The sequence below is a fragment of the Marinovum algicola genome, from assembly GCF_900109145.1.
In the GTDB taxonomy this organism is placed as follows: Bacteria; Pseudomonadota; Alphaproteobacteria; order Rhodobacterales; family Rhodobacteraceae; genus Marinovum; species Marinovum algicola.
Genome location: NZ_FNYY01000018.1, coordinates 1 through 54740, shown reverse-complemented (window position 1 = coordinate 54740; position 54740 = coordinate 1). Strand labels below are relative to the sequence as shown.

General features: G+C 65.2%; 56 protein-coding genes and 2 pseudogenes (1 of these 58 running past the window's edge). 34 read left to right on the top strand and 24 right to left on the bottom strand.

Going from position 1 to position 54740, the window contains the following annotated elements; translation table 11 throughout:
• Nucleotides 1-1081, bottom strand: partial view of an O-antigen polymerase gene (locus BMW90_RS19775; RefSeq protein ID WP_074838390.1) — the 5' portion only. Its footprint begins 194 nt before the window's first position; only the first 1081 of its 1275 coding nucleotides appear in the window; the start codon lies at nt 1079-1081; the stop codon falls past the left edge of the window.
• Nucleotides 1081-1773 carry a sulfotransferase family 2 domain-containing protein gene (locus BMW90_RS19770; RefSeq protein ID WP_074838387.1) on the bottom strand — a complete coding sequence of 231 codons (693 nt, stop codon included), beginning with the start codon at nt 1771-1773 and terminating at the stop codon, nt 1081-1083. The genes BMW90_RS19775 and BMW90_RS19770 overlap by 1 nt, the downstream gene beginning before the upstream one ends.
• 79 nt (nt 1774-1852) lie before the next feature.
• On the opposite strand from BMW90_RS19770, the gene BMW90_RS19765 reads away from it, so the two are divergent.
• Complete coding sequence (locus BMW90_RS19765) at nt 1853-2998, top strand: glycosyltransferase (protein ID WP_074838384.1); 1146 nt, start codon at nt 1853-1855, stop codon at nt 2996-2998.
• Nucleotides 2995-3933 (top strand): annotated as a pseudogene (locus BMW90_RS19760) (glycosyltransferase family 4 protein); the annotation flags it as partial. The gene BMW90_RS19765 and the pseudogene BMW90_RS19760, both read left to right, overlap by 4 nt.
• 46 nt (nt 3934-3979) lie before the next feature.
• Here BMW90_RS19760 and BMW90_RS27055 read toward each other — a convergent pair.
• The 3 genes from BMW90_RS27055 to BMW90_RS19745 all read right to left on the bottom strand — a co-directional run bounded on the left by BMW90_RS27055 (nt 3980) and on the right by BMW90_RS19745 (nt 6634).
• Nucleotides 3980-5080, bottom strand: a complete 1101-nt coding sequence (locus tag BMW90_RS27055; RefSeq protein ID WP_074838379.1) for an acyltransferase family protein — start codon at nt 5078-5080, stop codon at nt 3980-3982.
• Complete coding sequence (locus BMW90_RS19750) at nt 5077-5736, bottom strand: sugar transferase (protein WP_074838376.1); 660 nt, start codon at nt 5734-5736, stop codon at nt 5077-5079. The genes BMW90_RS27055 and BMW90_RS19750 overlap by 4 nt, the downstream gene beginning before the upstream one ends.
• Before the next feature lie 163 nt (nt 5737-5899).
• Nucleotides 5900-6634 carry a metallophosphoesterase gene (locus BMW90_RS19745; RefSeq protein ID WP_074838373.1) on the bottom strand — a complete coding sequence of 245 codons (735 nt, stop codon included), beginning with the start codon at nt 6632-6634 and terminating at the stop codon, nt 5900-5902.
• Between the two features lie 232 nt (nt 6635-6866).
• Between BMW90_RS19745 and BMW90_RS19740 the strand changes: the two genes are divergently transcribed.
• The 3 genes from BMW90_RS19740 to BMW90_RS19730 are packed head-to-tail and all read left to right on the top strand — an operon-like array spanning nt 6867 to nt 10949.
• Nucleotides 6867-8969, top strand: a complete 2103-nt coding sequence (locus BMW90_RS19740; RefSeq protein ID WP_074838371.1) for a YjbH domain-containing protein — start codon at nt 6867-6869, stop codon at nt 8967-8969.
• On the top strand, nt 8966-9553 hold the full coding sequence (locus tag BMW90_RS19735) for a YjbF family lipoprotein (RefSeq protein WP_170850589.1): 588 nt from the start codon (nt 8966-8968) through the stop codon (nt 9551-9553). The genes BMW90_RS19740 and BMW90_RS19735 overlap by 4 nt, the downstream gene beginning before the upstream one ends.
• A 25-nt stretch (nt 9554-9578) precedes the next feature.
• The gene (locus BMW90_RS19730) at nt 9579-10949 is read left to right on the top strand and encodes a polysaccharide biosynthesis/export family protein (protein WP_244526558.1); all 1371 of its coding nucleotides are present in this window, start codon (nt 9579-9581) and stop codon (nt 10947-10949) included.
• Between the two features lie 186 nt (nt 10950-11135).
• Here the strand turns inward: BMW90_RS19730 and BMW90_RS19725 are convergent, their stop codons facing one another.
• The 8 genes from BMW90_RS19725 to tal all read right to left on the bottom strand — a co-directional run bounded on the left by BMW90_RS19725 (nt 11136) and on the right by tal (nt 19941).
• Nucleotides 11136-12611 (bottom strand): mannitol dehydrogenase family protein, encoded by a 1476-nt coding sequence (locus tag BMW90_RS19725; RefSeq protein WP_074838365.1) that lies wholly within the window; start codon nt 12609-12611, stop codon nt 11136-11138.
• A gap of 19 nt (nt 12612-12630) precedes the next feature.
• Nucleotides 12631-13401: an L-iditol 2-dehydrogenase gene (locus tag BMW90_RS19720; protein WP_170850588.1), complete on the bottom strand. Its 771-nt coding sequence runs from the start codon at nt 13399-13401 to the stop codon at nt 12631-12633.
• Entirely contained in the window at nt 13401-14405 is a 1005-nt protein-coding gene (locus tag BMW90_RS19715) for an ABC transporter ATP-binding protein (protein ID WP_048535928.1), read from the bottom strand. Before BMW90_RS19715 ends, BMW90_RS19720 begins: the two co-directional genes overlap by 1 nt.
• 12 nt (nt 14406-14417) lie before the next feature.
• A complete protein-coding gene (locus BMW90_RS19710) occupies nt 14418-15248 on the bottom strand; it encodes a carbohydrate ABC transporter permease (RefSeq protein ID WP_048535929.1) in 831 nt (276 codons plus the stop codon).
• Nucleotides 15249-15357: 109 nt separating this feature from the next.
• Nucleotides 15358-16224, bottom strand: coding sequence for a carbohydrate ABC transporter permease (locus BMW90_RS19705; RefSeq protein ID WP_074838361.1), 867 nt, complete (start codon nt 16222-16224; stop codon nt 15358-15360).
• A 120-nt stretch (nt 16225-16344) separates the two neighbouring features.
• On the bottom strand, nt 16345-17652 hold the full coding sequence (locus BMW90_RS19700) for an ABC transporter substrate-binding protein (protein ID WP_048535933.1): 1308 nt from the start codon (nt 17650-17652) through the stop codon (nt 16345-16347).
• A gap of 137 nt (nt 17653-17789) precedes the next feature.
• Nucleotides 17790-18821, bottom strand: a complete 1032-nt coding sequence (locus tag BMW90_RS19695) for a LacI family DNA-binding transcriptional regulator (RefSeq protein ID WP_074838358.1) — start codon at nt 18819-18821, stop codon at nt 17790-17792.
• Nucleotides 18822-18990: 169 nt separating this feature from the next.
• On the bottom strand, nt 18991-19941 hold the full coding sequence (gene tal, locus BMW90_RS19690) for a transaldolase (protein WP_074838355.1): 951 nt from the start codon (nt 19939-19941) through the stop codon (nt 18991-18993).
• A 314-nt stretch (nt 19942-20255) separates the two neighbouring features.
• On the opposite strand from tal, the gene BMW90_RS19685 reads away from it, so the two are divergent.
• Complete coding sequence (locus BMW90_RS19685) at nt 20256-20999, top strand: FadR/GntR family transcriptional regulator (protein ID WP_074838352.1); 744 nt, start codon at nt 20256-20258, stop codon at nt 20997-20999.
• Between the two features lie 6 nt (nt 21000-21005).
• Here the strand turns inward: BMW90_RS19685 and BMW90_RS19680 are convergent, their stop codons facing one another.
• Genes BMW90_RS19680 through BMW90_RS19660 form a run of 5 tightly spaced genes read right to left on the bottom strand, consistent with a single transcriptional unit; the run spans nt 21006 to nt 23811 of the window.
• Nucleotides 21006-21944: a cell envelope integrity protein TolA gene (locus BMW90_RS19680; RefSeq protein ID WP_074838349.1), complete on the bottom strand. Its 939-nt coding sequence runs from the start codon at nt 21942-21944 to the stop codon at nt 21006-21008.
• Nucleotides 21941-22330 carry an ExbD/TolR family protein gene (locus BMW90_RS19675; protein ID WP_074838346.1) on the bottom strand — a complete coding sequence of 130 codons (390 nt, stop codon included), beginning with the start codon at nt 22328-22330 and terminating at the stop codon, nt 21941-21943. Before BMW90_RS19675 ends, BMW90_RS19680 begins: the two co-directional genes overlap by 4 nt.
• On the bottom strand, nt 22327-22713 hold the full coding sequence (locus BMW90_RS19670; protein ID WP_074838343.1) for an ExbD/TolR family protein: 387 nt from the start codon (nt 22711-22713) through the stop codon (nt 22327-22329). Before BMW90_RS19670 ends, BMW90_RS19675 begins: the two co-directional genes overlap by 4 nt.
• Nucleotides 22706-23368: a MotA/TolQ/ExbB proton channel family protein gene (locus BMW90_RS19665; RefSeq protein WP_074838341.1), complete on the bottom strand. Its 663-nt coding sequence runs from the start codon at nt 23366-23368 to the stop codon at nt 22706-22708. The genes BMW90_RS19670 and BMW90_RS19665 overlap by 8 nt, the downstream gene beginning before the upstream one ends.
• Nucleotides 23365-23811: a hypothetical protein gene (locus BMW90_RS19660; RefSeq protein WP_139211481.1), complete on the bottom strand. Its 447-nt coding sequence runs from the start codon at nt 23809-23811 to the stop codon at nt 23365-23367. The genes BMW90_RS19665 and BMW90_RS19660 overlap by 4 nt, the downstream gene beginning before the upstream one ends.
• Before the next feature lie 212 nt (nt 23812-24023).
• On the opposite strand from BMW90_RS19660, the gene BMW90_RS19655 reads away from it, so the two are divergent.
• Nucleotides 24024-24314 (top strand): hypothetical protein, encoded by a 291-nt coding sequence (locus tag BMW90_RS19655; protein WP_074838339.1) that lies wholly within the window; start codon nt 24024-24026, stop codon nt 24312-24314.
• 14 nt (nt 24315-24328) lie between these two features.
• On the opposite strand, the gene BMW90_RS19650 is transcribed toward BMW90_RS19655, so the two are convergent.
• A complete protein-coding gene (locus BMW90_RS19650) occupies nt 24329-24979 on the bottom strand; it encodes a L,D-transpeptidase (protein WP_074838336.1) in 651 nt (216 codons plus the stop codon).
• Between the two features lie 228 nt (nt 24980-25207).
• Between BMW90_RS19650 and BMW90_RS19645 the strand changes: the two genes are divergently transcribed.
• From BMW90_RS19645 to BMW90_RS19595, 12 genes are all read left to right on the top strand, one after another.
• Nucleotides 25208-25915, top strand: a complete 708-nt coding sequence (locus BMW90_RS19645; RefSeq protein WP_074838335.1) for a GntR family transcriptional regulator — start codon at nt 25208-25210, stop codon at nt 25913-25915.
• A gap of 10 nt (nt 25916-25925) precedes the next feature.
• Nucleotides 25926-27035 (top strand): Gfo/Idh/MocA family protein, encoded by a 1110-nt coding sequence (locus tag BMW90_RS19640; protein ID WP_074838332.1) that lies wholly within the window; start codon nt 25926-25928, stop codon nt 27033-27035.
• A gap of 69 nt (nt 27036-27104) precedes the next feature.
• Complete coding sequence (locus BMW90_RS19635; RefSeq protein ID WP_074838329.1) at nt 27105-28259, top strand: LLM class flavin-dependent oxidoreductase; 1155 nt, start codon at nt 27105-27107, stop codon at nt 28257-28259.
• Entirely contained in the window at nt 28259-29152 is an 894-nt protein-coding gene (locus BMW90_RS19630; protein ID WP_074838326.1) for an aldo/keto reductase, read from the top strand. The genes BMW90_RS19635 and BMW90_RS19630 overlap by 1 nt, the downstream gene beginning before the upstream one ends.
• On the top strand, nt 29149-29676 hold the full coding sequence (locus tag BMW90_RS19625; protein WP_074838323.1) for a flavin reductase family protein: 528 nt from the start codon (nt 29149-29151) through the stop codon (nt 29674-29676). The genes BMW90_RS19630 and BMW90_RS19625 overlap by 4 nt, the downstream gene beginning before the upstream one ends.
• Nucleotides 29673-30569, top strand: a complete 897-nt coding sequence (locus BMW90_RS19620) for an alpha/beta hydrolase family protein (protein ID WP_074838320.1) — start codon at nt 29673-29675, stop codon at nt 30567-30569. Before BMW90_RS19625 ends, BMW90_RS19620 begins: the two co-directional genes overlap by 4 nt.
• Nucleotides 30570-30636: 67 nt before the next feature.
• The gene (locus BMW90_RS19615; protein WP_074838317.1) at nt 30637-31686 is read left to right on the top strand and encodes a Gfo/Idh/MocA family protein; all 1050 of its coding nucleotides are present in this window, start codon (nt 30637-30639) and stop codon (nt 31684-31686) included.
• Nucleotides 31683-31805 carry a hypothetical protein gene (locus tag BMW90_RS27230; RefSeq protein WP_275937324.1) on the top strand — a complete coding sequence of 41 codons (123 nt, stop codon included), beginning with the start codon at nt 31683-31685 and terminating at the stop codon, nt 31803-31805. Before BMW90_RS19615 ends, BMW90_RS27230 begins: the two co-directional genes overlap by 4 nt.
• Before the next feature lie 34 nt (nt 31806-31839).
• Complete coding sequence (locus BMW90_RS19610) at nt 31840-33099, top strand: ABC transporter substrate-binding protein (RefSeq protein ID WP_074838313.1); 1260 nt, start codon at nt 31840-31842, stop codon at nt 33097-33099.
• A 56-nt stretch (nt 33100-33155) separates the two neighbouring features.
• The gene (locus BMW90_RS19605; RefSeq protein WP_048535958.1) at nt 33156-34124 is read left to right on the top strand and encodes a carbohydrate ABC transporter permease; all 969 of its coding nucleotides are present in this window, start codon (nt 33156-33158) and stop codon (nt 34122-34124) included.
• Nucleotides 34125-34198: 74 nt separating this feature from the next.
• Nucleotides 34199-35251 carry a carbohydrate ABC transporter permease gene (locus BMW90_RS19600; RefSeq protein ID WP_074838310.1) on the top strand — a complete coding sequence of 351 codons (1053 nt, stop codon included), beginning with the start codon at nt 34199-34201 and terminating at the stop codon, nt 35249-35251.
• Nucleotides 35252-35276: 25 nt separating this feature from the next.
• Complete coding sequence (locus BMW90_RS19595; protein WP_074838307.1) at nt 35277-36356, top strand: ABC transporter ATP-binding protein; 1080 nt, start codon at nt 35277-35279, stop codon at nt 36354-36356.
• A 39-nt stretch (nt 36357-36395) separates the two neighbouring features.
• On the opposite strand, the gene BMW90_RS19590 is transcribed toward BMW90_RS19595, so the two are convergent.
• Nucleotides 36396-36932, bottom strand: coding sequence for a peroxiredoxin-like family protein (locus tag BMW90_RS19590; protein ID WP_048535962.1), 537 nt, complete (start codon nt 36930-36932; stop codon nt 36396-36398).
• 87 nt (nt 36933-37019) lie between these two features.
• Here BMW90_RS19590 and BMW90_RS19585 point away from each other — a divergent pair, with 87 nt between their 5' ends.
• The 4 genes from BMW90_RS19585 to BMW90_RS19570 all read left to right on the top strand — a co-directional run bounded on the left by BMW90_RS19585 (nt 37020) and on the right by BMW90_RS19570 (nt 41021).
• Entirely contained in the window at nt 37020-37763 is a 744-nt protein-coding gene (locus BMW90_RS19585) for a helix-turn-helix domain-containing protein (RefSeq protein ID WP_074838304.1), read from the top strand.
• 100 nt (nt 37764-37863) lie between these two features.
• Nucleotides 37864-38973, top strand: coding sequence for an LLM class flavin-dependent oxidoreductase (locus BMW90_RS19580; protein WP_074838302.1), 1110 nt, complete (start codon nt 37864-37866; stop codon nt 38971-38973).
• Nucleotides 38974-39000: 27 nt separating this feature from the next.
• Nucleotides 39001-39951 (top strand): p-hydroxyphenylacetate 3-hydroxylase reductase component, encoded by a 951-nt coding sequence (locus BMW90_RS19575; protein WP_244526556.1) that lies wholly within the window; start codon nt 39001-39003, stop codon nt 39949-39951.
• A 146-nt stretch (nt 39952-40097) separates the two neighbouring features.
• Nucleotides 40098-41021, top strand: a complete 924-nt coding sequence (locus BMW90_RS19570; protein WP_074838298.1) for a LysR family transcriptional regulator — start codon at nt 40098-40100, stop codon at nt 41019-41021.
• Between the two features lie 94 nt (nt 41022-41115).
• Here BMW90_RS19570 and BMW90_RS19565 read toward each other — a convergent pair whose 3' ends face one another.
• Both BMW90_RS19565 and BMW90_RS19560 read right to left on the bottom strand, forming a co-directional pair.
• Nucleotides 41116-42432 (bottom strand): TRAP transporter large permease, encoded by a 1317-nt coding sequence (locus BMW90_RS19565; RefSeq protein ID WP_074838295.1) that lies wholly within the window; start codon nt 42430-42432, stop codon nt 41116-41118.
• A complete protein-coding gene (locus tag BMW90_RS19560; protein WP_074838292.1) occupies nt 42429-42980 on the bottom strand; it encodes a TRAP transporter small permease in 552 nt (183 codons plus the stop codon). The genes BMW90_RS19565 and BMW90_RS19560 overlap by 4 nt, the downstream gene beginning before the upstream one ends.
• Before the next feature lie 182 nt (nt 42981-43162).
• Between BMW90_RS19560 and BMW90_RS19555 the strand changes: the two genes are divergently transcribed.
• From BMW90_RS19555 to BMW90_RS19545, 3 genes are all read left to right on the top strand, one after another.
• Nucleotides 43163-44242 carry a C4-dicarboxylate TRAP transporter substrate-binding protein gene (locus tag BMW90_RS19555; protein ID WP_074838289.1) on the top strand — a complete coding sequence of 360 codons (1080 nt, stop codon included), beginning with the start codon at nt 43163-43165 and terminating at the stop codon, nt 44240-44242.
• A gap of 131 nt (nt 44243-44373) precedes the next feature.
• Nucleotides 44374-45165: a hypothetical protein gene (locus BMW90_RS19550; protein ID WP_085851831.1), complete on the top strand. Its 792-nt coding sequence runs from the start codon at nt 44374-44376 to the stop codon at nt 45163-45165.
• Nucleotides 45162-45971, top strand: a complete 810-nt coding sequence (locus tag BMW90_RS19545; protein ID WP_074838282.1) for an alpha/beta fold hydrolase — start codon at nt 45162-45164, stop codon at nt 45969-45971. The genes BMW90_RS19550 and BMW90_RS19545 overlap by 4 nt, the downstream gene beginning before the upstream one ends.
• On the opposite strand, the gene BMW90_RS19540 is transcribed toward BMW90_RS19545, so the two are convergent.
• A complete protein-coding gene (locus BMW90_RS19540; RefSeq protein WP_074838279.1) occupies nt 45941-46579 on the bottom strand; it encodes a glutathione S-transferase family protein in 639 nt (212 codons plus the stop codon). The two genes, BMW90_RS19545 and BMW90_RS19540, sit on opposite strands and share 31 nt — an antisense overlap.
• A 168-nt stretch (nt 46580-46747) precedes the next feature.
• Here BMW90_RS19540 and BMW90_RS19535 point away from each other — a divergent pair, with 168 nt between their 5' ends.
• On the top strand, nt 46748-47371 hold the full coding sequence (locus tag BMW90_RS19535) for a TetR/AcrR family transcriptional regulator (protein ID WP_048535979.1): 624 nt from the start codon (nt 46748-46750) through the stop codon (nt 47369-47371).
• Complete coding sequence (locus tag BMW90_RS19530; protein WP_074838277.1) at nt 47368-48006, top strand: glutathione S-transferase family protein; 639 nt, start codon at nt 47368-47370, stop codon at nt 48004-48006. Before BMW90_RS19535 ends, BMW90_RS19530 begins: the two co-directional genes overlap by 4 nt.
• 122 nt (nt 48007-48128) lie before the next feature.
• Here BMW90_RS19530 and BMW90_RS19525 read toward each other — a convergent pair whose 3' ends face one another.
• Complete coding sequence (locus BMW90_RS19525; protein ID WP_074838274.1) at nt 48129-49139, bottom strand: nuclear transport factor 2 family protein; 1011 nt, start codon at nt 49137-49139, stop codon at nt 48129-48131.
• A 138-nt stretch (nt 49140-49277) separates the two neighbouring features.
• Between BMW90_RS19525 and BMW90_RS19520 the strand changes: the two genes are divergently transcribed.
• The 6 genes and pseudogenes from BMW90_RS19520 to BMW90_RS27050 all read left to right on the top strand — a co-directional run.
• The gene (locus tag BMW90_RS19520; protein ID WP_074838271.1) at nt 49278-50324 is read left to right on the top strand and encodes an ABC transporter ATP-binding protein; all 1047 of its coding nucleotides are present in this window, start codon (nt 49278-49280) and stop codon (nt 50322-50324) included.
• Nucleotides 50325-50402: 78 nt separating this feature from the next.
• Nucleotides 50403-51611: an ABC transporter substrate-binding protein gene (locus BMW90_RS19515; RefSeq protein ID WP_074838268.1), complete on the top strand. Its 1209-nt coding sequence runs from the start codon at nt 50403-50405 to the stop codon at nt 51609-51611.
• A 78-nt stretch (nt 51612-51689) separates the two neighbouring features.
• Nucleotides 51690-52712: a carbohydrate ABC transporter permease gene (locus tag BMW90_RS19510; RefSeq protein WP_048535986.1), complete on the top strand. Its 1023-nt coding sequence runs from the start codon at nt 51690-51692 to the stop codon at nt 52710-52712.
• Between the two features lies 1 nt (nt 52713).
• On the top strand, nt 52714-53871 hold the full coding sequence (locus tag BMW90_RS19505) for a carbohydrate ABC transporter permease (protein WP_074838265.1): 1158 nt from the start codon (nt 52714-52716) through the stop codon (nt 53869-53871).
• A gap of 129 nt (nt 53872-54000) precedes the next feature.
• On the top strand, nt 54001-54552 hold the full coding sequence (locus tag BMW90_RS19500) for an ester cyclase (protein ID WP_074838262.1): 552 nt from the start codon (nt 54001-54003) through the stop codon (nt 54550-54552).
• Between the two features lie 57 nt (nt 54553-54609).
• Nucleotides 54610-54740: pseudogene (locus tag BMW90_RS27050) on the top strand (histidinol dehydrogenase); the annotation flags it as partial.

Genomic DNA, 54740 nt, shown 5'->3' with positions numbered 1-54740 from the left:
TGGCCAGGAAACTGCTTTGCGCACGGTGAAAGAGCAGCCGGAGCCCAAAGCTCAGCCCGACGAGCACGATGGCCCCTCCGAAGGGGCCAAAATCTACGTAAGGCGCTGTAAATATTGGAAAAGCACCGCCTCCCCTGACCGCGTCGATGGCGGGGGCCAGCGGCAGAATCGCGTGATCGACGAGACCGTCGGTAAAGGTGAGCACCGCCAGCCCGTGAAAAGTTTCGGCCCCCCAGGTGCGCGGCACATCCGAGGAGATCGGCGCAAAGCCGTTCCAAAGATCGTTCACCGTGTAGAAGGCGAGCTTTTGCAGCCCGACCGGCACGGCCTGGGTAGCGACGGCCGGGTTGATCAGCGTCTCGCGCAGCACCCAGACGGTCAGGAACAGCGCTGCGCCGGTCATCAGCCAGGGCAGGGCAAAGACACGCCGGCGGATCAGGCAGGCGGCGAGATAGGCCGAGAGGGTGAATTGCAGCAGCAACAGGCGCTGGCTCATCACGATGGGCAAGAGCGTCAGGGCGACGAGGTTCATCAGCAGGGTCGCGCGGCACAGGGCGTGGGCCCGCCTCGAAAGTCGGCCCCGCCCGGCCACAAGGATCGCGGCGGCCAGGCATCCGGTGGCGGGCAGCGCGGCGTAGAACAGGCGCATACCGGTGAACAGCTTGTTCTGCAAAAGGAACTCGCGGGCGGTGATGGCCTCCGCCGTGGTCAGGATCACCAGCGCCCGCAATCCGCCAAGCTGCCGCGCGGTAAGTCCGATCCAGAGCAGGGTGACCGCCAGAAGCACGAGATTTGCCAGAAAGGTCAGCCACGCGGCGCGCGACAGGTCTGGCACGCTGCGGGTCGCGACGCGGCGGGGCAGGGCGGTACAGGCCGCCAGGTGGCCGACGACCCAGGCCGAGAGCGCGGTGACATGCCAGAGCGCGCCAAGGCCGGTAAAGGCCGCCGGATCGAGATCATGCCGCGCCATGAAGACCGGCACCAGATCGAAGGCCTCGGGCGCGGCCAGCGCGAGGCAGGCAACCGCGACCGTCAGCCCCCAGCAGACCAGCAACAGCACCAGCGGCGACAACGCAGGCATCAGGCCGCCTGCGGCAGGGCGCGGGCGGCGTCGTAAATCGCCCGGTCAGCGGCGGTCAGCGCCTCGATCCGGCGGCGCAGTTCCCCGGTCAGCTCTTTCGGCACCGGAGCGCGGTTGCGGTGCAGCACAGGCAGCGGCAGGCCGGTCAACTGGCGCAGCCCGCGGGCAAATCCTGACGGGTCCGCCAGGTCGCCGATCAGCGCGAACCGGGCCAGGTTCTGATGCGCGCGCCGCAGCGCCGCCGGCAGGTTGCGGCAGCTTGGCCCCGTCTCACGAGCGAAATAGAACAGGTATTGCGATGCGATGTGGCGCGCCTCTTCGGTCTCGACAAAGGCGGCGAGCGTGGCGGCACGGGCCGGGTCCGGGTGGCGCCGCTGAAGGTAGTGATAATGCGAGACGAACCGGGCCACCGGATCGCGCAACAAAGTGACATACTGATAGCCCGAACTGGCGTGCAGTCGCGGATCATAGCGCACATGCCCGGCGATGCAGCGCACCCGGCGTTGCAGCAGGCATTGAAGCACGATGTCGCGGTGGTCGTAGTCCGAGAGGATATGCGCCATGCCGTCGAGCCGCGGATCGCCGAGGCCGAGCGGGATCGTCGATTGCGACAGTACATAGCGCAGCCGCAGCGCGGCGCCAAAGCTCGACCCGCCGCATTTCGGTACGTGAATATAGACAAGGCCGCGCATCAGATCACCTCGCGTTTGCGTTTTGTTAAGGAAAACACGCCCAAGGTTAATGCGGGTTTAACGCCGCAAGGAGGGCGCGATGCGCATCGTCCATGTCGTGACCCGGTTGCTTCGCGCCGGGTCGGAAGAGAACACGCTTGCCTGTTGTCGCTGGCAGGCCGAGGCCGGTCACGAGGTGGTGCTGGTGCATGGCGCCGAGGCCGACGCCGCGCTGGCCGCGGCCGCCGGCGTTCGCTGTATCGCCCTGCCCGAAATGGTGCATCCGATCCGGCCCTACGCCGATGCGCGGGCGCTGGCGGCATTGCGACGGCTGTATCTGCGGTTGGCCCCGGATGTGGTGCACAGCCATCAGAGCAAGGCCGGCGTTCTCGGACGTCTGGCCGCCGATGTGGTGCCCGAAGCACGGGTCATTCATGGCCTGCACCTCTTGCCCTGGGCGCATGTGAGCGCGGCGCGGCGACGGGTCTACCTGGCGGCAGAGCGGGCCGTGGCGGGGCGCACCGACGCTTTCATCGGGGTCAGCCGGGCGCTGTGCGAGGCCTATGCGGCGGCCGGGATCGCTCCGCGCGGGCGGCTGCATTGTGTGCGCTCGGGCATGGATCTGGCGCGGTTTCGCGAGGCCCGGCCGCCGCCCGACTGGCGCAGCCTCCTGCACCTGCCGCCCGGTGCGCCACGCCCGCCGGTGGCGGTGATGCTGGCCGCTCTGGAACCGCGCAAACGCCATGTGGCCTTCCTGAGGGCCTTTGCGGCCTTACGGCGCCTGATGCCGGAAATGCGGGTGATCCTGGCCGGCGCCGGGCCCGAGGAGGCGCGCATTCGCCGCACAATGGCGCAACTTGGCCTTGGCGACCGGGTGACGCTCTGCGGCCATCGCGCCGATCCCGAGGCACTGCTGGCGCTGGCCGACATCTCGCTTCTGGCCTCCGAGCGCGAGGGATTGCCACGGGTGGCGGTGCAATCCCTCGCGGCGGGGGTGCCGGTTCTGATCAACGACCTGCCGGGCATCGACGAGGTGCTGTGCGATGGCGTCAACGGCCGCATCCTGCCGGCGCGCGACCCGGCGGCATTGGTGCGCGAAATGCTCGACCTGTCGCGCAGCCCAGCGCGGTTGGCGAAGCTGCGGCAGGGCGCGGCGACGAGCGACCTTGGCGCCTGGGCGCAGGCGCGGCTGGGGCCGGACACCACGGCGCTGTATGGCGCTTCGCGGGCCGGTGTGGCGGCATGAGGCTGGCGATCAACGCCCGGTTTCTGAGCCAGGCGACGTCGGGCGTGCAGCGCTTCGGTCGCCAAATCGTGGCCGCCCTGGATCAGCGCCTGACGACGGATCCGGCGCTGCGCGCGCGTCTCGGCCCGGTGGTGGCCTATGCGCCCGAGGGGGCAGAGCATCCCGGCTGGCAGGCGGTCGAGCTGCACCGGCTGCCCGGCGGGCGGGGCCATGCCTGGGAGCAGACCGCGCTGCGACGCGCGGCGCGCGGCCGGGTGCTGTTTTCGCCGGGCAATTCCGGGCCACTTTTGCACCGGCGTCAGGTGTTGGTGCTGCATGATGCCAACCTCTGGGAAATCCCCGAAGCCTATGATTGGCGGTATCGTGCCCTGCATCGCACGCTGCGGCCGCCACTGGCGCGCCGGTCCGCCGCGCTGGTGACCGTGAGCCGCCATTCCGCCCGGCAATTGAGCGCGCTGCTGGGGGTGGATGCGGCGCGGTTCTCACGGGTGCCAAATGCCGCCGACCATGTGCGGCACGTGACCCCGGAGCCGGAGATTCTGGGCCGCCTCGGGCTCGGCCGCCAAGGTTATCTGCTCTGCGTCGGCAACCGCTCGCCCAACAAGAACATTGCCCCGCTTGTCGCCGCCCATGGGCTGGCTGGCGACCTGCCGCCGCTGGTGGTGGTGGGCGGCGCGGCGCCGGGGCTGGCCGAGGCACGGCCGGGCGCGGTAATCGCCCCGGGGCGGGTGTCTGACGGTGCCTTGCGGGCGCTTTACGAAGGGGCGGCTGGCTTTGTGTTTCCTTCGCGTCACGAAGGGTTTGGCATTCCGCCGCTCGAGGCGATGGAGCTGGGATGCCCGGTTTTGGCAGCCCGCGCCGGCGCCTTGCCGGAGGTGCTGGGTCCGGCGGCGCTCTGGTGCGATCCGGCGTCGCTGCCCGACATGGCGCAGGGGCTTCGGACGCTGGCCGGGCTGGGCGCGTCTGAGCGTGCGGCGCTGATCAAGGCGGGGCAGGCGCAGGCGGCGGGCTATCGCTGGGCGCGGAGCCTTGATCTTCTCTTGCCGGTGCTGTTCCGTGCAGGAGCAGGCGGCGTGCCGGCGCTTCGACCCAGCGATGCAGGCGGTCTGCGGCGCACAGGCTGAGCGCGAGAAGCAACGGCAATGCCCAGCCGGGTGCGGCCCGGTCGGCGCTTTCGGTGAACTGCTCGATCAGCTTGAAGCCGGGGATCTGCACCAGCGCATGGACCATATAGAGGCAATAGGAGATGCGGCCCAGATAAAGCAGGGCGCGCGGCGGGCCGGGCCGCCACAGCAGGAGTCCGGCCAGCAGCAGCGGCAGACCGGCCAGAAACAGCGCGTCGGCTTGGCTGGCAATTGCCGCCGCTTGCAGGGCAACCGCAGCCGCACAAAGCGCCCGCCCCAAGCGTGGCGCGTGACGGCCCCCGAACAGATAGGCCAGGCCCATACCCACCAGGAACTCGGGCAGGATGCGCAGGCCGCCGAAATCGTTCTCGAGCCGGGTGAAGGCCAGGCCCGGCGCCGGCAGTGCCGCCTCGATCGCGGTGATCCAGAGCAGCGCCACGGCAAGGCTGGACGCCAGCGCGCGGCCGGGCGGCAGGCGCAGCATCCATGCCGCCAGCAGTGGAAACAGCAGGTAGGCAAAGGCCTCGGCGGCGATGGACCAGGAGGGATAGTTCAGCCCGCCGGTTTCGGTGATCCCCCAGGCGTGCAGCAATACGAGATGCAGCAGCGCCATCTCGCCGATGTCATAGGACAGCGGCCGGGCAGGTACAAACGCTGGCCCAATTGCCAGGATCAGCGCCGCCAGCCCGAGGGTGACGAGATGCACCGGGTAAAGCCGGGCGAAGCGGCGCCAGAGAAACCGGCCGGGGCCGAAGTCGCCGCCACGGATCAGCGGCGCATAGACCAGCATCATCACCGCCCCCGACAGGCAGAAAAACAGATCGACCGCGAGATAGCCCCGGGCTACCAGCAGCGGCACCGGCGCGGCGGTTTGTGGCCAGAAATGAAAGAGCACCACCCAGAGCGCCGCAAGCCCGCGCAACGCGGTCCAGGCGGCAATCTCCGGCGGGCGGCTCATCGCCCGGTCGGGGCGAGGACAAGACCGGCAGTGCGGCAGAGCAGCAGCAGATCAAGCGGCAGGCTCTGTTCCGCCCGGTAACGCCGGTCGAGTGCGACACGCTTGCGATAACAGCCGTCGGGGCGGCCTTCGACCTGCCAGAGCCCGGTGATGCCGGGCTTCTGCGCCAGGTAGGTCTGTGGCTCGCCGTCGTAGAAGGCAAGCTCGCCGGCGGTGATCGGGCGCGGTCCGACAAAGGACATCTCGCCGCGCAACACATTCCAGATCTGTGGCAGCTCGTCGAGCGAGAGCCGGCGCAGGTGGCGGCCAAGCGTGGTGATGCGGGGATCCTGGTGCAGCTTGAACGCCAGCGCCCATTCGACGGCGGCCAGCGGATCGCGAGCGAGGGTTTCGGCCAGAACCCGCTCGGCGTCGGGCACCATGGTGCGGATCTTCCAGCAGCGAAAGCTCTGGCCATCGAGACCGATCCGGGTATGGCCGAAAAACCCCGGCCCGCCGTTGCTGCGAACCAACAGCCAGAGCAGGGCGATCAGCGGAACGATTGCCGGCAAAAGCAGCAGCACGATCGCCAGATCGAGCGCGCGTTTGCCAAAGCTCGCGTAAAAGGTTCGTCCCGGACGAGTGGACAGGGGCAGATCGGTGGAAACTTCCGTCATGCGGGGCCTCAAAGGTCGGTCCCACCCAGCCTTTGGTTAACCGCGATTAACCCTGAATGCGGTTAACAGGCCGTAAACGGAAATTGATTAAAATCAGATGGATAGATTAACCACTCGGTAACCTTTCGGCACCGTTTCACGTCGGGTTCAGAGCCCGCTGGCGTCAGGTGCTTTCAAAGCTCACTTCACCGGGGATCACCCGGGCCACGGTGAGCCGGCCGGTGGCATAGGCGCCGGTGTCGACGGCGATGCGGCCCTGATCGGCGCTGGGGGCATCGACGATCGTGTGGCCGTGCAACACCCATTGCCCGTCGCGGCGCGGCGTGGTCAGGAAATCGGGGTGGCCCCAGGTGAGGGTGCGATGCGCCTGTTGGTCGAGCGGTTTCGCCGGGTCGGCGCCGGCATGTACGACGGTGACGTTGCCGGTTTCGTGCATCAGCGGCAGCAGTCGCATCCAGTCGATCAACTCGGAGCCCATGGCGCGGCGCAGGGCATCGGCGGCGATCTTGAGATCGATGCCCGCCGTTGTCTGGGTCACGCCGGTGACACCAAAGCTTGCCAGCGTCTGCAAGCCGCCGTTGCGAATCCAGCGCGGGCCCTTGTCCTGCGGCGCGTCGAGAAAGGCGAGCAGCATGTCCTCGTGGTTGCCGCGCAAACAGGTGATGTCGGGGCTGGCCTGCAAGCGGCGCAGCACGCCGGCGCCATCGTCGCCCCGGTCGATGTAATCACCGACACAGATCAGCGGCAGGTCATCCGGCAGGCCGCGCAGCACCCGGTCGAGCAGATCCAGCCGCCCATGGATGTCGCCCATGGCATAGAATCCCGATTCGGGAGCGATTGGATCGAAGGCGGCCGGTTTCGGCGTGCGAAAGGCCGACAGCAGGGTCTTTAGTTTCATTTTTAAATCAGTCGCAGTCTCACCCGGCCTCTTATGCGCTGTTTCGGTCAGGAATGGAATCGCGGTCACGCGGAATTGTTAGCTGCAATCCGGGGCTTGCGCTGTGGCCAGTGTCAAAATCGCCACATGATCTGGGGATTACGGCAAAACTTGGGCCAAGGCGGATGTAGCCGACCAATGGCGCATGTAGTTTGCCAGTAATTATTCAGGGGCAGGTGATTTGAGACGCCGGGTGACAACGGGGATTGCTTTTGTGCTGTGCGGGTCGGCGCTGGCCGAGCCGCAGATCCAGTCAGGATACACGACCTATGGCACCCCGGGCCTGATCGAAATGCCGACCGCCCATGCCATGCCCGACGGCGAATTGGCTTATACCTTCAGTTATTCCCGCAACACCAAGCGCAATACGCTGACCTTCCAGATGGCGCCCCGGCTGACCGGCAGTTTCCGCTATGCGCTGCTCAATGACATGGACCCGAGTTCTGGGGCGAACTTGGGGACCTCCGGCAGTTTCCGCTTCGACCGAAGCTTTTCGCTGCAATATCTGATCTCCGAGGAATCCGAGCGCTGGCCGGCGGTGTCGGTTGGGCTGAACGACTTTCTCGGCACCGGCATCTACCGGTCCGAGCATGTTGTCGCCAGCAAGACGCTCACGCCACAGCTTCGGGTGACCGGCGGCATCGGCTGGGGCCGTCTGGCCGGGGTCGGCGCATTCGACAACCCGCTCGGGGTTGTGGCCGACCGGTTCAAGACGCGCGAAGACCGGGTCTCCAATCAGGGCGGTCAGCTCGAGGCGAGCGAGATTTTCCGCGGCGATGCGGCGTTTTTCGGCGGGGTCGAGTTTCAGGCTACCGAAAAGCTGAAATTCAGCGCCGAATTCTCCTCCGACCGATACGAGCTCGAGGACGGCGCGACCTTTGATTACGAGAACCCGTTCAATTTCGGCGTCAGCTATCAGGTGCGCAAGAATATCAACCTCAAGGCGCATTACCTCTACGGCTCCGAAGTGGGCGTCCAGCTGACCTATGCGGTCAATCCCAAGAACCCGCCCAATTACAGCGGGCTGGAAAAGGCGCCGCCGCCTGTGGTGCGTCGCAGCGCCGCCGCGCTGGGCTGGGAGGAAACCTATCGCATCAGCGCGCAGAACAGCACCGAACGGCGCGCCGATCAGGTGCTGAAACAATACGGCATGGGGCTGCACGGGCTGACGATCACCGGCGCCACCGCGCGGATCGAAATCGACAACCGCAGCTATCTGAGCCAGGCGCAGGCCGTGGGCCGCGCGGCGCGCGCGATGACCGGCGTGCTGCCGGCGCAGGTCGAGACCTTCGAGGTGGTGCCGGTCAAAAACGGCATTGCGGGCGCCGAGGTCACCCTGCGGCGGCGCGATCTGGAAACGCTGGAATTCGAGCTCGACGGCGCCTGGGACAGCTATGCCCGCGCGCGGATCGAAAGCGCGACAGATCCGCTGAATCCGGTGCCGGGGCGCTACCCGTATTTCGACTATGACATCGGCCCGTATTTCGCGACCAGCTTTTTCGACCCGGACAACCCGTTCCGGGCCGATGCCGGTATCGAGCTCTCGGCCCGGTTCGAGCCGGTGCAGGGCGTTGTGCTGCAAGGCGCGGTGCGCAAGAAGCTGGTGGGCAATCTCGACGAGTCGACGCGGGATTCCACTTCGGTGCTGCCGCATGTGCGATCCGACTTCAATCTCTACGAAAAACACGGCGATCCGGCGCTCAAGCATCTGACCGGCGGCTATTACTTCAAGCCCGGCGAAGACCTCTATGGCCGCGTCACCGCCGGCTATTTCGAAACGCAATATGGTGGCATCTCGACCGAGCTGCTGTGGAAGCCGGTCGACAGCCGGCTCGCCGCCGGGGTCGAGGTCAACTATGTCCGCCAGCGGGCCTTTGACCAGGGGTTCGAGTTCCGGGATTACGAAATCGCCACCGGCCATGCCTCGCTGTATTACGATTTCGGCAATGGCTATGAGGCGCAAATCGATGCCGGGCGTTACCTTGCCGGCGATTGGGGTGCGACCTTCGCGCTTGACCGGACCTTCAAGAACGGCTGGTCGGTCGGAGCCTTTGCCACGCTGACCGATGTGCCGTTCGACGAGTTTGGCGAAGGCTCGTTCGACAAGGGCATCAGGATCGAGATCCCGATCGGCTGGGTCAATGGCCAGGCCACGCGCGAGACTTATACAAACGTGATCCGGCCGGTCACCCGTGATGGCGGCGCGCGGGTGAATATCAACGACCGGCTTTACGAGACGGTGCGCGACACCCACCAGCCGGCACTGGCCGACACATGGGGGCGGTTCTGGAGATGATGCGCAATCTCGTGATCCTCACCCTGGTTCTGCTGGCCGCCTGTAGCCGGCCGGCGCCGGACGTGCGCAGCCAGATTTCCCGCGCGCAGCTCAACGAGGTGACCGAGCCGCTGATGCTGGCCGAGCTCGATGGCCTCGGCACCGCCGCCGGCGTCACCCGGGTCGCGACCAATGGCGATATTGTCACCTGGCAGACCGGCGACAAGGTGGGGCTCAGCTTTCGCTCCGGTGTTCTTGTCGCCACGCGCGGGCTGGGGCAGGATCTGATTTCGGCCGATGTGAGCCATACGCGCGCCGCCCTGCGCGGCGAACGCCAGGGCTATTACACCAAGTTCCACAGCTATCTGGACGGCGAGCATCAGACGCGGTTCCGTAGCTTTCAATGCATCGTCACCGCACGCACGGCCGAGCAGATCGTCATCTTTGAACGGGTCCACGCAACGACGAAGGTCGAGGAGACCTGTCATTCGCCGGGCTTGCGGGTGGACAACGCTTATTGGTTTGGTGACGGGATCATGTGGAAATCGAAACAATGGGTCAGCCCGTTTGCCGGGTATCTTCTGACCGAGCGCCTGGTGCGCTGAGAGTGAATTCCGAGGGAGAAGAAACGTGAATATCTTGGGGAACTTGCGAAACCTGGGGCTTGTCGTCGGCCTCGCGGCACTCGCGGCCTGCGGCGTGACCTATACCAGCCCGACGGTGAAATCCCAGGCCGCCGGTGCCAAGGTGCGGGTCGTGGCGCTCAGCACCCAGAGCGTGCTGCTGGCCAACCGCGAACCCTATGTGCCCCGCTCGCTGCCCGAGGTCTTTTATATGGGCACGGGGGGCGGCACGGCCAATCCCGGCGCGGCACTCCCTCCGGCGCCTTATGTGCCCAACGAGGTGCGCCAGACCCTGACCCTGCGCCTGCCCTCGGACCCGCCGGTCGAGCCCTATCGCATCGGTGTCGGCGACGTGGTGCTTCTGTCGACCAACGGGTCGGCCAGCACCATTGAAGAGCTGTCGGGCATCCTCGCCGTGCAAAATCAGCGCCAGGGCTTCACCGTGCGCGAAGACGGCGCCATCTCGATCCCCAATATCGGACCGGTCTCGATTGCCGGGATGACGCTGGAAGAGGCCGAGGCGCGGCTGTTCCGGGCGCTGGTGGAAAATCAGGTCGACCCGGATTTCTCGCTCGAAATCTCGGAATTCAACTCGAAGAAGATCGTCGTCGGCGGCGCGGTGGTCAATCCGACCATCGTACCGGTAACCTTGAACACGCCGAACCTGGGCCAGGTGCTGACCGCCTCGGGCGGGCTGGCGCTTCAGGACGAAGAGTTCGCCTCGATCCGGCTCTATCGCGACGGCACGCTCTATCAGATCCCGATCCGCGATTTCTACAACCGGCCCGAACTGCAACGCACCCGGCTGCTGGACGGGGACGCGATCTATGTCGACACCTCTTATGATCTCGAACGGGCCCTGACCTTCTACCAACAGAAAATTAACGTCCTGAGCCTGCGCAACCAGGCGCGGGCGCAGGCGCTGACCGAACTGTCGACCCAGATCGGACTGCGGCGCGCCGCTCTGGACGAGCAGCGCAGCAATTTCGAGGCGCGGGCCGAACTCGGTGCGGAAAAGCGCGACTACGTCTACCTCGCCGGCGAGGTCAACAATCAGAGCCGCTTTGCCCTGCCGTATGCCCAACAGGCCAATCTGGCGGATGTGCTGTATGACAACGGCGGCTTCAGCACCCAGACCGGCAACCCGGCGCATATCTATGTGCTGCGCGCCTCTTCGAACCCGGCCGATTTCGGGGCGGTCACGGCCTGGCATCTTAACGCCGGAAATGCCGCCAACATCACCATCGCCACCCAGATGGAGATGCGGCCCAACGATGTCGTGTTCATCGAGGAACAGCCGATCACCAAGTGGAACCGCGCGCTCAGCCAGTTCTTCCCGCCGCTGATCAGCATCGCGACCTCGGCGGTCCGGCAATAAGCTCTGCCGGCCCCTGTCCAGGGCAGGCCCCGGACCAATCCGGGGCCGTTTCCGCCTGCGCCGGTTGCGCGGGGCTGATATGGCTGGTTCATGACGCAGGACGGCGCGCTTCGGCTGGCCGCGCGGCGCACGCAGGCGGGCAGGGGATGACGCGGCCCGGCCGCGCCGTCGCCCCGATGCCGCCGATCAGCCCTGCTGATAGCGGCGCAGTGCGGCCTCGACGCCGTCAGCCCAGATCAGGCTGAGCCATGTGGCAAAAGCTTGGGAAAACCGGGCATTTTCGGCCAGGGCGCCATAGAACTGACGCTGTTCGAGCCAGGCTTGCGGGGCGTCCCGGGCGTCCCGGGCGGCCAGCGCGGCGGCGTTGAGTTGATCCCAGACCGGATCGTTGGGCTCGATGCTGCTGCCGTCCTCGCGGGTTCCGGCGCACATTCGGCACCACAACGCCTGGCTCAGCGCCAGACCTTCGACCGGGGTGCCGGCGGCGAGGCTGTCGCGGATGCCGGGCAGCACCGCGCCGGTGTGACGCGACGAGCCGTCAAAGGCGACGCGGCGCACGGTGTCGTGGATCTTGGGGTTCGAGAACCGCCGGTCGATCAGGTCGACATATTGCGCCGTGCTCATCCCCGGCACGTCATGCACATGCGGCGCGATCTCGTCGAGCGCGACCTTGCGCAGCAGCGCCTTGATGCCGGGGTGGGCCATGGCGCCGGCGATGGTCTCGATGCCCAGAATTTCGGCGGGAGCGGCGATCACCTGATGGCCGCCGTTGAGCATCCGCAGCTTCATCGCCTCGTAGTCATGCACCTGCGCCGAGATCGTCGCGCCGGCCGTTTCCCAGCCCGGGCGGCCGTTGCAGAAATCGTCCTCGATCACCCATTGGCGAAAGTTCTCATGCGTCACCGGCACGTCATCCTCGACGCCGAGCGATCGGACCAGTTCGAGCTCCTTGCGGCCGGTGGCGGGCACGATGCAATCGACCATGGAATTGGGAAAGCTCGAGTTCTCTTCAATCCAGGCCGCGAGATCGGGATCCATCAGCCCGGCCAGCCCGAGAACCACCTCGCGCAGCTTGTCGCCATTGCCGGGCAGGTTGTCGCAGCTCTGGCAGGTGAAGGGCTTGTCGCCCGCTGCGCGCCGCGTCCGCAGGGCGGCGATCATCGCGCCAAAGGCGGTTTTCGGCGCCTCGGGGGTGGCGATGTCGTGCTGGATGTCGGGGTGCGCGGGATCGAAATTCTTGGTCGCGGGATCAAGAAAATAGCCGCCCTCGGTCACCGTCAGCGCAACGATGCGGATTGCCGGATCGGCCAGCTTCTCGATCAGCGGGCCGTTGCCCTCGACGATCGGCACATAGTCGATCATCGATCCCACCACTTCGGCCGAGCTGCCGGCGGGGTCGAGCTCGATCAGGGTGGTCAGGTAATCCTGCGCCGCCATCTTCTGGCGCATCGCCTCGTCATAGGGGCGCACGCCGGCGCCGACGATGGCCCAGTCCTGCGCCTGCCCTGCCTGCATCAGCCGGTGCAGATACCAGGCCTGGTGCGCGCGGTGGAAATTGCCGAGTCCGATGTGCACGATGCCGGGGGTCAGTTCCGACCGGTCATACGTCGGCCGCGTGATGGCCTCGGGCAGGTCGTTCAGGGTGGCGTTCGACAGTTTCATGTTTTCGTCCCTTGTCCGGTCAGCTCATCCATTGGCCGCCATCGACGTTGTAGGTTTGCGAAACGATGTAGTTGGCCTCTTCCGAGGCCAGGAACACCGCCATTCCGGTGAGGTCCGCCGGCACCGCAAAGCGGCCGGCGGGGACGCCGGCTTCGACCTCGGCCTTTTTCTGGCCGGGGGCCTTGCCTTCGAGCCTGGCGAACATGGAATCGACATGCTCCCAATGCTCGCCGTCGACCACGCCCGGCGCGATGGCATTGACGTTGATGCCATGCTTGATCAGGTTCAGCCCGGCCGATTGGGTCATCGAGATGACCGCCGCCTTGGTCGAGCAATAGACCAGCACCAGAGGTTCGCCGCGCCGCCCTGCCTGGGACGCCATGTTGATGATCTTGCCGCCCGTGCCCTGGGCGATCATCTGCCGCGCCGCCGCCTGCATGGTGAACAGCACCCCCGCGACGTTGACCGCATAAAGCCGGTCATAGCTGTCGCGGGTGATGTCCACCGTCTCGGCCGCATCGAAGAGCGCGGCATTGTTCACGAGGATGTCCAGTTTTCCCTGAGTCTTCACGACCTCAGCTATCGCCTGGTCGATGCTCTCCTGCCGCGTGACGTCGAGGTGAACGGCGCTGGCGCCGTCCCCGATCTCATTCGCGGCTGCCCTGGCGGCGTCGAGGTTGATATCCCCGATCGCCGCCCTGGCGCCCTCGTTCACGTAGGCCTTGGCAAATTCCTTGCCGATGCCCCGTGCTGCACCTGTGATCAGCGCGGATTTGCCAGACAGTCGCATCAGTCCAGCCGAAGCCCGTCGGCGCCGAATTTGTGGATGTGCTGGGCCTGCGGCGTCAGATAGACGGTGTCGCCGTGGCGCACGTCGACATCCCCCCCGGCCCGCACGGTCAGCGGATCGCAGCCCGGAATGCCGTGGATGTGGATGAAGGTGTCGGACCCCAGGTGCTCGGCCACGCCGACGGTACCCTGCCATGCGCCCTCGGTGGTCGAGACGTCGATATGCTCGGGGCGGATACCGATGGTGTGGACGCTGTGTTCCGACGCCAGCTTGCCTTCGATCAGGTTCATCTTGGGCGAGCCGATGAAACCGGCGACGAACTTGTTGCGCGGGCGGCGGTAGAGCTCCAGCGGGCTGCCCACCTGTTCGATCACGCCGGCCTGAAGCACCACAATCTTGTCGGCCATGGTCATCGCTTCGACCTGATCGTGGGTGACATAGATCATCGTCGTGGCGAGGCGCTTGTGCATCTCGGAGATTTCCAGCCGCATCCCGACCCGCAGCGCCGCGTCGAGGTTCGACAGCGGTTCGTCGAACAGGAAGGCCGAAGGCTCGCGCACGATGGCCCGGCCGATGGCCACCCGCTGACGCTGGCCGCCCGAAAGCTGGCCGGGGCGCCGGTCGAGGTAGTCGGTCAGGTTCAGCGCCTTGGCCGCGGCCTCGATGCGCTTTTTCTGCTCGGCCTCGTCCATGCCCGCCATTTTCATCGGAAAGGCGATGTTCTTGCGCACCGACATGTGCGGATAGAGCGCATAGGATTGGAAAACCATCGCCAGGCCGCGTTTGGCGGGCGGCAGTTCGGTGGCGTCCTGGCCGTCGATCTCGATCTTGCCCGAGGTGATGTCTTCGAGCCCGGCGATCAGCCGCAGCAGGGTGGATTTGCCGCAGCCCGAGGGGCCGACAAAGACCGTGAACTCGCCATCGTTGATGTTGAGGTCCAAGGGCGGGATGACATTGACGTCGCCGAAGCTCTTGGTCACTTGAGTAAGGTTGATTTGTCCCATGATCTCAGGTCCTTATTTCACTGCGCCGAAGGTCAGGCCGCTGACGAGTTGTTTCTGGCTGAACCAGCCGAGGATGAGGATCGGCGCGATGGCCATGGTCGATGCCGCGCTGAGCTTGGCGTAGAACAGACCCTCGGGGCTGGAGTAGCTGGCGATGAAGGCGGTGAGCGGCGCGGCTTTCGCGGCGGTCAGGTTGAGCGTCCAGAAGGCTTCGTTCCAGGCGAGGATGAAGTTCAGGAGCAGGGTCGAGGCGATGCCGGGCACGGCCATCGGGGTGAGGATGTAGATGATCTCGTCCTTCAGGCTGGCGCCGTCCATGCGGCCCGCTTCGAGGATATCGACGGGGATTTCCTTGAAGTAGGTGTAGAGCATCCAGACGATGATCGGCAGGTTGATCAGCATGATGACGATGACCAGGCCGATGCGGCTGTCGAGGATCCCCAGCTTGATGAAGATCAGGTAGATCGGATAGAGCACGCCGACCGCCGGAAGCATCTTGGTCGAGAGCATCCAGAGCAGGATGTCCTTGGTTCGTTTCGAGGGCACGAAGGCCATCGACCAGGCTGCCGGCACCGCGACGATGATGCCGAGGATGGTCGAGCCGCCTGCGATGATGATCGAGTTCCACAGGAAGCGGGCGTAGTTCGAGCGCTCCATGACGGCGGAATAATTCTCCAGCGTCCAGTCGAAGGCGAGGAACACCGGCGGATCGGCGATTGCCGTGGCCTCGGTCTTGAAGCTGGTGAGGATGGTCCAGAGGATCGGGAAGAAGATCAGCAGACCCACTGCCCAGGCTGCGGCGGTGTTGATCGCCTTGCGTTGATTGGTAACGGCACGTGCCATGTGTCAGTCCTCCCGTCCCGGACCTGCTCCGGGACCTCTTGCGTGACGCCTGTCGGCGGGGGTGGGGGTGAGGTCCCGGGGCAGGCCCGGGACGCGGCGTTGCACTTGCTCAGGCATCGAGATTCTTCCCCACGATGCGCATCAGGAAGATGGCGACGATATTGGCGAGAATGATGGCATAGACACCGCCCGCGGACCCGAGGCCGACGTTCTGGCTTTCCAGCACCCGCTGGAAGATCAGGTAGGTCAGGGTGCGGGTGCCGAAGGCGCCGCCGGTGGTCACGAGGATTTCGGCGAAGATCGACAGCAGGAAGATGGTCTCGATCAGGATGACGATGGTGATCGCCCGGCTCAGGTGCGGCAGCACGATGTACCAGAAGCGTTTCAGCACCGGCGCGCCGTCCATTTCCGAGGCTTCCAGCTGCTCGCCGTCCAACGACTGGATCGCGGTCAGCAGGATCAGCGTGGCGAAGGGCAGCCATTGCCAGGACACGATCAGGATGATCGAGAACAGCGAGGCGTCCGACAGCCAGACCACCGGATCGGCCCCGAAGAAGCGCCAGAGATGCGCCAGCAGGCCGTTGGTGGGGTCCATGAACATGTTCTTCCAGACCAGAGCCGAGACCGTGGGCATGACAAAGAACGGCGCGATCACGAGAATGCGGACGACGCCCTGGCCCCACATCGGCTGGTTCAGAAGGATGCCCAGCAGGACGCCGAAGCCGACCGTGATGATCAATGCACCGCCGACGATGATCAGCGTCGCCTGGATCGACGGCCAGAAGGCCGACGAGGACACGAACCTGACGTAGTTGTCAAAGCCGGTCCACCCAAGGTCGCCACCGCGCAACGGCAGGTAGGTCTTGAACGAAAAGTAGAGCGTCATGAGCAGCGGCACGAGCATCCAGCCAAGAAGCAGGACTACGGCCGGTGCCATCATGAAACGCGCTGCGGATCGGGAATGCTGGGTCGCCATGACACATATCCTCTCTGTTCACGCAAGTTGCATGTCAAACACGGTTAATACTGGGGAGGGTAACACGTATAACGAGAACCGGGGGGTGGATTGCCACCCCCCGACCCTTGGGAGGATGCCTCAGCGGTAGCCGGCGGCTTCCATTTCTTCTTCTGCGATCGCCTGCGCTTTCTCGAGCGCTTCGTCGACCGATTGCTGACCGGCGTAGACCGCCGAGAACTCCTGGCTCACCTGGCTTGCGAGGCCGGCAAACTCGGGGATGGCGACGAACTGGACGCCGACATAGGGCACCGGATCAACGGTCGGGTTCTTGGGGTCCGCCGCGTTGATCGAGTCCAGCGTCATTTTCGCGAAGGGCACTTCCTGGTACTCGGGCGTCTCGTAGAGCGAGGTCCGCGCACCCGGGGGAACGTTGGCCCAGCCTTCGTTTTCGGCCACCAGCTCGATGTATTCCTTCGAAGTGGCCCATTCGATGAATTGCTTCGCCGCGTCCTCGTTGTCGGTGCCGGCCGGGATCGCCAGCGCCCAGGCCCAGAGCCAGTTGGCGCGCTTTTCGACGCCGTCCTTGTTGGGGGCCAGTGCAAAGCCGACCTGATCGGCGACTTCCGAGTCCTCGGGGTTGGTCACGAAAGAGGCCGCCACGGTGGCGTCGATCCACATGCCGCATTTGCCCTGCTGGAACAGCGACAGGTTTTCGTTGAAACCGTTGGTGGCATAGCCGGCCGGGCCGTAGTCGTTCATCAGGTTGGTAAAGAAGGTCAGCGCTTCTTTCCATTCCGGCTGATCGAACTGCGGATCCCATTCTTCGTCGAACCAGCGGGCGCCGAAGGAGTTGCCGGTGACGGTGATAAAGGCACCGCCTTCACCCCAACCGGCCTTGCCGCGCAGGCAGATGCCGTTGACGTCGTTGGCGTCGTCATCCATCGCCGCGGCGGCTTCGCGGATGAACTCCCAGGTGGGGGCCTCCGGCATTTCCAGCCCGGCCTTTTCCATCAGGTCCTTGCGGTACATGATCATCGAGCTTTCGCCATAGAACGGCGCCGCATAAAGCGTGCCGTCGTGGCTCAGGCCATCGCGCATCGCGGGAAGGATGTCGTTGACATCATATTCTTCCGAAAGGCCGTCCAGCGGCACCAGCCAACCGTTCGCACCCCAGATCGGGGTTTCGTACATGCCGATGGTCATGATGTCGAACTGGCCGCCCTTGGCGGTGATGTCGGTGGTCACGCGCTGGCGAAGAACGTTCTCTTCCAGCGTCACCCACTCGACTTCGTGGCCGGTCTTTTCGGTAAAGTCGTCGGTGTAACCCTGCATGCGGATCATGTCACCGTTGTTCACTGTCGCGATTGTCAAGGTCGCGGCCGCGGCAGCCGTCGCCGTGACGGAGACCAGAGCAGACGCTGCAAAGAGTGCATTCGTCAGTTTCATCCAATGTTCCTCCCATGGTTTTTGGATGTCAGTGACGTCATCTAGCCAGATTCGCTCTCCCCGGTCAATAAAAACTTTACGCGCGTAACTTTTATAATTTCCGCGGCGCGGCGCGAACTTTCTGCACTGCGGCAATCTCAGGCGGAGTCGCGCATCACCAGTCGGCCTTCAAAAAGTGTTTCGGCGCGGGGCTCGGTCAGCGCGCCGTTCTCGATCACGTTGAACAGGGTTTCGACGCTGCGGTCGGCGATGGCGGCATAATCCTGCGCGATGGTTGTCATCGGCGGGCAGGTGAACTGGGAGAAAGGATGGTCGTCCATGCCGGCGATGCGCAGGGTGCACTCGGGGCCGCGGCCGACCTTGACGCCTTTGGCATAGGCGGCCGCAATCAGGCCGATGGCCAGCCGGTCGTTGTTGCACAGCACGGTGTCGGTGGCAAAGCCGCCGCGTTCGATCAACGCGCCGCCGCCGTCGAAGCCGATCTGTTCGAAGTTCCAGCCCTGGCCGTCCACGCGCACGATCTCGGGCGTCTGGCCAAGCGATTCCATCGCCGCGACATAGCCGGCGCGGCGGCGGTTGGCGTTCGGGTTAACCGGGTTCCGCATCTCGAAATACACCGGCGGCTGGCCGCTACGGCACAGATAATCCACCATCAATCGCAGAACCTGGGCGTGGTCGGAGCCGACAAAGGCGGCGCCGGTGGCATCCAGATAGCTGTCGAAGAGGACCGTCGGGACATCGGCGCAGAAGCGTTTGATATGGTCGTGATCCGACGGCCGGCCCAGCGCCGCCAGCAGCACGCCGGCCGGTTTCAGAAGCCGCAGGGAATCGAGAATGGCATTTTCCTGCGCCTGTTCGCCGTGCGAGCTGAACAGCAGCGGAAAGAATCCGGCGTCGATGCAGCGCCGTTCGAGATTGCGGGCGATTTCGGCAAAGAACGGATCGGCCAGATAGGGCACGACGATGCCGATGTTCTTGGTCAGCCGCCGGTTCTGGTTCATTGCAAAGATGTTGGGGCGGTATTCGTAGCGTTCGAGCGCCTCTTCGATCCGCGCCCTTGTCGATTTTCGGACGCTGCCGGGATCGTGGAAATACTTTGAAACCGTCGGCCTTGAAATGCCGCTGACCTCGGCAAATTCCTCCATGTTCCTGATTTTGCGCCCCGCCATACGGTGTTCTTTCTTTTTGGGCGCGCGGTGCCGTGACCGGTGTCAAACGGTGAAATGGCCCGCTGTGGGCCATTTCTTTGCGCGCGATAGGATTTTTCTTACGGTAGGTCGGCGAAACCTCCCGGTCAAGAAGTTAGACTCATGCGCGCGTCAAGTGGGATCGGCCCGGTCAGGCCGCGTTCAGCCGTTCCGAGACCAGTTTGATCAGCTTCTTGTGGTCGACATCGAACTTGCGGATGCCTTCGGCAAGCTTTTCGGTTGCCATGGCATCGGCGTTAAGCTCCCAGCGGAAGATGGCCTCATCCATGGTCACCGTCGCCAGGCCGCTGGCATTGTCGGGCGACAGGATGCGCGGAAGTTCGGCCTCGTCACGGTCGAGCTCGTCGAGCAGCGCCGGAGCAATCGTCAGGTTATCGCAGCCCGCCAGCGCCTTGATCTGGCCGACATTGCGGAAAGACGCGCCCATGACCACCGTCTCGATGCCGTTCGACTTGTAGTAATCGTAGATGGCGCGGACCGATTTCACGCCTGGATCCTCTTCGGGCTTGTAGCTGTCGCGGCCCTCGGCCTTCTTGTACCAATCGGTGATCCGCCCGACGAAGGGTGAGATCAGAAAGGCGCCGGCATCGGCACAGGCCACCGCCTGCGCCATGCAGAAGAGCAGCGTCAGGTTGCAGTCGATACCTTCCTTTTGAAGTGTCTCGGCGGCGCGAATGCCCTCCCAGGTTGAAGCCAGCTTGATCAGGATGCGTTCCTTGCCAATGCCGCGCGCCTCGTAATCGGCGATGATCTCGTGGGCGCGCTTGACCGAGGCCTCGGTGTCGAACGACAGGCAGGCATCGACCTCGGTGCTCACCCGGCCCGGCACCAGCTCGGTCAGTCGGGCGCCGATCGCGACGGTCAGCTTGTCGGCCACCGCTTCGGCCGAAAGACCGGCCTTGCGGCCCGCTTCGATTTCTTCGCGCACCAGCGCTTCGGAGCCGGGATCGCTCAGCGCGTTGAGCACGAGCGAGGGGTTGGTGGTGCAATCCACCGGCTCCCAGGTCTTTACCGCCTCCACGTCGCCGGTGTCGGCGACCACGGTGGTCATCTTCCTGAGCTGGTCCAAAACGCTGGTCATTCTGTGTCTCCTGATGAACATTCTGCGCCGCGTGGCGCTGTCCCGCGTGACCTAGCGCATCTTGCAGCCTGGCGAAATGCAGATCTGCGGCTGCGGGGCAAGAACACCCGTCGCGAAAAAATGACGCGTGTCAAAAATAGAACGCACGCGCCTGAAATTTATGTGTCCTGTATCGCGATCGGTGATCGGCCCGGAGGCCGTGTTATAGCGCATGGCAGCGCTAACAATAGGATCGCCCTCGTGCCTGACCCTCATTTGAGTTTCTTCGATCCGCCGCCCTGCGCGGGCGCGGCGCGCGCGCCGGGGGGCCGGACATGCAGCTGAGTGAGAAGCGCGCCGCGGCCGCGATGCTGGACCGGCCCGGCATCCGCTCGTCGCTGCCCACCGGCACCACGCGCGAGATCGTCGAGACGCTTGGCCGGCGCATCGCCAATGGGTTTTATGCGGTGGGCGAGGTGATCCCCAAGGAGGATCAGCTTGCGGCGTCGCTCGGGGTGAGCCGCACCACGGTGCGCGACGCGATCAAGGTGCTGTCGGGCAAGAGCCTGGTGCGGACCGCGCGGCGTTATGGCACGCGGGTGCAGCCGGTGGATGACTGGAACCTGCTGGACCCGGATGTCCTGGCCTGGCATGAGCCGGCGCACCCGAGGTTTCAGGCGATCTTTGTCGAGGCGATGGAGCTGCGCCGGATGATCGAGCCCGAGGCGGCGGCGCTGGCGGCTGTCAGGGCCAGCCCGGCGCAGCGCCGCGCGATCCTCGAGGCGGCCGAGGCCTTTGCCCAGGCACGGGGCGAGGTTGCGCTGCTCTTTGCCGCCGATTGCCGGTTTCACACTGCGGTGATCGCGGCCACCGGCAACCTGATGATGCGCCAGTTGAGCCCGACAATCGTGGCGATGATCCAGGTTGCTTATGACCATGGCGAGACCCGGATCCGCTATGGCGCCAATCTTGGGGTACCGCATGTGGCCGCCGCGCTGGCGATCCGCGATGGCGATGCCGATTTGGCCCGGCGGCGGATGTCGGCGATGCTCTATCCCGATTTCCTCGGCACCGGCTGAGCGGGTCTACCGACCCTGAATGGTGATCCTGAAGCTGCGCTGCGCCCCGGCGGGCGGTTTCGGAAACGGCACGGCGCGGCGGATCTGGCGCAGGGCGGCACGGTCGAGATCGGCGTTGCCGGAACTCTTTGCCAGCGACAGCGCCGCCAGCCTGCCGCTGGAGGAAATGGTGAAGGCGACCACCGCCGCGCCGCTGGCGTTTGCCCTGACCCGACCGACCTGCGCCACGCGGCGCATCACCTGTCCGGGATAATTGCTGGCCGCCGCATTGCCCGCCGTGGGGCTTTTTTGGCCGCGGCCGCTGCTCTGTGCCTTGGCGCCTGCCGTGCCGGTGGCGGCGCCGGCGCGCTTTGGCGGGCCGCCGGCCTTGGGCGGCGCGGCCCGGGCCGGTTGCCGGGCGTCGCGGCGCGGCTCGGCCCGATGCTCGGCTTCGAAGGCGGTGCTGCGTTGCCGGGGCCGCAGGCTGCGGCGGGGCCGGGCGCTGTCGGGGTCGGTGGCCACCACGGTTTCCTGTGGTGGCGCATCCGGCACGACGGTGGGTCGTGGCGCCTCGGCCGCCGGTGCGGCGGGGGGCGCCGCCATGCTTGGGGTGGCGGTCCGCAAGGGCTCGGGGGCCGCGGGGGACGGCGCGGCTGGCAGAGCCCTTGCCGCCGGGGGTGTCGAGCTCGCGCGGGGCGGCGTCTTGGCCTTGGCGATCTCCGGCGGTGGGGCCAATTGCCGGGCCTTGGTGCGGGTGGCCGGGCGGGCGGCGGCGGTGGCGGGTCTGGCCTGTAAGGTGCCGGCGCTGACGTCGGCAAAGGCGGTGCCCAGCCGCACCTCGGCCACGCCGCCGGCGCCTTCGGTCGCGAGGGGGGGCTCTGGCAGCAACACGACCGCCAGCGCCGCATGCGCCGCCACCGCGCCGCAACAGGCCAGCGCCTTGATCAGCGGCGACGAGGCGATCATTCCAGCCCCCGTTCGGTGACGATCACCACCCGGGCCGCGCCGGCCGCCTGCACGGCGCGGCCCAGTGCGACCAGATTTGCCGCCGGCAGGTCGCGGTCTGGCAGGAGACGGGCGACGGGCCGCATTTCCTGCGGCAGATCGGCAAGAAAGGCGGATGGGCTGGCGACGGGGATGCCCTGCCAGGACAGGCGCCCGTCGGCATGGATCACCAGCGCGTCGGCCGGGGCGCGGCCTTCGAGATCGGCGGTGCGCACCAAGGTCAGCCCGGGGTCGAGCGGACGGGCCAGGGTGCCGGCGACAAGGAAAAAGATCAGCATCAGAAAGACGATGTTGATCAGCGCGATGGTGGGTTCGCGGGGCCGACGGGGACGGGCGAGGCGGATCATGACGCCCCCAGCACGGTCACTCGGGCCCCGGGCACCCGCCGCAGCACAGCCAGAAGATCGGTCAGCCGCTGCGCCGTGACCGCGCCGTCGAGCGCGACCAGCACCGGCAGCTCTGCCGCCGCCTCCGGCTGATTGTCGCGCAGCAAGCCGGGCAGCGTGGAGAGGTCCTGCGGCCTGCCGTTGAGCGACAAAGCGACGGGCGACAGGCGCAGGAAAAGCGGGCGGGTGGCATCGGGGGTAGAGCCGGCGCCTCCGGTGGCAAGGTCGATCTCGGCGAACCGGGTGAAGGTCGAGCTCAGCATGAAGAACAGCAGCAACAGGAAAATCACATCGATGAGCGAGGTCATCGACAACCTCCGCCGCCGCCGCGCCTGCCTAAGCATGGGTCGGCTGCGCCTCGGATTGCGACAGGGCGGAGCGATCAACGGCCGGCCCGGCGGGTGCGAGGATGGTGCGCAGGGCGCGCTGCGCAAAGACGCGCTCGCCATCCATCCGCGCCTCGAGCCAGCTCAGAACCAGCGCGGTCGGCATCGCCACCGCCAGCCCCACCGCTGTGGTCAGCAGCGCCACCCAGATGCCGCCGGCAAGGATCGACGGATCGACTTGGGCGCCGGCCTCTTGCAGCGCCTGAAAGGCCGAGATCATCCCCAGAACGGTGCCGAACAGCCCCAGAAGCGGCGCAAGCTGCGCCACGCTGTCGAGCAGGCGAAAGCCGCTTTCGAGCCGGGCGAAACGTGCCTCGGCCTCGGCCTCGAGCCGTGCCGGATCGGCCTGCCCGGACAAGGCCATTTCGATCACTGGCCTGAGATAGCTGCGCGAGCGTTGCAGGGCGGCGCCGGCCTTTGCGCCATCGCCGGCATCCCAGGCGGCAACCGCCTCTTGCAAGGCGCGGTGACTGCCGACGCGGGCGGCGGCGAATTGCCAGAGCTTGTAGAGCACCACGGTCAGCACCAGCACCGAAAGCGCGCCGAGGATCAACACCACCGGCCCGCCCAGATCGGCGATCCGGGACAGCGCTTCGGCCAAGGTGGCGATCATCCCAGAAGCTCCACGGCGGTGCGGCTGCTGAGCAGCAGCCCGTCCTCGCAGGCCCCCTCGGCCAGACCGGCGCCGGTGCAGGTCTCGGCGCCGTTGAACAGCACCCGGCCCAGCGCCTCGCAGGCCAGGTCCGGCACCACGAACTGTCGTACCCGGGGCCGCGCGGCGGGCAGGGTGCCGAAATCGAACAGCGTCAGCCGCTCGACCCGCCCTTGGCTGTCGAACAGCACCGCCTCGAAAACCGCCTGGGTGATATCGGCGTCATGGCCGTTCTGGATCAGGAAGCTCATCTGGCAGGCGCCCTCGAGGCTGTCGAGCGCGTTCAACTCGACGGAAAGCGCGGCGCCCTGCTCCTCTTGCGCCAGCACGGGCGTGGCGGTCATCAGGGCGGCACAGAGCGCGAGGCCGCGCGGGGCAAGGTGTTTCAACGGCCAGAGTCCCATTGGCTACTCCCATTGGCGTGACGGTCCCGGCGGCAGAGTACCGCCTGCGCCGAGAATGACCAGTGCCGCCGACCGCGCTGCCCGAAACGGGCCGGAACATGCGCAGCCTTGGCGCAACGTCGTGGCAGTCTGGCGTCAATCCGGCAACTCGGCCATTGGCTTTCGCGGCGGTTTGGTGTCAATCTCCGGCAAAATCAACAAGGATATCATTGATGAGGCCACATCTTTTCGCCCTGCCATCCGCGCTTTTCCTGCTTGCCGCCTGCGAGCCGACGGGCTCTACCGCGCGCCGGGTTGCCGTCATGCCGCTGCCGGAATCGGTGCGCGCCATCGCCGCGCCGGGCCAAGACCTTTCGACCGCCTATTTGCGGTCTTCCGACGGGTGTTACTGGTATCGCTACGACGGCCCGGTCGAGACTACCGACCTGCCGCTGCGCTCGACCGGCGGCGCGCTGATCTGCACGCGCCGCGAAAAGCCGGCGGATCCGGCCACCACGAGCTGAGGCCGGGGGCGGGGTCAGCTCGTGGCTGTGACCCCATCTTCGGTGGCGTAAAGATAGGCGGTCACACCGGTTTCGACATTGGGGTAGAGGTCGATGATGTGCGCCATCACCATGCGCACGCAGCCCGAGCTTGCCCGGCCGCCGATCGATTGCGGCAGCGGCGTGCCGTGAATCCGCAGATAGGTGTCGCGATTGCCGACGAAGAGATAAAGCGCGCGCGCGCCCAGCGGGTTGCGCGGGCCCGGCGGCTGGCCGTCGGCCCATTTCAGATAGCGCTCCGGCTCGCGGGCGATCATCGCGTCGGTGGGCCGCCAGCCCGGCCATTTCGCCTTGCGGCGGATGGTGTAGGTGCCCGGCTCGTAAAGATCGCCCTTAGCGATTGCCACGCCATACCGCATCGCGGTGCCGTCGTCGCCGATGTGATAGAGATAGCGCGCCACCGCATCGACGTGGATGTCGCCCGGCGTCAGGCCTTCCTTGTGCGAGACCTGCGTCGGCAGAAGCCGGGGATGCAGCCCCCAGGGGTTTGTGGTTGCCGGATCATAATCGGCCGGCGTCACCTGTGCATCCCAAGTGGCCCATTTGGACGATTGCGCTTGGGCGGCCAGCGGCGCGGAAAAGAGCGCGGCGCTGCTGGTGGCAATGAAATGGCGTCTGGTCAGCATCGTCGGGTCACATCCTTTGATCGGTCACAGCCCTGCATGGCACGGGTGCAAGAGGGAATGAAGCCGCACAGAGTGTTTTTGCGGGCGGCGGAGCACTAGGGTAACATCTATGACGCGACAGCGCGAAGGCAAACTGCACGCGCACGGGGGTGAAAAGCCGTTTGCGCTTCCCCGGCTTCGGTGTAAAGCAATTGCAGATCAATTTGCCGCAGCCGGGGAGGGCGAGGCGTGACGACAGACCGGCCCACGACACAGGCTTTGCCGCTCTATCTTCAGATCAGCGAGGTGCTGCTGCGCGACATCGCCGCCGGGCGGCTTGTGGATGGCGAGCGTCTGCCACCGGAACGCGATATGGCGCGCCAGCATGCCACCAGCGTCACCACCCTGCGCAAGGCGCTGGCCGAACTCGAATCCAAGGGGCTGCTGGAGCGGATCCAGGGCTCTGGCAACTACATCCGCGCCGGGCAGGGCAAGGCGATCCCCGGCGAATATTCAATGTTCCGGCTGGAGCTGCGCACTGGCGGCGGTTTGCCCACCACGCAGCTGATCGCGGTCGACGCGCTGCGCAAGGATCACGATTGGGGCACCGCGTCCGAGGCCAGCCGGGTCCGGCGGCTGCGCTTCATCGATGGCCGGCCTGTCGCTGTCGAGGAGATCTGGCTCGATGCCGATTCCGGCCGCGTCGAGGCGGCGCAGCTTTCCGATTCGCTGTACCGTTATTACCGGCTGCGGCTGGGGCTCTGGATCACCCGCGCCGAAGACCGGGTCACGATTGATAGGGTGCCGGATTGGGCGCCGGCTGCCTTTGGCCCCGCGCCGGGCAGCGTCACCGGCTATATTGAACGCTACTCGTGGGGTCGCGGCTCCGAGCCGGTGGAATTTTCCCGCACCTGGTTCGACACCAGGGTGGCGCATTACGTGCAGCGCATGACATGAGGAGACTTACATGACGACGACCCGCTATGGTGTCATCGGATGTGGCATGATGGGCCAGGAACACCTGCGCAACATCGCGCTTTTGCCAGAGGCCGAGGTGGCCGCGATTTTCGAGCCCGACCCCGCCATGGCCGCAGCGGCGCAGGCGCTGGCGCCGGGGACGGTGATGGCCGAGAGCGTCGAGGCGCTGCTGGCCGAGCCGGAGCTCGACTGCCTGCTGATCGCCAGCCCGAATTTCCGCCATGTCGAGCAGATGGAGCGCATCGCTGCCACCAAGCCGCTGCCGCTGCTGGTGGAAAAGCCGCTGTTTACCGATCCCGCCCATCAGTCGCGCATCGAGGCGCTGATGGCGCGCTATCCGGCGCCGGTCTGGGTGGCGATGGAATATCGTTACATGCCGCCGATCGCCGCACTGCTGGCCGAGGTCGAACAGGCCACCGGCGGAGTCAGGATGCTGACGATCCGCGAACATCGCTTTCCCTTCCTGCACAAGGTCGGCGCCTGGAACCGTTTCAACCGCTACACCGGCGGCACCTTCGTCGAGAAATGCTGCCATTTCTTCGACCTGATGCGGCATATCCTGAAATCCGAGCCGGTGCGCATCATGGCCTCGGGCGGGCAGGCGGTGAACCACATGGACGAAGACTATGAGGGCCAGCGCCCCGACATCGCCGACCATGGCTATGTCATCGTCGAGTTCGCCAGCGGCGTGCGGGCCATGCTCGAACTGTGCATGTTCGCCGAGGGTGCGCGCTATCAGGAGGAGGTGGTGGCCGTCGGCCCGATGGGCAAGATCGAGGCGCTGGTGCCCGGCCCAGGCCGGTTCTGGCCGGCCGATCTGGGGGCGCCGCCGGTGCCGCAGCTGATCGTCAGCCCGCGTCAGCCGAAAGGGCCGGAGACGCGCGAGATCCCCGTCGATCCGACGCTGCTCGAGGCGGGCGATCACAACGGCTCGACCTATTTTCAGCATCTGGAGTTCCTGCACCTGGTGCGCGGCACGCGGACCGCCCCGGATGTCAGCCTGCGGGACGGGCTGATCTCGGTGCTGATGGGGCAGGCGGCGCAGGAGTCGATGGCCACCGGAAAAGCCGTGGATCTGAGACTGTCGACGGAAAATTGATACACCATTGATGTATGTGCCGTGCTGCGCTAGATTCAGCGCAGCACATGCCATCGGAGTCCTGACCAAATGACCATCGTTCCGGTAACCTCGGCCGATCTCGACGCCGCAGAAGTTTCGTGGTTCGCCGCGCTCTGCGCCGACGATTACCGCTTTCTGGGCCAGCCCGACGGTGATCTGCGCTCGAGCTGGGAGCATTGCTCGAACATTCTCAGGACCGCCGAGGCCAATGGGTTTCGCAACATCCTCTGTCCCTCGTCCTATCAGGTGGGGCAGGACACGCTGAGCTTTGTCGCCGGCTGCGCCCCGATCACCGAACGGATCAACATGCTGGCCGCTGTGCGCTGTGGCGAGATGCAGCCGATCATGCTGGCGCGGACGCTGGCGACGCTGGATCACATGCTGAAGGGGCGGCTGACGGTCAATATCATCTCGTCCGACTTTCCCGGCCAGCGCGAGGACAGCAAGTACCGCTACAGGCGCAGCCATGAGGTCGTGGAGATCCTCAAGCAGGCCTGGACCCGGGACGAGATCAATTATGATGGCGAGATCTACAAGTTCGAGGGCCTCACCGCCGACCCGGCCAAACCCTATCAGACCGGCGGCCCGCTGCTCTATTTCGGCGGCTATTCCCCCGACGCGCTGGAGCTCTGCGGCAAGCATTGCGACGTCTATCTGATGTGGCCGGAAAAGCAGGAGGATCTGGCGGAGCGCATGAAAGCCGTGCATGCCGTCGCCGAACGCCATGGCCGCACGCTGGATTACGGGTTGCGGGTGCATATGATCGTGCGCGAGACCGAGGCCGAGGCCCGCGAGTATGCCGATCACCTGGTCAGCAAGCTGGACGACGAATACGGCCGGCTGATCCGCGAACGGGCGCATGACAGCATCTCGCTCGGCGTGTCGCACCAGGCCCGCGCCCGCGAGCTGGCCGACCAGTTCGGCTATGTCGAGCCCAACCTCTGGACCGGTATCGGCCGGGCGCGCTCGGGCTGTGGTGCGGCGCTGGTGGGTTCGGTCGATCAGGTGATGACCAAGATCGAAAGCTACAAGAAAATGGGCATGCGCAGCTTCATCTTTTCGGGCTACCCGCATCTCGACGAATGCAAATATTTTGGCGAGCTGGTGATGCCGCATCTCAAGACCTGCTCGCTGCCGCATGAATATGGCCGCGTGCCAGAGACAACGCCGCCGACCCCGCTGGGCGCAGGAGAGAGAAAATAATGCAACGTGTGAGCCTGAGCGGCCAGATGGAAATGTCGCGCCTTGTCTATGGCATGTGGCGGGTGGCGGATGACGCCGATACCTCGCCGGGCCATGTACAGGCCAAGTTGGAGGCCTGTCTCGAACAGGGCATCACCACCATCGACCAAGCCGATATCTATGGCGATTACGGCGCCGAGGAAGTGCTGGGCGCGGCGCTCAAGGTGGCGCCGGGGCTGCGCGACCGGATCGAGATCGTGACCAAATGCGACATCATCGCGCCGATCGGCAAGTACAGCGACCGGCGGGTGAAATACTATGACACCTCGGCGGCGCATATCACCGCCTCGGTCGAAGCCTCGCTGGCCAATATGGCCACCGATCACATCGACCTGCTGCTGATCCACCGGCCCGATCCTTTCATGGATCACCATGAGACCGGCGGCGCGCTCGACGGGCTCGTGGCCTCGGGCAAGGTGCGCCATGTGGGCGTATCGAACTTTCGCCTGAACGACTGGACGCTGCTGCAATCGGCGATGACCGTGCCGCTGGTGACCAACCAGATCGAGGCCAGCGTGCTCTGCCCCGCGCCGTTCCTCGAGGGCGAGATCGCCTGGATGCAGGAGCGTGGCATTCATCCGATGGCCTGGTCGCCGCTGGCCGGCGGGCAATTGTTCTCCGACGCGGGCAAGACCATGCGCCGGCTGCTCGAGCGGATTGCCGACGAGCAGGGCGCCGATGTCAGCGCGGTGGCGGTGGCCTGGCTCCTGGCGCATCCGGCGGGGCTCTTGCCGGTGCTGGGTACCAACAACCTCGACCGCATCCGCGCGCTGTCGCGGGCCACCGAGATCGAGATCGACCGCGAGACCTGGTTCGAGATCCTCACCGCCGCCATGGGAAAGGAAGTGCCATGAGCCTTCAGGAAAAGATGACCCATTTCGTGCCCGGCGCGCGATTGGGAGAAGCCGAGAGCCGCAGCCTGCGCGGCGCGCTGTCGCGCTTTGGCACCGGGGTGGCGATTGTCACCACGCAGGGCGCGGACGGCCCGGTGGGCATGACGGTCAACAGCTTCTCGTCGGTGTCGCTCGACCCGCCGCTGGTGCTCTGGTCGGCGGCGCGGGCCTCGCGGCGCTATCCGCATTTCGCCAAGGCCTCGCATATGGCGATCCATGTGCTCGGTGCCGATCAGCTCGAGCTTTGTCAGGCCTTTGCCGCCTCGGCGCATGCCTTTGACTCCGCCGACTGGCACATGGGCGCGGATGATCTGCCGGTGCTCAAGGGCTGTCTGGCACGGTTCGATTGCGCGGCCTATGCCGAATATGACGGCGGCGATCACGGTATCCTTGTCGCCCGCGTGCTGCGCGCCACCATTGGCGAGGGCGCCCCGCTCCTCTGCTACCAGAGCCGCTTCGGCCGTTTCGATCCCGAGGGCAGATGACGGCCAGCGCGCTTTCCGACAGGCTTGCGACATTGCTCGGCCCGCGATTTTCGCAGGCCGGGCCGCCGCATGTCAGGGTCCTGGAAACGCGCGACCATCACGGCTGGCTGCTCGACGATCTGAGCTTCGACTTTGCCGGCGAAACCGCGCCGGCGTGGTTTCTGCGCCCGCCCTCGGGCCAGGTGCCGGCGGTGCTCTACGCCCATGCCCATGGCAACAATTACGCGCTCGGCCGGGATGAGCTGATCGCGGGACGCGGGTCGCTGCAAGGCGCCTTCGGGGCCGATCTGGTGGCGCAGGGCATTGCCGCGCTCTGCATCGAGATGCCGGGGTTCGCGGCGCGGCGGTCGCCGCCTGAATCGGCCCGTGCCAAGGCGGCGCTCTGGCGTGGCGAAACGCTCTGGGGGCAGATGCTGGCAGAGCAACGCGCCGGGGTAGATTTCCTCGCCGGGCATGCACAGGTGGACGAGACCCGCATCGGCGCGATGGGGTTTTCCATGGGCTGCACGCTGGCCTGGTGGCTGGCAGCGCTCGATCCGCGGATTCGCGCCACCAGCGCGCTTTGCTGTTTTGCCGATATCGGCGAGCTGGTGCGGCTCGGCGCGCATGATCTGCACGGCGATTTCATGACCGTGCCGGGCCTGCTGGCCACGGCGCGCAGCGGCGAGATCGCCGGGCTGATCGCGCCGCGCGCCTTGCAGATCGCTATTGGCGCGCAGGATCCGCTGACGCCGCCCACGGCGTTCGACATCGCGCGGGCAGATCTGACCGCGGCTTATGCCGGCTCCGAGGCGGCGCTGCGCTTTCACATCGAGCCGGAGGACGGTCACCGCGAAACCCCGGCAATGCGTCTGGCCGTGCTCGATTTTCTGCGCCGCGAGCTGGCCGCGTGAGGGCGCGTTTGACAAAGCGCCCGGGTGTGTGTGTGACTGGCCTCGACCAGGAGAGGCGGCGCATGTCATGACCCAAGAAAAGACGTTCCAGGTGGCGCTGATCGGGGCCGGCATGGTGGCACGAACCCATGTCGCGGCGCTGGCCGAGTCCAAGGCGGTCACCCTGCGCGGCATCGCCTCGCGCAGCGGCACAAGCGCCGCAAAACTGGCCGAAACCGCTGCCGAGCTGACCGGAGACACGGTGCGGACCTATGGTTCGGTGGCCGAGGTCGCCGCCGATCCTGCGGTGGATTTCGCGGTGATCGTCACCCCGCCGGATGCCCGCGCCGCACTGATCCGGCCGCTGGCCGCGGCGGGCAAACATATCCTGCTGGAAAAGCCGGTCGCCCGCACTGCCGCCGAGGCGCGCGAGGTGGTGGCAATCGCCCGCGCCGCCGGGGTGCGGCTGGGTCTGGTGTTCCAGCACCGGATGCGCGCGGCCTCGCGCAAGGCGGCGGAACTGGTCGCCTCGGGCGCGCTGGGTACGCTGGGGCTGGTCGAGATCGCGGTGCCCTGGTGGCGCGATCAGAGTTATTACGACGAGCCGGGGCGCGGCACCTATGCCCGCGATGGCGGCGGCGTTCTGATCAATCAGGCGATCCATAGCATCGACCTGGCGCTCAGCCTCACCGGACCGGTACGGAGGGTGCGGGCGATGGCCCGGACCTCGCGGTTTCACGACATGGAGGCCGAAGATTTCGTTGTCGCCGGGCTCGAGTTCGACAGCGGCGCCTTTGGTTCGCTGACCGCCAGCACCGGCTCTTTCCCCGGCCGGGCCGAGAGCCTCGGCCTGCATTTCGACCGCGCCAGCTTGCATCTGCATTCCGGTGCACTTCGGGTCGATTGGCGTACCGGCCGGAGCGAGAGCTTTGGCGCGGCGGGCGGCACCGGTGGCCGGGGTGATCCGATGGCCTTTTCCCATGATCTGCATCAGGCGGTGATCGAGGATTTCGCCGCGGCGCTGAGCCAGGGCCGTGCGCCCGTGGCCCCGGGCGAGGCCGGGTTGGCCAGCCAGGATCTGATCGAGGCGATCACCCGGTCGGCGCAAAGCGGCGCGGCGGAGGATCTGGCCGCATGACCCAGCGTTGCATCACAGTGTTCTATGCCTCGGCCTGCAATGGTGGCAGTATCGATCTGCCGCTGAAAGGAGCCGCAGAGTTCCATGGCAGCGCACCGCCGGAGACCGTGCAAAATTGACGACCCAACAGGACAATAGGGAGGATCCTGACCAATGAAAAAGACCATTCTGACATCCACCGCGCTGGCCGCCGGCCTTGCCGTCAGCGCAGGCGCCGCCTCGGCGCAGGAAATCCGGTTCATGTGTTATTCCGACGGCAATGAATGCGCCGTCTACGACGATCTACTGACCCGTTTCGAGGAACAGAACGAAGGCGTCGACGTGGTGGTCGACGAGGTGCCCTATCAGGCCATCGTCGAGAACCTGCCGGTGCAGCTGGCCGCCGGCACCGGCCCGGATATCGCCAAGATCACCGACACCGGGGGCCTCAACGAATACTACCTCGATCTCGCGCCGCATGTGGACACCGGCTATTGGGACGAGGCTTTTGGCGAGACACTGAACTGGTATCGCGTCGGCGACCGGGACGGCTATTACGGCATGCACTCCCAGCTCACCATCACCGGGCCTTTCGTCAATGCCACGCTGTTCGAACAGGCCGGCGTCGAGATGCCGGGCGCGGGCGCGACCTGGGAAGACTGGGCCGCGGCGGCCACCAAGGTGGCCGAGGCGACCGACGCTGATTTCCCGATGGCGATCGACCGCTCGGGCCACCGCGTGGCCGGGCCGGCGGTGTCTTATGGCGCCAAGCTGGTCGAGGACGGCACCGGCACCTTCGAGGGCTTCGGCCCCTTCGCCGAGGCCTTTGTCGGCTGGAACGAGGACGGCACCATGGCACGCGATGTCTGGGCCAGCCAGGGCGGGGCGACCTATGCCGATGCGGCCCAGGAATTCATCAATGGCGAGGTGGTGTTCTACTACTCCGGCTCCTGGCAAGTCGGCCGGATGGATGAACAGGTGGGCGACTTCTTCGACTGGAAAGTCGTCGGCTCGCCCTGTGGTCCGGCCGGTCCCTGCTCGGGCATGCCCGGCGGCGCCGGCATCGTCGGCTTCGAGCAGACCGAGCATCCCGAGATCGTCGCCAAGGTGATCGATTTCCTCGCCCAGGAAGACATCTATGCCGAAGCCGCGGCCCGCACCCGCAACCTGCCGGCGCATCTCGGCGTCGCCCAGACCGGTGTCGAGTTCGAAGGCGCCACCCCGGCGGCGCAGGCGGCCCTGACCGCCTTTGCGGCCGATCTGCCCAACGTGGCGCCCGAGGCCTTTGCCTATCAGGGCTATTCCGGCAACCGCGCGATGTACGGCATCACCGTCGAGCGCCTGAGCCAGGCCATCGTCGGCGAGCTGAGCGTCGAAGAGGCGCTGGCGCGGATGAACGACGACCTCGAAGCCGCCATGAGCGAAGCGCAATAAGCGCATGGCCCCTCGCGCCGGGCGCGGGGGGCACCTATCGAGGGTCGGGGGGACATATGCTGCGGATCATCACGCCCGTCATGCGGGTCATCGAGATACCGATGCTGGCGCTTCAGCGCCTGCTGGGGATCAACCGGCTGGCCTGGGTCTTCCTGGCGCCGAACCTGATCCTGTTCGGGCTGTTTGCCTTTCTCCCGGTCATTCTCAACATCTTCTACGCCACCACGGGCAGCGACAATGTGCTGCTCTCGGACCGGCCCTATGTCGGGGCCCGCAACTTCGTCACGCTGACCGATTGCGGCAATTACCTCGACGCCAATTCCTGCCGCGAGGACAAGTTCTGGCGGGCGGTGTGGAACACCTTGTGGTTTGTCACGCTGCAAGTGGGGTTCATGGTGGGGTTTGCCCTGCTGACCGCGCTGATCCTCAATCGCGACATTCGCGCGCGCGGTTTCTTCCGGTCGGTGTTCTTCTTTCCGGTGCTGCTGTCGCCGGTGGTGGTGGCGCTGATCTGGAAGTGGATCCTGCAACGCGAGGGCGTGCTCAACGCCTTTCTCGACTGGACCGGCGTCGGCGGGGTCAACTGGCTGGTGCAGGCCGATTGGGCCTTCGGCTGGTCGGTCTTCATCTCGGTCTGGGCGCATATGGGCTTTTACACGCTGATCCTTCTGGCGGGCCTTCAGGCGATCCCGCGCGACGTCTACGAGGCGGCGATCATGGATCGCGCCTCGGCCTGGCGGACCTTTCGCCGGATCACCCTGCCTTTGCTGGCGCCGACCATGCTGGTGGTGCTGGTGCTGGCGCTGATCAAGGGGGTTCAGACCTTTGACGAGATCTACGCCTTTACCGGCGGCGGGCCGGGCACGGCGACCACCTTCATCATCCAGTACATTTACGAAGAGGGCTTTGCCGGCGCGCCGCGTCTGTTCGGCCTTGCCGCCGCCGCCTCGCTTCTGGTGGCCGGGGTGCTGGTGGTGCTGACGCTGATCCAGCTTTGGGTGAACCGGAGGAATGTAAATGGGTGAGCTGACATCAGCCAGGAAGACGCGCCGGGCGCTCCGCCCGAAATCCAGCGGCCCCAATCAACAGAGGCAGCGCAATGTCTAGACTCTGGTCCTTTCTCACCGCAACGCGCGGCCGCGACCGGCTGCACTGGACCGATTGGGTGTCTTACGGCTACCTGATCTTCGGTGTGCTCCTGATGTTCGGCCCGGTGGTCTGGCTGGTGCTGTCGAGTTTCAAGTCACCCAACGAGCTTGACCGGTTTCCGCCGCGATTCCTGCCATATGCGCAGGAAACCCTCGAAATCGAAGGCTTCGACTCGCCGCTTCTGGCCTTCATCGTCACCGAGGGCGAACTGACCGGCGAGGTCGTGGGCCAGACCCGCCGCGCCGCCGGCCGCGCCGAGGTGGTCCTGCCCGCCGATCCCGAGACCCGCATTCGCATTCCCGCCGACACGCTGGCACCGATCGAGGATGTGGCCTTTGCCACCGAGAACTACACCTCGCTGTTCGAACGGTTCAACTTCCTGCAATTCTTCTGGAATTCCACCTTCATCACGGTCATGGCCACGGCGCTTATGCTGCTGGTGAATTCCATGGCGGCCTTTGTCCTGTCGAAATACGAGTTTCGCGGGCGCACCGCCGTGCTGCTCCTTGTCATCGGCACCCTGATGATCCCTCAGACCGTAGTGCTGGTGCCGCTGTTCCTGATCGTCACGGAAATGGGTATGTTCAATTCGCTCTGGGGCGTCATCATCCCAGGCGCGGCGACACCGACCGGAGTGTTCCTGCTCAGGCAATACATGATCACCATCCCCGACGAGATCCTCGATGCCGCGCGCATGGACAAGGCCAGCGAATGGAAGATCTTCTGGCGGATCATCGTGCCGCTTTCGGCGCCCGCCATCGCGGTATTGGCGATCCTCGCGATCATGTGGCGCTGGAACGATTTCCTCTGGCCGCTGATCGTGCTGACACGGACCGAGAACTTCACCCTGCAATTGGCGCTCAATTCCTTTCAGGGCGAGTTGCAGACCGACTGGCCCAGCCTGCTGGCGATGACGGTGCTGACGCTTTTGCCAATCGCCTGCGTCTTCATGTTCCTACAGAAATACATCGCCACCGGTATCGCCTCGACAGGCGGCAAGTGACGGCTGGACAACAGAAAGGGCTGAGATGGCCAGGGTCGAACTGAAAAACGTCAAGAAATCCTACGGCGTGGCCGAGGTGATCAAGGGCATCGATCTCGATATTGCCCACGGCGAATTCTGCGTCTTTGTCGGGCCGTCGGGCTGCGGCAAGTCCACGCTCTTGCGGATGATTTCCGGGCTCGAGCCGATCACCGGCGGCGATATCCGCATTGGCGACGAGGTGGTCAACCGCGTGCCCGCCGCCGACCGGGGGCTGGCCATGGTGTTCCAGTCCTATGCGCTCTACCCACATATGTCGGTGCGCCAGAACCTGTCTTTCGGGCTTGAAAACATCAACACACCCCGCGCCGAGATCGAACGCAAGGTGGGCGAGGTGGCGAAGATGCTGCAAATCGACATGCTGCTCGACCGCCGCCCCAAGGACCTCTCGGGCGGCCAGCGCCAACGGGTGGCCATCGGCCGGGCGGTGGTGCGCGAGCCCAAGGTGTTCCTGTTCGATGAGCCGCTGTCGAACCTCGACGCGGAGCTGCGCGTCGAAATGCGCGGCGAGATCGTGGCGCTGCACCGGCGGCTTCAGAACTCGATGATCTATGTCACCCACGATCAGGTCGAAGCCATGACAATGGCCGACAAGATCGCGGTGCTGCGGCTTGGCCGGCTGGAACAATTCGGCCGCCCGCTCGATCTCTACAACCGGCCCGACAATCTCTTTGTCGCCGGGTTCATCGGCTCGCCCAAGATGAACTTCATCCGCGGTCGGGTGTCCGGGAGCGACCGCACCGTGATGGAGCTCGAGACCGGCGAACGCCTGACCCTGCCAGAGACGGGGTTTGCCCAGCAGCCGGGCGAGGCGGTGACGCTTGGCATCCGGCCCAACCAGCTGCGTGCCGGCGAGGACGGGCCGATCACGCTCGAGGTGGCGACGATCGAGCAGCTGGGCGGCGATTCCTACCTCTATGGCAAGCTGCGCAACGGCACGGGGATCACCCTGCATCTGGCCGGCCAGACCTCGGTGCGGATCGGCGAGGTGATCGCGATCACGCCCGAGATCGAGGCCGTGCACCTCTTCGACAGCGAGACCGAGCGGAGCCTGCGCCTCGCGTGAGGTGCGGCCGGGGCAGGTGGGCTGCCCTGGCCCCTGACATCAGACCGCGCCGGTATATTCGCCGCGCGCCGGATAGTCCTTTTCGATGGCGAAGTCGACCGCCTTGACCAGCTCGGCGAAATGCGGCCGGACAAAGGGCATGGTCTGCACCGAGCCGTAATACAGCGTCTGGCCCGGCGAGACGAGGAACAGGCCGGGCTCGGAGAACAGCGGCGGCTCTTCGATGCCGATTGATGTCTTGCCCTTGGAGGTCGAGATATAGAGGCCCCAGTCCCGCGCCTTGGCGAGCGAAAGGTCATAGCCAAAGCGCAGAGTATCGGCGCCGATTTTGTCAGCCATCAGACGCGCGCGATCCTCGCCGTCCGAGCTGATGGCGATGGTGTTGACGCCGCGCTCGGCGAAATCGGCAACCCGCTTTTGCAGCTCGGTCAGGTAATTGGCGCAGATCGGACAATGCAGCCCGCGGTAGAAACAGATCACCGTGCCACGTTCGGACACCTCGGTGGAGAGGTCGAAATTGCCGTGGTCGAGGGTGGGAACGGAAAGGTCGGGCGTTTTCTTGCGGGGGATGAGCATGGATTTTCTCTTGTTGCTTTCGGTCTGCTGGGTGTATTTCAGAAGGTGTTGTCACAAGACTCCTAAAAAACCGACCGAAACGCCGAAATGTCCCGTCATGACCGTCTGACCACCCTGATCTCGCGCTTCACCCTGGAGGTGCATCCGGCGCCGCCGGAGGCGGCGACGCTGGTGGTTCTGGAGGATGCGCAGGGCCGCCCCTGCAAGGCGCTCTTTCAGCCGCGCGCCGCCGGGTTCGAGTTAGGCGCGGCACGCGCGGTGGTGGCCGCCAGGGTCGATTGGGGCGGCATTTCCAACCCGCTGGTTTCGGCCCTGCCGGACCGCATCGAGGTGGATCTGACCTGCGACGAAGAGACCATGGCGCTGGCGATGCTGATGAAGGCCGAGATGGAGATGCAGCGTTGCGGCGCGGCCTCGGTGATGAACCGGCTGGGCGAGGTTCTGGTGGTGCGCATCCTGCGCGGCCAGATCGAGGCCGGCTCGACCCGGCCGGGCGTGCTTGCCGGCCTGTCGGATCCGCGCCTGAGCCGCGCCATCGTTGCCATCCACGACACGCCGGGGCGCAACTGGCGCAATGAAGACCTGGCCGAGATCGCCGGGCTGTCGCGCAGCCGCTTTGCCGAGATGTTCCTGACCTCTGTGGGCGAACCGCCGGCCGCCTATCTGCGCCGCTGGCGGCTGACGCTGGCGCGGCAGGACGTTGACAAGGGGCACCGGGTCGATGCCATCGCGCGGCGCTACGGCTATGGCTCCGCCGAGGGCTTTACCCGCGCCTTCCGCAAGCAGTTCGGTGCGCTGCCGATCGAGCTTCGGCACCGGCAGGCGGAGTGAGCGAGGGTCATCAGGAAACCCGATAGCAAACATCAGAAACTTTCAGTTTTTCCGCTGGCTTCCCTGCGCCAAAGTGTCGGGGAAGCCAAGGAGACACCTGATGAAACTGTCGTTCTTCACGATGCCGATTCACCCGCTGGGCAAGCCCTTTGCACAGAGCCTTGCCGAAGATCGCGAGGCGTTTCTTCTGGCCGACGAGCTGGGCTATGCCGAGGCCTATTGCGGCGAGCACACCACCGACCAGGCCGAGATCATCACCTCCTGCGTCGCCTTCCTTGCCAGCCTGGCCTATGAGACCAAGCAGATCCGTCTGGGCACCGGCACGGTGAACATGCCAAATTCGCATCCGGCGCGGATCGCCGCCGAGGTGGCGATGCTCGATCACATGCTCGAGGGCCGGCTCAACTTCGGCATTTCGCCTGGCGGGCTGATGTCGGATGCCGAGGCCTTCGGCTCGATCGACAAGGACCGCAACGCCATGTTCGTCGAATGCATCGACATGGTGCTCGACATCTGGAAAGGGCAGGCGCCCTACAACCTCAAGGGCGATTTCTGGGAGGTCTCGACCGCGCGCACCATGATGCCCGAAATCGGCCAGGGCGACATCATGAAGCCCTATCAGGATCCGCATCCGCCCATCGTCGGCACCGCCGTCGCGCCGTTTTCCAAGGGTGTCAGCGCCATGGCCGAACGCGGGTGGCAGCCGATTTCGGGCAATTTCCTGTTGCCGAAATGGGCCGCCACCCATTGGCCGAAATACGTCGAGGGCTGCGAAAAGGCCGGGATCGTGCCGGATTATGCCGACTGGCGCGTCGCCAAGAACATCTGCGTCGCCGATGACCGGGAGACCGCGCGGGCCTATGCGCGCGATCCGGGAAGCCCCTATGTCTATTACTATTCGCAACTGCTGACCAAGATGCGCAAGGGCGGGCGGCTCAACCTCTTCAAGGAAGACCAGAACATGCCCGACGAGGCGGTGACGCTCGATTACGTGCTCGACCGGCTGGTGATCCATGGCGACCCGGAGTCCGTGGCCGACCAAATCCTCGCCCTGCGGGAAGAGACCGGGCCGTTCAAGCACCTGGTCTATGCCGGCCACGACTGGACCGATTACGAGCTTGGCCGCAAGGGCATGATCCTGATGGCGGACAAGGTGCTGCCGATCCTGACCGAAGCAACCAAGGCCGAACCGATCAACGCCGCCGCGTGACGGCCGCGCCCAAACGGGAGAGACGAGATGACCCTGATGATGAAAAAGGCCGCCGCGCCCGAAATCGATCCCAAGGCCTTTCGCCGCGCGCTTGGCAATTTCGCCACGGGGGTCACGATCATCACCGCCCGCGCGCCCGACGGCACCCGGGTCGGGGTCACCGCCTCGAGCTTCAATTCGCTCAGCATGGATCCGCCGCTGATCCTCTGGAGCAGCATGAAGGACGCGAAAAGCTGTGCGATCTTCGAAAGCGCCAGCCATTTCGCCGTGAATATCCTCGCCTCGGATCAGATGGAGATGTCGAACCATTTTGCCCGGCGGCAGGAGGACAAATTCGCCGGCGTCGATTTCTCGGAAGGGCTTGGCGGCGCGCCGATCTTCGACGGCTGCGCCGGAAGGTTCCAATGCGAGACCTATGACAGGCTCGATGGGGGCGATCACTGGATTTTTGTCGGCCGGGTGGTGAAATTCGATGATTTCGGCCGCGCGCCGCTGTGTTTTCACCAAGGTTCTTATGCCATGGTCTTTAATCATCCCGACGCCTTTCCCAAGTCCGATACCAGCCCGCAGCCCGACCCGGATCGTGGCCGGATGGGCAAACACGCCTTCTTTCTGATGTTGCGCGCGGTGCGGGCCTATCAGGACCGCTACCGGCCCAAGCTCGAGACCCTGGGGCTCAGCGTGATCGAGGCACGGGTGCTGCTGGTGCTCAAGGATCTTGCCGGGCTGACCGCCGACGAACTGGTGGTGCATTTGCACGCGCCGGTGACCGAGGCGCATGCGGCGCTGGTCAACCTTGAGGATCGCGGCCATGTGAAGATGGCGGGCGACAGCTATGAGCTGACCGAAAAGGGCCATGCCAAGGCCGATCAATGCTGGAACGTGGCCGAGGCTCATGCCGAAGAGGCCTTTGCCACCTTCAGCGATGCCGAGCTCGACACGTTCGACACGGTGTTGCGCCGTCTCATCGCGCAATAGCTTTCCGGCTCCCCGTCGCGGGAGCGCACCTCCCGTGGCCGGAAAGTCACCCGGTCCGAGCCTGCTCGGGCCGGGTTGATCTGTTGCGGCTTTCGCGAACCGCGATAAGATGGGCCGCCCGACATCAGAAAACCGGATAGGCACATATGAAGCTGCAACAACTGCGCTACTTCGCGGCGGTCTACGAGCAGGGCTCGTTCTCGGCCGCCGCCGAGAAGGTGAACGCCACGCAGTCGGGCCTTTCTATGCATGTCAGCCAGATCGAAAAGCGCTATGACGTCAAGCTCTTCGAACGCTCGTCCTCGGGGGTCACCCCGACCGAGCTGGGCCGTGCGTTCTATCTTGAGGCGGTCAAGGTGCTGGCCTCGGCGCAGCATGCCGAAGACCGCCTGCACAGCCTGTCGAAATCGGTGGTCGGTCATATTCACGTCGGGTTGATGCCTACCTTTACCCGGGCCGTGCTGACCGCGGTGCTGCTGCGCATGGGGCGGGAATTTCCCGAGGTGCGGGTCTCGATCTCGGAGGCCTATTCCGGCGCGCTGGCTGACGAGGTTGCCGAAGGCCGGCTTGATTTCGCCGTGGTGCCCGCCTCGTTCGAGCTGAACGAGGCGCTGTTCGCCAGGCCGATGGGGGATGACCGCGAATGTCTTGTCTATGCGCGCGACCGGGCCTTGCCGGCGCGGGCCGACGGCATCCGCCTGCGCGAGGTGGCGCCGCTCAAGCTGGTGCTGCCGGGGCCGAGCAACGCCCGGCGGCACCGGATCGAGACCTATCTGGCGGTCAACTCCATCGCGATTTCCGACCAGCTCGAGCTTGATACCATGCATGGCACGCTCGATCTGGTGGCCAATTCCGATTGGGTGTCGGTCCTGCCGGGCATTCTCTGCCTGCCGGATCTGGACGGCAAGCGGCGCAAGGTCGTGCCGCTGGCCGATCCGCCTCTGTCGGTGACCTACATGATGATCCGCACAAGGAAACGGCCGCTGTCGCTGGCGGCCGAGAGCTTTTTCAATGTCCTTCAGGAAGAGCTGAACTCCGCCCTGGAGATCCCGCCGATCAGCCGCGGCTGAGACCGGCCGCACCCGCGACAAAGCAGGGACCGGCGTCCCTGCTTCATCTTGTCGGGCAAATGCCGGGGGCCGGGGCAGGGCCCCAACCCGCCGGTCACATGAAGGTATAGGGCAGCCAGGTGCTGAGCTCGGGCCAGACCAGCACCATGATCGCCACGCCGAGGATCAGGATCCAGAAGGGGATGGCGCCGCGGAAGATGTCGCCCAGCGTGACCCCGGCATCGGGCACCGCCGCCTTGACGGTAAAGACGAGTATGCCGAACGGCGGGGTCAGCAGCCCGGCCTCGATCACCAGGATGCCAAAGATCGCGAAGGACAGCGGATCGACTCCAAGGGTGGTGGCGACCGGGGCAAAGATCGGCACGGTCAGCAGGATGATCGAGGTCGAATCGATGAACATGCCGAGCAGCACCCAGACGGTGAAGATGATCGCCAGCACCACTGCCGGGTTCTCACTGACCGATAACAGCAGATCGGTGATCACCTGTGTCGCGCCGCCCATGGCGAGGAAACGGGAATACATCGACGCCGCGATCAGCAGGATCATGATCGGCGCGGTGGTCCGCCCGGCGCTATAGATCGCCTCGAGCACGTCGTGACGGGTCATCCCCTTGGCCAGCCCCAGCAGGAAGGCGCCCATGGTACCGAAGCCGGCGGCCTCGGTCGGGGTCAGGAAACCGCCCCAGATGCCCCCGATCACCACGCCGATCAGACCGAGGATCGCCAACCCGCCCATCGATTGCCGGCGCAGCTCGGCCGGGTCGGCCTCGGTAACGCTGGGGGCGGGCATCATCGGCGCGCAGCCGGGGTTGCGGATGGCGTAGATCACGCAATAGCCGCAAAAGGCCACGGCGAGGATCAGCCCGGGGATCAGCCCGGCGATGAACAGCGCGCCGATCGATTGCTCGGTCAGCACCGCCCAGACGATCATCAGGATCGACGGCGGGATCAGCATGCCGAGACAGGCACTGCCCGCCACCGTGCCGAGCGAGAACCGCTTGTTATAGCCCAGCGCCACCATCTCGGGATAGGCGATGCGCGAAAAGGTGGCGGCGGCGGCGATCGAGACGCCGGTGATCGCCGCAAAGACCGCGTTGCCGGCCACGGTGGCGACGCCAAGACAGCCCGGCAACCGGCGAAAGGCGCGGTTGCAGAGCGCATAAAGATCGTTGGCCGAGCCGGATCGGCTGACGAAATCGCCCATCAGCACGAACAGGGGAATGATGATGAACACATCCTTGCGCAGCGCCTCGTAGGCGGTGGTGCTGAGGATCGACAGCCCGATGTCGAGGCTGCCCATCATCCAGTAGACGCCGACAAAGCTGACCGTGCCGAGCGCCACCGCGAGATGCACGCCGAGCAGGATGAAAAGCATGAGCAGGCCGAGTACGCCGAAGATGGTGAGGGTCATGTCAGGTCTGCTCCGGTCAGGGGTTTGGCGGTGGGGGCGGGCACCGGTTGCGCTGCGGGCAGGTCGCTGTCGCCGTTCCGGCCGCGCAGATCCGCGATCAGCACCGAGACATAGGCCAGCGCCGCAAAGGCGCAGGTGCCCACCAGCAGGAAGCGCACCGGCCAAGTATAGATGCGCATGGCGCCCTCGCCTTCGTATTCGCCGAGGCGCACGGCGGTCAGGGCCGAGGGCAGCGAGGCATAGGCAATCGCCGCAAAGAGCGCCGCACCCAGAAGCCAGGCGATGATTCGCAAAGCCTGGGCGCCGCGCGGACCGAGGTGATCGAGTACCAGCGTGGTGCGCAGCATCGAGCCGGAATAGACCGCCAGCGGAAGCTGGAGAAAGGTCACCGCGATGACCGAATTTTGCAGGATTTCCTTGGTGCCCGCGATCGGATGCAGGAACAGCGTGCGCCCCAGAACATCGGCGATAATCAGCAAGGCCAGCAAGAAGACCCACCCAGCCGAGAGCACGTGCGCCCATCGCGCAATTGCCAGTTGTTGTCTCATCACTCCTCCTCAGTGCTGATCTGCCGGTCAGCGTAGGAGCTGCGTTATCGTTCCGCAACATTTTTGTTTATCGATTGATAATTTAATGTATCAAGGAGACATCGCCGTGATTCAGACGGGCGCAAATCCGCGTGACCCGGCTGCAAGGACACGGCACAATCTCTCAAGGGAGGAGACCCATCATGACATCAGCAACAAAGACTTTCGGGCGAATCGTCGGCACGGCACTGGGCCTGACGCTTCTGGCCACCACGGCCCAGGCCGACCGCTTCACCTTTCGCATCGGCTCGGGCCATCCCAAGGGCCCGGCGCCCTATGTCACCACGATGTCGGATTTCTTTGTTTCCGAGGTCAAACGCCGGGCGGCCGAGGAAACCGATCACTCCGTCAACTTCATTGAATCCTATGGCGGCGGCATTGCCGGGGTGTCGGAAACGCTCGAGGCGGTGCAGCAGGGGCTGCTCGACTTCGGCGGTTACTGCGTCTGCTTCGAGCCGTCGAACCTCTATCTGCACAACTTCCCCTATTTCGAGCCGTTCGGCCCGCAGGCCTCTTCCGATGCCATCGCCGCGGTGCGCGTGGTCTATGACAAGAACCCCTGGCTGAGCGAGGTCTTCGAGGCGGAGTTCGGCCAGCAGTTGCTGGGCCTCGGCGCCTGGGACAACTACCACCTCGGCACCAAGGAGGAATGGTCGCAGGTTTCCGATCTCAAAGGGGTCAAGATCGGTGGCGCGGGACCGAACCTGCCGTGGCTGGAATATGCCGGCGCGGTGCCGGTGCAATCGAGCCTGCCGGAAGGCTACATGGCGCTGAAGACCGGCGTTTATGACGGCTGGCTGATGACGCCGGCGGGTTACAACGGCTTCAAGTACTATGAGCCGGCGCCCTATTATACGCTGATCGGCTATGGCGCGATGCCGGTAGTCGTGCTCACGATGAATGCCAGGAAGATGGCCAGCCTGCCCGACGACCTGCGCCAGATCATCGAAGAGGTCGGCATGGAATGGGAGACCCGCAACGGCAAGGCGATGGACGACAGCCAGGCCGCCGGCCTGGCGGCGCTGCGCGAAAACGGTGCGGTGATCACCGAATTGCCCGAAGAGGTGCGCACCGAATGGGCGCAGAGCCTGGCCGAATTCCCGCGCAAGAGCGCCAAGGAAGCCGACAGCCGCGGCATGCCCGGCACCAAGGTGATGCAGGACTTCATCGATGCCTCCAAGGCGGCAGGCCACGTCTGGCCGGTGGAATACGACCTGCACTGAATCCCGCCTCGGCGCCTATCAGGTTTTCTGATGGGCGCCGCGCATTTATATAATTTCATATGTTTGGCCCTCTGCCTTTAGCCTCGGTGGAAGGAGGTCGCAGCAGCCTCCGCCTTGTGGAGGAGGCCGCCATGAAACTCGGATATCTTTTCATCCCGCCCGCCGGTGGGCAGAGCCGCCGCCCGGGCCACGCCGCCGCCATGCGCGCGCCTCTCGCCAAGGCTCTGGGGTTCTCGGAATTCTATGCGCCGCTCACCCCATCGGAAGACACCCCGGGGCCGCATGCCACCGAGCGGCAGAGCCTGCTGCACATCCTGCCCAATCCTCCAGAGCAACTGCGCCCGCAGCTGGTGCTGGTCGATGGCCAGAGCCGCGACCGGGGCCGCCCGGCCCCCGGCCCGGTGGCGGCACCGGTGAGCCATGCGGCGCAAGCTCGGATGCACTCGGCGCGCGGCCGAGCGCCTCTTTCGGTGAGCTGGAGTGATACTGACATGCTGGCGCGGCACTGGGCCGCGCATGTCACCGGCTGCACCCATGCCGGCCGCTGCGCCCGGCCGCAGGACTGGCGCGTCGCCCGCACCGTCATCGTCGATCCCGATGCGGCCCGGGCCGAAGCCACCGCCAAGCACGCCGACAGCCCCTGCCGGGCCTACTACCGTGCCTCGCTGGGCGAGAATGCCAGCGACACCGAGGTCGATGCGCGGATCGATGCCTGCGTGCTCTATGGCACGCCGGCCACGGTGTTGGCTCGCCTGCACGAGATGACGCAGGTCTCGGCGTCTTTCGGCACGCTCACCTTTGTCGATCATGACTGGCCCGACGTCGCCCGCGCGCGGCAATCGATGCGGCTTTTTGCCGAAACACTGCTCACGACCCACCAGTCACAGACCCAACGCAACATCAGAAAGCTCGAATTCGCATGACCCATCAGACGCTATTTTCCACCGTGTCCGGCCCCGAAGACGCTCCGGCGCTTCTGCTGCTCAACAGCCTGGGCGCCACCCATGCCATGTGGGACGCGCAGCTGCCGCTGCTCGAGAGCTTCTACCGGGTGATCCGCTGCGACACCCGTGGCCACGGGCAAAGCCCGACGCCGCCCTCGCCCTACAGCTTTGACGAGATCGTCGATGACGCGCTGGCGGTGCTCGACACGCATGGGATCGAGACGGCCAGCGTCATGGGGCTGTCGCTGGGCGGCATGACCGCGCTTGGCATGGGGCTCAAGGCGCCCGAGCGGATCGACCGTCTGGTCTGTTGCGCCGCCCGCTCTGACGCGCCGCAGCCATTCGTGCAGAGCTGGCACGACCGGCTGGCCAAAATGGAGGCGGGCGGCATCGAGGCAGTCTGGTCCGGCACCGTCGGTTTCTGGCTCTCGGAAGACAGCCGCCGCGATTTCCCCGACCGCGAGGCGGCGCTGCGCGACGGCTTTCTGAAGACCACCGAAGAGGGCTATCGCGGCTGCGCCCATGCGTTGATGCGGCTCGACTACTTGCGCCACCTGGGCGAGATGCAGGTGCCGGTGCTGTTTGTCGCGGGCGAGAATGACGGCGGCGCCACGCCCGACACCATGCGCGCCATGGCCGAGGCCTGCCCGGGATCGGACTTCACCGTCGTGCCCGGCGCGAAACACGTGATCAACGTCGACCGCCCCGACGATTTCGCCGTGGCAGTGGCCGATTTCCTCGATCTCGACGACGATCAGTCGGTGGCGGGCCGCAAGCTGGCATAGGAGGCCATGACGGTGGTGCGATAGGCCTCGCGCTGCCCCAGCCGGTCGTAATATTCGGCCAGCGCGGGCAGGGCGGGGCGATCGAACTCCATAGTATAGTAACGATAGAGCGCCGAGCCCACCGGAATATCACCCATGCTCAGACGGTCGCCGGCCACGTAAGGCTGATCCGAGAGCCGCTTTTCCAGCACCTCGAACTGCCTGGTCAGCGCCGCGATGGCCGCGTCGCGCCTGGCCGGATCGCGTTGCGACCGGGGCAGGCGGACAAGCTGATAGAAGAGCGCGATGAAATCGGCGTAGGCGTTGTTCTGAAACCATTCCATCCACATGTCGGCGCGGCCGATGTCGGCCGGGTGATTGCCCGCCAGGGCGCCATCGCCATAGGCCTGCGCCAGATATCGCACCACGGCATTGGATTCCCAGATCACCAGATCGCCATCCTGCAAGGTCGGAACCTTGCGCATCGGGTTCATCGCCACGTAGTCGCTGGTGTCGAGCCCGCCAAAGGCACCGCCGGCGTCAAGCCGCTCATAGTCAAGCCCGAGCTCTTCGAGCGCCCAAAGAACCTTTTGCACGTTGACCGATGTTTTCCGTCCCCAAAGCCGCATGTCGGGTGCCTCCTGTGTGCCTTTCTTATTTATCGCACGATAAATGTCTGGACTGCAAGCGCGGAATGCTTTCTGTTAGGGCGTGACACATTCGAATCCGGCGGAGCCAAGGTGCCCACACACAAGCGAACCCAATCGTCCGATGCCCCCGCGCCGCCCCGGCGGCGCATGTCCCCGGAGGACCGCAAGGAGGCGATCGTCTCGGCGGCGGTCGAGCTGTTTGCCGAGAACGGTTTCGACGGCAGCACCCGCGATCTGGCGCGCGGTGCCGGGATCACCCAACCGCTGCTCTATCGCTACTTTCCGAGCAAGGAGAGCCTGATCGAGGCGGTCTACGCCAGCGTCTTTCTGAAGAGCTGGGACCCGGCCTGGGACGACATCCTGAAGGACCGCGACCTTTCGGTGCGCGACCGGTTCCAGCGGTTCTACTCGGCCTATACCGAAACCATCTTTCAGCCGGTCTGGATGCGGCTCTGGCATTTCGCCTCGCTGCGTGACGCTGAGGTTTATGGCTGGTACCGCGAGGTCGTGCAGGAACAGATCCTCAAGCCGCTGGTGCGCGAACGCCGGATCGAGCTGGGCCACAATCCGGGGTTTGCGGTGTCGCCGGCCGAGCTCGAGGCGCCCTGGCTGCTGCACGGCGGCCTGCTGAACTACGGTCTGCGCCAGCAGGTGACGGGGCAGGCCGACCGCGATGCACGCGACTCCATGATCCGGCAGGCGCTCGAGATGTACATGCTTTTCACCGCCGCGCAGACCCCCGAGACTGGCCCAACAAAGGACCCCCGATGATCGATCTTTATACCTGGACCACGCCCAACGGCCGCAAGGTCTCCATCCTGCTCGAAGAGCTGGGGGTGCCCTATACCGTCAAGCCGATCAACATTTCCAAGGACGAGCAATTCGCCCCGGATTTCCTCAAGATCTCCCCCAACAACCGTATCCCGGCCATGGTCGATCACGAGACCGGCGTCGCGCTGATGGAAAGCGGCGCGATCATGCTTTACCTCGCGGCCAAATACGACCGTTTCCAGGTCGCGGGGGACGAGTATTGGCACATGATGGAATGGCTGATGTGGCAGATGGGCGGCCTCGGCCCGATGCTGGGCCAGGCGCATCACTTCCTGAAATACAACCCCGGCAAGGCGCTTTATGCCGAAGACCGCTATGCCACCGAGGCGCGGCGTCTCTACAAGGTGCTGAACACCCGGCTCGCGGGGCGCGATTATGTGGTGGGCACGGGCACCGGCAGCTATACGATCGCGGACATGGCGATGTGGCCCTGGGTCTCGCGGCACGATTTCCACCAGGTCGAGCTGTCGGACTATCCCGATGTGCAGCGATGGTATCGCCACATCCGTGACCGCCCGGCGGTCCAGCGCGGCTATCATATCCCGAAGTTCGTGCAGGATATTCCCGAAGGCTGACCCTCGCGGTTCCGTGAGGGTCTCGGCGGGCAGGTGACGGCGCGGCCCCATTTGGCGATGCCGCGAAATGCGCCGGTATCCGCGATGGCCCGCGTTCACGGGTCGAAGGCGCCGAATCCAGCTTATGTTAAATCCCGGCCCGCCAGCCGAGTGCACCGGTCGAGGATGTCGACGCCCTGGGATTTCCAGAAATGTAGCAGATCGATGAACACCCAATTCTCGGCGAGCTTATCGCCGGCGCGGCGGTAGATATCGATCACGCGGAACGGCCCCGGTTTGCCGGTGGCCGGCATGCCCATGAAGCCGCCCGTAGGTTCGGCGGTAAAGTTCGGCCAGCCGAAAAAGCCACCGTAATGGCCCTCGGACACCCGGGCGACATGGCGGGTCTTGGAGCGATTGGTAAACCCGGCGCGAAAGGGGCCGGAATGCTGGCGGGCATACCGCGCGATGGTATAGGTCGCGCCTATACCTGCCGGGCCCCACCAGATCATGTCGTCGGCCCAGGTGCGGGCCAGTTCCTCTTCCAGCGGCATCCCGCCCTGCCATTGACCGAGATCGCCGATCATGGCGTCGATCAACGCCTGCGTGCGATCACCCCGCGCCGCCGGCTGCGGATCAAAGAGCAGCCCGTCATGGGTCTGCGGCCCGGGCTGCACCAGATGCGCCCCGGTTTGCGGCGGAAAGGGCTGAAGCCCCGCCTGAAGCATCAGATGCGGAATGTCGAAATACATCGCGGTCTCGACGATCCGGCCCGTCTCGACGCGATGAAAGGCGGCGTATCGCAGAAAGGCCATGCGGCCGGTGGGCGGAATGCCAAGCCACGGCTGGTCGAACAACCCCATCAGATGGCCCATCGAGACAACCCAGCGTCCGCTGCCGTCGGGCAGGCGGTTTTCGCCTGCAAAGAAAATGTCGACGCGGTTCTGCATTCGGCTCAGGGCCTGCCGCAGCGGCAACCAGAAGCGACGGGCCACCGCCTCGGGCCCGGCGATTTCGTCAAACGGGTGATATCCCCGCCAGCGCAACTCAGCGGCGCAGTACTGCGATTCGATCTCGGCCAGCGCCGCCGCAGGGGCGTTTTCCTGTGCCGCGTAATAGTCTCGAACCAAGTCCTTCTCGGCTTGAAAACTCATCTTTCCTCCTTTGCCTCAATGGCTTGATCCGCAGCTTGCAGGGTTTTCGCATACGTTTGCAAAAAGATCTTGCCAGATGTGGGGCGCTGCGTCTATCGTTTTTGCAAACGTATGCAAAACTCACTCAGGGAGCCCAGGATGGCCGAGATACAGCTTCGCAACGTCGGCAAGCGCTGGGGCAGTTTTGTTGGGGTGCAAAACTTCGACCTGACCATCGCCGACCGCGAGTTTCTGGTTCTGCTCGGTCCTTCGGGCTGCGGCAAGACCACGACGATGCGGATGATTGCGGGGCTTGAGGACGTCACCGACGGCGACATCCTGATCGATGGCCAGGTGGTCAACGATCTCGAACCGAAAGACCGCGACGTGGCCATGGTTTTCCAGAGCTATGCGCTTTATCCCAACATGAACGTCTATGAAAACATCCGCTTCCCGCTCAAGGTGCGCAAGGTGCCCGAGGGCGAGCATGACGACCGGGTGCGCCGTGCCTCGGCGATGGTCGAACTGGACGACTTCCTGCATCGCAAACCTTCCGAGCTCTCCGGCGGTCAGCGCCAGCGGGTGGCGCTGGCGCGCGCCATCGTGCGCGAGCCCAATGTCTTTCTGATGGACGAACCACTTTCCAACCTCGATGCCAAGCTCCGGGTCTCGACCCGGGCGCAGATCAAGAACCTCAGTCACGAGCTGGCGGTGACCACGATCTATGTCACCCATGACCAGATCGAGGCGATGACCCTGGCCGACCGGGTGGTGGTGATGAAACATGGCGTGGTGCAGCAGGTCGGAAGCCCGACCGAGATCTACGATGCGCCGGCCAATACCTTTGTCGCCAGCTTCATCGGAAGCCCGGCGATGAACCTGATCGACGGCAAGATCGAGAACGGCACCTTTGCCGCGCAGCACACCCGCATCGAGGGCCTGGCCCTGCCCGATGGCCCTGTGACCCTGGGCTTTCGCGCCGAAGATGCCTCCCTTTCCGACAGCGGCCAGATCACCGCGCCGATCTACACGCTCGAACTGCTGGGCGATGCAACGATGATTTCGGTGCGGATCGGCGGCGCGCTGGTCAGCGTCAAGGCCGACAAGAGCTTTCGCGCCGAGATCGACGATATGGTCACGATCTCGGTGCCGCCCGAGATTTGCCACCTCTTCGAAGCTGGAAGCGGTGAGCGCATCGGGGCCTGAGCCCCGCCAACGCCTCGGAACAGGGGCAAAGACCGGTCCGGACGTCGACGGCGGACCGCATATAACAGGGAGACCACGATGAACCTCAAACCCCTCATGCTCGCCGGCGCGATCGGGCTTGCCGCCACGGCGGCCAGCGCCGAATGCGCCTTTGAAAACGACGTGCCGCTGAAATCGCTTTCGGCCGGTTTCGAAGCCTGGAAGGCCGTGACCGACGCGATGGCCGAATGCGGCAATTTCTCGGCCTCGCTCGATCAGGAGTTTCGCGAGAAACAGCCCGAGGCCTTTGCCGCAGACCCGTCGCTCTATCACATCGGCGGGGTCGCCAATGCGACGCTGATCCCGCTGCTCAACGCCGGATCGGTTCGCCCGCTCGATGATCTGGTGGCAGAATACGGCAGCCAACTGACGCCGAACCAGCTGATCAAGATCGACGGTCAGACCATGGCCGTGGCGATGATGGTCAACGCCCAGCACCTCATGTACCGCGAGGACATCCTGAACGACCTCGGTATCGCGGTGCCGACCACGTATGACGAGGTGCTGGCCGCCGCAGAAGAGATCCGCGCGGCCGGGGTGGTGGACTACCCGCTCGGCGGCACCTTCAAGACCGGCTGGAACCTCGGCGAAGAGTTCATCAACATGTACCTCGGCGAAGGTGGCCAGTTCACCGGCGACGGCAACATGCCGACGATCAACAATGAAAAGGGCGTGCGTGCGCTCGAGGTCATGAAAGCGATGACCGTATATATGGACCCGGAATACCTGGTGTCGGATTCCACCTATGTCCAGCAGCAGTTCCAGCAGGGCAAGATCGCCATAGCCAACCTCTGGGCCAGCCGCGCCGGCGCGATGGACGACGAAGCCGAGAGCCAGGTGGTGGGCAAGGTCAAGATGGCCGCCGCCCCGATGGGCTCGGAACGCCCGGCCTCGTCGCTGTGGTGGGATGGCATCGTGATCGCCACCAACATCAGCGACGAAGAGGCCGAGGCCGCCTTTCGTGTGGCGATGGAGGGCATGGACGCCGAGACCGTCCAGGCCAACAATGACGCCGCCGTCTGGCTTGTGTCCGGCTACACCCCCGGCCCGCTCGCCATGGGCGCGGCCGCCACCGCGGAAGCCGGCGCCGCACCCTACCCGGCCTCGGGGCCGATGGGCATCATGCACACCGTCCTGGGCAATGGCATCGCCGACTACCTGACCGGTGCCAAGGATGCGGAGACCACGCTGGCCGATATCGAAACGGCCTATGTCACCGCCGCCAAGGAATCCGGGTTGATCGAATAACCCCCGACTGCGGGAGGGCTGCCTGCCCTCCCGCCCCCGCCTCCCCCTCACTCTCAGGATCATGAGGAAGACCGAGACATGCCTTTCCGGACCTTCGCCATCTTTGTCGGCCCCTCGGTCTTCATGATGCTCCTGTTCATCGCCTTTCCGCTGGTGAGCGTTTTCAGCCAGAGTTTCTATGTCACCCAGCCGATCTACGAGGTGGTGACCTCGGAAACCTGCACCCCCGGCTTCATCGCCCAGACCTGCGTCACCGAAGAGAAATCGGTGCCGGTGCTGGACGAGGACGGCGAGATCGTGACCCGCACCCGTTTTGTCGGGCTCGAGAGCTACCGCAACGTTCTCGAACTCGGCCGCGCCTGGGACGCGCTCAGCCAGGGCAGCTGGCGCGCCTTTCAGGCGATCGATTTCTGGAAGGCCCTGCGCTTTACTCTCAGCTTCACCTTGATCACCCTGCCGCTGGTGATCGGCCTCGGGCTGGCGATCGCGGTGGTCATCAACAATGCCGCACGGGCGATCCGCGGACCGGTGATCTTTGTCTCGCTGCTGCCGTTCATCATCACGCCAGTGATCGGCGCACTGTCGATCAACTGGCTGTTCCGCGGTGACGGCATCCTGACGGCAGCGCTGGAACATTACACCGGCCGCGACATCGCGATGTTCGCCCAGGCGTGGACCATCGAGATCCTGATGATGTTCTATCGCGTCTGGCACGTGGCGCCCTTTGCTGCCATCGTGCTCTATGCCGGGCTTCAGACGGTCAACCAGGATGCGCTGGAAAGCGCGCTGATCGATGGCGCCACCCGCTGGCAACGGCTGCGCTATGTGGTGATCCCGCATCTGATGCCGCTGATCGTCTTTATCGCCATGATCCACCTGATGGACAGCTACCGGGTGTTCGAAGAGGTGGTGGGCTTTTCCTCCCAGGGCCATGTGATCTCGCTGCAATGGCTGACCTACGATTTCCTGGTGCCCGACCAGGCCGGCAACCGCTCGATCAGCCGCGCCTCGGCCTCGGCCATGCTGACCATGATCGGCATCGTGATCCTGCTGATTGCCCCGCTGCGCCGCACCTGGCGCGACCACAGAGGAGGCCGCTGACATGTCGACCCCACGCGCCCTGCGCCAACCGCTGAGCCTGCGCATCACCTCGGGCGCCTTCCTTGCCCTCTGGTGCCTGATTGCCGCCTTCCCGATCTTCTGGATCACGGTGATGAGCTTCAAAACCCCGGTCGATGCCTTCGACGCCAACCCGCTGAACGTGATCTTCGGCCCTGCGACCCGGGCCCGCGGCCACGGGCTGTCGCTCTTTGACATCATCATGGGCGGGGCTGTGCTCTGGGTTACCGTCCAGCTTGCCGCCAAGGCGCTGCCCGGCATGGTGCGCAGCTACAGCCCGCAAGGGCGGCAATGGATGGGCTGGGGGATCGGCATGCTGGCGCTGGCGCTGGGCTTTCTCACCGTCTTCTTTGGCCTGCTGCCGCTGCTCTCGGATCTGTTGAACCCGGTGCTTGGTCCGCTGGGCCGCGACGTGCTCGGCTTGACAACCGAGCATTACGAGACCGTCTGGATCGACCGCGGCTTTTCCAACAATTTCAAGAATTCGCTGGTGGTGACGGCGGGCGTGGTCACGGTCTCGCTCACCGTGGGCACACTGGCAGGCTACGGGCTGGCGCGCTCGGGCTCGGTGCTGGCCTTCTGGATCCTGATCATCGCGCTGGTGTTCCGCGCCCTGCCGCATTCGGTGCTTGTGGCGGGTTATCTGCCGGTGTTCATCTCCTCGGCCGAATGGCTCTCGCCGATCCTCGGCGACAACGCCCCGACCCTCTATGGCAAGCCCTGGGCGGTGATCGCGGTGCTGGTGGCGATCAACCAGCCATTCACCATCTGGATGCTGCGCAGCTTCTTTCAGAACATTCCGGCTGAGCTTGACGAGGCCGCCCGCGTCGACGGTTGCAATCACTTCCAGGCCTTCCGCCGGGTGATCATGCCGGTGATGTGGCCGGGGGTGATCACCACGGGGCTGTTCTCCTTCCTGCTGGCCTACAATGACTTTCTGGTGACCTCGCTGCTGCTCGATGCGCAGAACCAGACCATGGTTCCCGCCATCGCCGGCATGTTCAACCGAGAGACCACCACCACCGACCAGGTTGTCGCCGTGGCCGCCGCGGTCTCGATCACCGCACCGTTGTTCTTCCTTGTCATGGTGTTCCAGCGCCAGATCGTCAGCGGGCTCACCGCCGGGGCGGTGAAAGGATGAGCGCGCAATCCCGTCACGGTGCCCTGGCCCGCCATCCGGCGCTCAACCGGATGCCCCGTGATTTCCTGGAGTCCCTGTCGTTTCGCACCAAAGGCAACGACACATGGACATTTTGAAAGGAGACAGGCGATGAAAGGCACACGACCCGAACAGGCGATCCTGACCCGCGACACCGACATGAGCAAGACCGACGAGACCCGCCGGGTGATCGAAAGCATGGTTGACGGGCTCAATGACCACCGCATCGACGACATCGGCGCATTTTTCGCCGAGGGCTTTCGTTGGATGGGAAATCAGGGCTGCGGCACCAAGCAGGGGCTCAAGGCGTTTCAGGACAATTGGCAGCGGCCGTTTCAGGCGGCGTTTTCCGACAAGGTCTGCATCGACGAGGCGCGGCTTTACATGGGGGAATGGGCGGCCGCTTTCGGCCGTCAGGAGGCGACGCATACGGGCACCTTCCTCGGCATCGCCCCCACCGGCAAGCGGGTGGAGATCCGCTACATGGATTTCTGGAAGGTCGAGGACGGCAAGATCACCGACAATTGGGTGAACGTGGATTTCGCCCATGTCGCCGCGCAGCTCGGTGTCGACCTGTTCAATGGTCAGGGCTGGGAGGCCTATGACCGCGGCGAGCGTGAAGCGCCCCGGCCAGAGACAGAGACAACCGCGTCCCGGGCCTGACCCGGGACCTCACAGACAGCAGGGCCCCGGATCAGCTCCGGGGCGGGAGAGTGACAGATGACCATCGAATATCTCAAACGCGGCAAGCCGGAAGCCGACCGGGCGGAGGATGATGCCCGGACCCGTGCCGTGGTCGAGGCGACGCTGAAAGACATCGAGACGCGCGGCGATGCCGCCGTGCGCGCGCT

Excerpts from the sequence above, each read along its gene's own strand:
- BMW90_RS19770 (WP_074838387.1), bottom strand. The coding sequence starts at position 1,773 with ATGCGCGGCCTTGTCTATATTCACGTACCGAAATGCGGCGGGTCGAGC.
- BMW90_RS19765 (WP_074838384.1), top strand. The coding sequence starts at position 1,853 with ATGCGCATCGTCCATGTCGTGACCCGGTTGCTTCGCGCCGGGTCGGAA.
- BMW90_RS27055 (WP_074838379.1), bottom strand. The coding sequence starts at position 5,080 with ATGAGCCGCCCGCCGGAGATTGCCGCCTGGACCGCGTTGCGCGGGCTT.
- BMW90_RS19750 (WP_074838376.1), bottom strand. The coding sequence starts at position 5,736 with ATGACGGAAGTTTCCACCGATCTGCCCCTGTCCACTCGTCCGGGACGA.
- BMW90_RS19745 (WP_074838373.1), bottom strand. The coding sequence starts at position 6,634 with ATGAAACTAAAGACCCTGCTGTCGGCCTTTCGCACGCCGAAACCGGCC.
- BMW90_RS19735 (WP_170850589.1), top strand. The coding sequence starts at position 8,966 with ATGATGCGCAATCTCGTGATCCTCACCCTGGTTCTGCTGGCCGCCTGT.
- BMW90_RS19725 (WP_074838365.1), bottom strand. The coding sequence starts at position 12,611 with ATGAAACTGTCGAACGCCACCCTGAACGACCTGCCCGAGGCCATCACG.
- BMW90_RS19720 (WP_170850588.1), bottom strand. The coding sequence starts at position 13,401 with ATGCGACTGTCTGGCAAATCCGCGCTGATCACAGGTGCAGCACGGGGC.
- BMW90_RS19715 (WP_048535928.1), bottom strand. The coding sequence starts at position 14,405 with ATGGGACAAATCAACCTTACTCAAGTGACCAAGAGCTTCGGCGACGTC.
- BMW90_RS19710 (WP_048535929.1), bottom strand. The coding sequence starts at position 15,248 with ATGGCACGTGCCGTTACCAATCAACGCAAGGCGATCAACACCGCCGCA.
- BMW90_RS19705 (WP_074838361.1), bottom strand. The coding sequence starts at position 16,224 with ATGGCGACCCAGCATTCCCGATCCGCAGCGCGTTTCATGATGGCACCG.
- BMW90_RS19700 (WP_048535933.1), bottom strand. The coding sequence starts at position 17,652 with ATGAAACTGACGAATGCACTCTTTGCAGCGTCTGCTCTGGTCTCCGTC.
- BMW90_RS19695 (WP_074838358.1), bottom strand. The coding sequence starts at position 18,821 with ATGGCGGGGCGCAAAATCAGGAACATGGAGGAATTTGCCGAGGTCAGC.
- tal (WP_074838355.1), bottom strand. The coding sequence starts at position 19,941 with ATGACCAGCGTTTTGGACCAGCTCAGGAAGATGACCACCGTGGTCGCC.
- BMW90_RS19685 (WP_074838352.1), top strand. The coding sequence starts at position 20,256 with ATGCAGCTGAGTGAGAAGCGCGCCGCGGCCGCGATGCTGGACCGGCCC.
- BMW90_RS19680 (WP_074838349.1), bottom strand. The coding sequence starts at position 21,944 with ATGATCGCCTCGTCGCCGCTGATCAAGGCGCTGGCCTGTTGCGGCGCG.
- BMW90_RS19675 (WP_074838346.1), bottom strand. The coding sequence starts at position 22,330 with ATGATCCGCCTCGCCCGTCCCCGTCGGCCCCGCGAACCCACCATCGCG.
- BMW90_RS19670 (WP_074838343.1), bottom strand. The coding sequence starts at position 22,713 with ATGCTTAGGCAGGCGCGGCGGCGGCGGAGGTTGTCGATGACCTCGCTC.
- BMW90_RS19665 (WP_074838341.1), bottom strand. The coding sequence starts at position 23,368 with ATGATCGCCACCTTGGCCGAAGCGCTGTCCCGGATCGCCGATCTGGGC.
- BMW90_RS19660 (WP_139211481.1), bottom strand. The coding sequence starts at position 23,811 with ATGGGACTCTGGCCGTTGAAACACCTTGCCCCGCGCGGCCTCGCGCTC.
- BMW90_RS19655 (WP_074838339.1), top strand. The coding sequence starts at position 24,024 with ATGAGGCCACATCTTTTCGCCCTGCCATCCGCGCTTTTCCTGCTTGCC.
- BMW90_RS19650 (WP_074838336.1), bottom strand. The coding sequence starts at position 24,979 with ATGCTGACCAGACGCCATTTCATTGCCACCAGCAGCGCCGCGCTCTTT.
- BMW90_RS19640 (WP_074838332.1), top strand. The coding sequence starts at position 25,926 with ATGACGACGACCCGCTATGGTGTCATCGGATGTGGCATGATGGGCCAG.
- BMW90_RS19635 (WP_074838329.1), top strand. The coding sequence starts at position 27,105 with ATGACCATCGTTCCGGTAACCTCGGCCGATCTCGACGCCGCAGAAGTT.
- BMW90_RS19630 (WP_074838326.1), top strand. The coding sequence starts at position 28,259 with ATGCAACGTGTGAGCCTGAGCGGCCAGATGGAAATGTCGCGCCTTGTC.
- BMW90_RS19625 (WP_074838323.1), top strand. The coding sequence starts at position 29,149 with ATGAGCCTTCAGGAAAAGATGACCCATTTCGTGCCCGGCGCGCGATTG.
- BMW90_RS19620 (WP_074838320.1), top strand. The coding sequence starts at position 29,673 with ATGACGGCCAGCGCGCTTTCCGACAGGCTTGCGACATTGCTCGGCCCG.
- BMW90_RS19615 (WP_074838317.1), top strand. The coding sequence starts at position 30,637 with ATGACCCAAGAAAAGACGTTCCAGGTGGCGCTGATCGGGGCCGGCATG.
- BMW90_RS27230 (WP_275937324.1), top strand. The coding sequence starts at position 31,683 with ATGACCCAGCGTTGCATCACAGTGTTCTATGCCTCGGCCTGCAATGGT.
- BMW90_RS19610 (WP_074838313.1), top strand. The coding sequence starts at position 31,840 with ATGAAAAAGACCATTCTGACATCCACCGCGCTGGCCGCCGGCCTTGCC.
- BMW90_RS19605 (WP_048535958.1), top strand. The coding sequence starts at position 33,156 with ATGCTGCGGATCATCACGCCCGTCATGCGGGTCATCGAGATACCGATG.
- BMW90_RS19600 (WP_074838310.1), top strand. The coding sequence starts at position 34,199 with ATGTCTAGACTCTGGTCCTTTCTCACCGCAACGCGCGGCCGCGACCGG.
- BMW90_RS19595 (WP_074838307.1), top strand. The coding sequence starts at position 35,277 with ATGGCCAGGGTCGAACTGAAAAACGTCAAGAAATCCTACGGCGTGGCC.
- BMW90_RS19590 (WP_048535962.1), bottom strand. The coding sequence starts at position 36,932 with ATGCTCATCCCCCGCAAGAAAACGCCCGACCTTTCCGTTCCCACCCTC.
- BMW90_RS19585 (WP_074838304.1), top strand. The coding sequence starts at position 37,020 with ATGTCCCGTCATGACCGTCTGACCACCCTGATCTCGCGCTTCACCCTG.
- BMW90_RS19580 (WP_074838302.1), top strand. The coding sequence starts at position 37,864 with ATGAAACTGTCGTTCTTCACGATGCCGATTCACCCGCTGGGCAAGCCC.
- BMW90_RS19575 (WP_244526556.1), top strand. The coding sequence starts at position 39,001 with ATGACCCTGATGATGAAAAAGGCCGCCGCGCCCGAAATCGATCCCAAG.
- BMW90_RS19570 (WP_074838298.1), top strand. The coding sequence starts at position 40,098 with ATGAAGCTGCAACAACTGCGCTACTTCGCGGCGGTCTACGAGCAGGGC.
- BMW90_RS19565 (WP_074838295.1), bottom strand. The coding sequence starts at position 42,432 with ATGACCCTCACCATCTTCGGCGTACTCGGCCTGCTCATGCTTTTCATC.
- BMW90_RS19560 (WP_074838292.1), bottom strand. The coding sequence starts at position 42,980 with ATGAGACAACAACTGGCAATTGCGCGATGGGCGCACGTGCTCTCGGCT.
- BMW90_RS19555 (WP_074838289.1), top strand. The coding sequence starts at position 43,163 with ATGACATCAGCAACAAAGACTTTCGGGCGAATCGTCGGCACGGCACTG.
- BMW90_RS19550 (WP_085851831.1), top strand. The coding sequence starts at position 44,374 with ATGAAACTCGGATATCTTTTCATCCCGCCCGCCGGTGGGCAGAGCCGC.
- BMW90_RS19545 (WP_074838282.1), top strand. The coding sequence starts at position 45,162 with ATGACCCATCAGACGCTATTTTCCACCGTGTCCGGCCCCGAAGACGCT.
- BMW90_RS19540 (WP_074838279.1), bottom strand. The coding sequence starts at position 46,579 with ATGCGGCTTTGGGGACGGAAAACATCGGTCAACGTGCAAAAGGTTCTT.
- BMW90_RS19535 (WP_048535979.1), top strand. The coding sequence starts at position 46,748 with ATGTCCCCGGAGGACCGCAAGGAGGCGATCGTCTCGGCGGCGGTCGAG.
- BMW90_RS19530 (WP_074838277.1), top strand. The coding sequence starts at position 47,368 with ATGATCGATCTTTATACCTGGACCACGCCCAACGGCCGCAAGGTCTCC.
- BMW90_RS19525 (WP_074838274.1), bottom strand. The coding sequence starts at position 49,139 with ATGAGTTTTCAAGCCGAGAAGGACTTGGTTCGAGACTATTACGCGGCA.
- BMW90_RS19520 (WP_074838271.1), top strand. The coding sequence starts at position 49,278 with ATGGCCGAGATACAGCTTCGCAACGTCGGCAAGCGCTGGGGCAGTTTT.
- BMW90_RS19515 (WP_074838268.1), top strand. The coding sequence starts at position 50,403 with ATGAACCTCAAACCCCTCATGCTCGCCGGCGCGATCGGGCTTGCCGCC.
- BMW90_RS19510 (WP_048535986.1), top strand. The coding sequence starts at position 51,690 with ATGCCTTTCCGGACCTTCGCCATCTTTGTCGGCCCCTCGGTCTTCATG.
- BMW90_RS19505 (WP_074838265.1), top strand. The coding sequence starts at position 52,714 with ATGTCGACCCCACGCGCCCTGCGCCAACCGCTGAGCCTGCGCATCACC.
- BMW90_RS19500 (WP_074838262.1), top strand. The coding sequence starts at position 54,001 with ATGAAAGGCACACGACCCGAACAGGCGATCCTGACCCGCGACACCGAC.